The sequence below is a fragment of the Streptomyces sp. YKOK-I1 genome, assembly GCF_054660435.1.
Window position 1 is genome coordinate 3397867 of the sequence record NZ_BAAGDR010000001.1, and the last position, 55482, is coordinate 3453348.

The 55482-nt window shown below is 71.4% G+C and carries 53 protein-coding genes and 3 pseudogenes (2 of these 56 cut by a window edge); 33 read left to right on the plus strand and 23 right to left on the minus strand.

The annotated features are described in order from the left end of the window. Both ACYQ8Q_RS14720 and ACYQ8Q_RS14725 read left to right on the plus strand, forming a co-directional pair. Positions 1 to 404, plus strand: the 3' portion of a protein-coding gene (locus ACYQ8Q_RS14720) for a TetR/AcrR family transcriptional regulator (protein WP_460065153.1). 187 nt of this gene lie to the left of the window's left edge; 404 of the gene's 591 nt are visible here — the last part of the coding sequence; its start codon lies beyond the left edge, outside the window; the stop codon is at positions 402 to 404. A gap of 30 nt (positions 405 to 434) precedes the next feature. Further along, entirely contained in the window at positions 435 to 1670 is a 1236-nt protein-coding gene (locus ACYQ8Q_RS14725) for a pyroglutamyl-peptidase I (RefSeq protein ID WP_460065154.1), read from the plus strand. Here the strand turns inward: ACYQ8Q_RS14725 and ACYQ8Q_RS14730 are convergent. From ACYQ8Q_RS14730 to ACYQ8Q_RS14745, 4 genes are read right to left on the minus strand one after another with little or no spacing between them, the layout of a single operon-like run. Further along, complete coding sequence (locus tag ACYQ8Q_RS14730; protein ID WP_460065156.1) at positions 1644 to 2807, minus strand: winged helix DNA-binding domain-containing protein; 1164 nt, start codon at positions 2805 to 2807, stop codon at positions 1644 to 1646. The genes ACYQ8Q_RS14725 and ACYQ8Q_RS14730 overlap by 27 nt on opposite strands. Positions 2808 to 2812: 5 nt before the next feature. Further along, complete coding sequence (locus ACYQ8Q_RS14735; protein ID WP_460065157.1) at positions 2813 to 3427, minus strand: LysE family translocator; 615 nt, start codon at positions 3425 to 3427, stop codon at positions 2813 to 2815. After that, entirely contained in the window at positions 3424 to 4209 is a 786-nt protein-coding gene (locus tag ACYQ8Q_RS14740; protein ID WP_460065158.1) for an EI24 domain-containing protein, read from the minus strand. Before ACYQ8Q_RS14740 ends, ACYQ8Q_RS14735 begins: the two co-directional genes overlap by 4 nt. A gap of 58 nt (positions 4210 to 4267) precedes the next feature. Next, a complete protein-coding gene (locus ACYQ8Q_RS14745) occupies positions 4268 to 4978 on the minus strand; it encodes a hypothetical protein (protein ID WP_460065159.1) in 711 nt (236 codons plus the stop codon). A 191-nt stretch (positions 4979 to 5169) separates the two neighbouring features. On the opposite strand from ACYQ8Q_RS14745, the gene ACYQ8Q_RS14750 reads away from it, so the two are divergent. Beyond that, positions 5170 to 6315: a serine hydrolase domain-containing protein gene (locus ACYQ8Q_RS14750; RefSeq protein WP_460065160.1), complete on the plus strand. Its 1146-nt coding sequence runs from the start codon at positions 5170 to 5172 to the stop codon at positions 6313 to 6315. A gap of 91 nt (positions 6316 to 6406) precedes the next feature. On the opposite strand, the gene ACYQ8Q_RS14755 is transcribed toward ACYQ8Q_RS14750, so the two are convergent. Then, complete coding sequence (locus tag ACYQ8Q_RS14755) at positions 6407 to 7426, minus strand: NADP-dependent oxidoreductase (RefSeq protein WP_460065162.1); 1020 nt, start codon at positions 7424 to 7426, stop codon at positions 6407 to 6409. Between the two features lie 93 nt (positions 7427 to 7519). Here ACYQ8Q_RS14755 and ACYQ8Q_RS14760 point away from each other — a divergent pair, with 93 nt between their 5' ends. Together ACYQ8Q_RS14760 and ACYQ8Q_RS14765 are read left to right on the plus strand one after the other, a co-directional pair. Further along, entirely contained in the window at positions 7520 to 7972 is a 453-nt protein-coding gene (locus tag ACYQ8Q_RS14760) for a MarR family winged helix-turn-helix transcriptional regulator (protein WP_460065163.1), read from the plus strand. Between the two features lie 97 nt (positions 7973 to 8069). Beyond that, positions 8070 to 8957, plus strand: a complete 888-nt coding sequence (locus ACYQ8Q_RS14765; protein ID WP_460065164.1) for a prohibitin family protein — start codon at positions 8070 to 8072, stop codon at positions 8955 to 8957. A 145-nt stretch (positions 8958 to 9102) separates the two neighbouring features. Here ACYQ8Q_RS14765 and ACYQ8Q_RS14770 read toward each other — a convergent pair whose 3' ends face one another. The 7 genes from ACYQ8Q_RS14770 to ACYQ8Q_RS14800 all read right to left on the minus strand — a co-directional run bounded on the left by ACYQ8Q_RS14770 (position 9103) and on the right by ACYQ8Q_RS14800 (position 16449). Further along, positions 9103 to 9282: a hypothetical protein gene (locus tag ACYQ8Q_RS14770; RefSeq protein ID WP_460073766.1), complete on the minus strand. Its 180-nt coding sequence runs from the start codon at positions 9280 to 9282 to the stop codon at positions 9103 to 9105. A gap of 68 nt (positions 9283 to 9350) precedes the next feature. Next, positions 9351 to 10376: a galactofuranose ABC transporter, permease protein YjfF gene (yjfF, locus tag ACYQ8Q_RS14775; RefSeq protein WP_460065167.1), complete on the minus strand. Its 1026-nt coding sequence runs from the start codon at positions 10374 to 10376 to the stop codon at positions 9351 to 9353. Beyond that, positions 10376 to 11485, minus strand: coding sequence for an ABC transporter permease (locus ACYQ8Q_RS14780; protein ID WP_460065169.1), 1110 nt, complete (start codon positions 11483 to 11485; stop codon positions 10376 to 10378). Before ACYQ8Q_RS14780 ends, yjfF begins: the two co-directional genes overlap by 1 nt. Continuing rightward, positions 11482 to 13038: a sugar ABC transporter ATP-binding protein gene (locus tag ACYQ8Q_RS14785; RefSeq protein WP_460065171.1), complete on the minus strand. Its 1557-nt coding sequence runs from the start codon at positions 13036 to 13038 to the stop codon at positions 11482 to 11484. The genes ACYQ8Q_RS14780 and ACYQ8Q_RS14785 overlap by 4 nt, the downstream gene beginning before the upstream one ends. Before the next feature lie 240 nt (positions 13039 to 13278). Beyond that, on the minus strand, positions 13279 to 14283 hold the full coding sequence (locus ACYQ8Q_RS14790) for an ABC transporter substrate-binding protein (protein WP_460065172.1): 1005 nt from the start codon (positions 14281 to 14283) through the stop codon (positions 13279 to 13281). A 133-nt stretch (positions 14284 to 14416) separates the two neighbouring features. Further along, entirely contained in the window at positions 14417 to 15463 is a 1047-nt protein-coding gene (locus ACYQ8Q_RS14795) for a LacI family DNA-binding transcriptional regulator (protein ID WP_460065173.1), read from the minus strand. 545 nt (positions 15464 to 16008) lie between these two features. Next, positions 16009 to 16449 carry a hypothetical protein gene (locus ACYQ8Q_RS14800; RefSeq protein WP_460073767.1) on the minus strand — a complete coding sequence of 147 codons (441 nt, stop codon included), beginning with the start codon at positions 16447 to 16449 and terminating at the stop codon, positions 16009 to 16011. A 21-nt stretch (positions 16450 to 16470) separates the two neighbouring features. Between ACYQ8Q_RS14800 and ACYQ8Q_RS14805 the strand changes: the two genes are divergently transcribed. Beyond that, positions 16471 to 17193 carry a hypothetical protein gene (locus tag ACYQ8Q_RS14805; protein ID WP_460073769.1) on the plus strand — a complete coding sequence of 241 codons (723 nt, stop codon included), beginning with the start codon at positions 16471 to 16473 and terminating at the stop codon, positions 17191 to 17193. A gap of 6 nt (positions 17194 to 17199) precedes the next feature. On the opposite strand, the pseudogene ACYQ8Q_RS14810 reads toward ACYQ8Q_RS14805, so the two are convergent. Then, positions 17200 to 17271, minus strand: a pseudogene (locus tag ACYQ8Q_RS14810) (SCO2400 family protein); the annotation flags it as partial. A 257-nt stretch (positions 17272 to 17528) separates the two neighbouring features. Here ACYQ8Q_RS14810 and ACYQ8Q_RS14815 point away from each other — a divergent pair. From ACYQ8Q_RS14815 to ACYQ8Q_RS14850, 8 genes and pseudogenes are all read left to right on the plus strand, one after another. Next, positions 17529 to 18686, plus strand: a complete 1158-nt coding sequence (locus ACYQ8Q_RS14815) for a mandelate racemase/muconate lactonizing enzyme family protein (RefSeq protein ID WP_460065174.1) — start codon at positions 17529 to 17531, stop codon at positions 18684 to 18686. After that, on the plus strand, positions 18683 to 19687 hold the full coding sequence (locus tag ACYQ8Q_RS14820; RefSeq protein ID WP_460065175.1) for a zinc-dependent alcohol dehydrogenase: 1005 nt from the start codon (positions 18683 to 18685) through the stop codon (positions 19685 to 19687). The genes ACYQ8Q_RS14815 and ACYQ8Q_RS14820 overlap by 4 nt, the downstream gene beginning before the upstream one ends. A gap of 128 nt (positions 19688 to 19815) precedes the next feature. After that, positions 19816 to 20784, plus strand: a complete 969-nt coding sequence (locus ACYQ8Q_RS14825) for a hypothetical protein (protein WP_460065176.1) — start codon at positions 19816 to 19818, stop codon at positions 20782 to 20784. Between the two features lie 142 nt (positions 20785 to 20926). Further along, positions 20927 to 22033 (plus strand): multiple monosaccharide ABC transporter substrate-binding protein, encoded by a 1107-nt coding sequence (gene chvE / locus ACYQ8Q_RS14830; protein WP_460065178.1) that lies wholly within the window; start codon positions 20927 to 20929, stop codon positions 22031 to 22033. A gap of 32 nt (positions 22034 to 22065) precedes the next feature. Then, entirely contained in the window at positions 22066 to 23616 is a 1551-nt protein-coding gene (mmsA, locus tag ACYQ8Q_RS14835) for a multiple monosaccharide ABC transporter ATP-binding protein (protein WP_460065179.1), read from the plus strand. After that, the gene (mmsB, locus tag ACYQ8Q_RS14840; RefSeq protein ID WP_460065181.1) at positions 23613 to 24857 is read left to right on the plus strand and encodes a multiple monosaccharide ABC transporter permease; all 1245 of its coding nucleotides are present in this window, start codon (positions 23613 to 23615) and stop codon (positions 24855 to 24857) included. The genes mmsA and mmsB overlap by 4 nt, the downstream gene beginning before the upstream one ends. Positions 24858 to 24946: 89 nt before the next feature. Beyond that, positions 24947 to 26008: pseudogene (locus ACYQ8Q_RS14845) on the plus strand (aldose epimerase family protein); the annotation flags it as partial. A 179-nt stretch (positions 26009 to 26187) separates the two neighbouring features. Continuing rightward, on the plus strand, positions 26188 to 27831 hold the full coding sequence (locus ACYQ8Q_RS14850; protein WP_460065182.1) for a pyridoxal phosphate-dependent aminotransferase: 1644 nt from the start codon (positions 26188 to 26190) through the stop codon (positions 27829 to 27831). An 88-nt stretch (positions 27832 to 27919) separates the two neighbouring features. Here ACYQ8Q_RS14850 and ACYQ8Q_RS14855 read toward each other — a convergent pair whose 3' ends face one another. Then, positions 27920 to 28915, minus strand: a complete 996-nt coding sequence (locus tag ACYQ8Q_RS14855) for a GlxA family transcriptional regulator (protein WP_460065183.1) — start codon at positions 28913 to 28915, stop codon at positions 27920 to 27922. A 122-nt stretch (positions 28916 to 29037) separates the two neighbouring features. Between ACYQ8Q_RS14855 and ACYQ8Q_RS14860 the strand changes: the two genes are divergently transcribed. The 3 genes from ACYQ8Q_RS14860 (at position 29038) to ACYQ8Q_RS14870 (ending at position 31030) form a co-directional block, all read left to right on the plus strand. Then, positions 29038 to 29862, plus strand: coding sequence for a dienelactone hydrolase family protein (locus tag ACYQ8Q_RS14860; protein ID WP_460065184.1), 825 nt, complete (start codon positions 29038 to 29040; stop codon positions 29860 to 29862). Then, on the plus strand, positions 29859 to 30146 hold the full coding sequence (locus ACYQ8Q_RS14865) for an antibiotic biosynthesis monooxygenase (protein ID WP_460065186.1): 288 nt from the start codon (positions 29859 to 29861) through the stop codon (positions 30144 to 30146). Before ACYQ8Q_RS14860 ends, ACYQ8Q_RS14865 begins: the two co-directional genes overlap by 4 nt. A gap of 116 nt (positions 30147 to 30262) precedes the next feature. Further along, positions 30263 to 31030, plus strand: a complete 768-nt coding sequence (locus ACYQ8Q_RS14870) for an intradiol ring-cleavage dioxygenase (protein WP_460065188.1) — start codon at positions 30263 to 30265, stop codon at positions 31028 to 31030. Positions 31031 to 31089: 59 nt separating this feature from the next. Here the strand turns inward: ACYQ8Q_RS14870 and ACYQ8Q_RS14875 are convergent, their stop codons facing one another. After that, a complete protein-coding gene (locus ACYQ8Q_RS14875; protein WP_460065190.1) occupies positions 31090 to 31560 on the minus strand; it encodes an ATP-binding protein in 471 nt (156 codons plus the stop codon). A 126-nt stretch (positions 31561 to 31686) separates the two neighbouring features. On the opposite strand from ACYQ8Q_RS14875, the gene ACYQ8Q_RS14880 reads away from it, so the two are divergent. After that, positions 31687 to 32511 carry a helix-turn-helix domain-containing protein gene (locus tag ACYQ8Q_RS14880; RefSeq protein WP_460073320.1) on the plus strand — a complete coding sequence of 275 codons (825 nt, stop codon included), beginning with the start codon at positions 31687 to 31689 and terminating at the stop codon, positions 32509 to 32511. After that, positions 32508 to 32690 (plus strand): DUF397 domain-containing protein, encoded by a 183-nt coding sequence (locus ACYQ8Q_RS14885; protein ID WP_460065191.1) that lies wholly within the window; start codon positions 32508 to 32510, stop codon positions 32688 to 32690. Before ACYQ8Q_RS14880 ends, ACYQ8Q_RS14885 begins: the two co-directional genes overlap by 4 nt. Positions 32691 to 32712: 22 nt before the next feature. On the opposite strand, the gene ACYQ8Q_RS14890 is transcribed toward ACYQ8Q_RS14885, so the two are convergent. Together ACYQ8Q_RS14890 and ACYQ8Q_RS14895 are read right to left on the minus strand one after the other, a co-directional pair. After that, the gene (locus ACYQ8Q_RS14890; protein ID WP_460065193.1) at positions 32713 to 33360 is read right to left on the minus strand and encodes a DUF4360 domain-containing protein; all 648 of its coding nucleotides are present in this window, start codon (positions 33358 to 33360) and stop codon (positions 32713 to 32715) included. A 160-nt stretch (positions 33361 to 33520) separates the two neighbouring features. Then, complete coding sequence (locus ACYQ8Q_RS14895; RefSeq protein WP_460065194.1) at positions 33521 to 35140, minus strand: ADP-ribosyltransferase domain-containing protein; 1620 nt, start codon at positions 35138 to 35140, stop codon at positions 33521 to 33523. A gap of 116 nt (positions 35141 to 35256) precedes the next feature. On the opposite strand from ACYQ8Q_RS14895, the gene ACYQ8Q_RS14900 reads away from it, so the two are divergent. Beyond that, a complete protein-coding gene (locus ACYQ8Q_RS14900; RefSeq protein WP_460065196.1) occupies positions 35257 to 35934 on the plus strand; it encodes a macro domain-containing protein in 678 nt (225 codons plus the stop codon). 111 nt (positions 35935 to 36045) lie between these two features. Next, positions 36046 to 36906, plus strand: a complete 861-nt coding sequence (locus ACYQ8Q_RS14905; RefSeq protein WP_460065198.1) for an intradiol ring-cleavage dioxygenase — start codon at positions 36046 to 36048, stop codon at positions 36904 to 36906. 136 nt (positions 36907 to 37042) lie between these two features. Here the strand turns inward: ACYQ8Q_RS14905 and ACYQ8Q_RS14910 are convergent, their stop codons facing one another. From ACYQ8Q_RS14910 to arfA, 3 genes are all read right to left on the minus strand, one after another. Continuing rightward, positions 37043 to 37942, minus strand: a complete 900-nt coding sequence (locus ACYQ8Q_RS14910; RefSeq protein WP_460065199.1) for a sulfite exporter TauE/SafE family protein — start codon at positions 37940 to 37942, stop codon at positions 37043 to 37045. A 121-nt stretch (positions 37943 to 38063) separates the two neighbouring features. Continuing rightward, entirely contained in the window at positions 38064 to 38522 is a 459-nt protein-coding gene (locus ACYQ8Q_RS14915) for an RrF2 family transcriptional regulator (RefSeq protein WP_460065201.1), read from the minus strand. Positions 38523 to 38556: 34 nt separating this feature from the next. Continuing rightward, positions 38557 to 40068, minus strand: a complete 1512-nt coding sequence (gene arfA, locus ACYQ8Q_RS14920; RefSeq protein ID WP_460065202.1) for an arabinosylfuranosidase ArfA — start codon at positions 40066 to 40068, stop codon at positions 38557 to 38559. Between the two features lie 387 nt (positions 40069 to 40455). Between arfA and ACYQ8Q_RS14925 the strand changes: the two genes are divergently transcribed. The 4 genes and pseudogenes from ACYQ8Q_RS14925 to ACYQ8Q_RS14940 all read left to right on the plus strand — a co-directional run bounded on the left by ACYQ8Q_RS14925 (position 40456) and on the right by ACYQ8Q_RS14940 (position 44541). Next, positions 40456 to 41064: a toxin-antitoxin system, toxin component family protein gene (locus ACYQ8Q_RS14925; protein ID WP_460065205.1), complete on the plus strand. Its 609-nt coding sequence runs from the start codon at positions 40456 to 40458 to the stop codon at positions 41062 to 41064. Continuing rightward, positions 41064 to 42131: pseudogene (locus ACYQ8Q_RS14930) on the plus strand (MAB_1171c family putative transporter); the annotation flags it as partial. The gene ACYQ8Q_RS14925 and the pseudogene ACYQ8Q_RS14930, both read left to right, overlap by 1 nt. 440 nt (positions 42132 to 42571) lie before the next feature. Next, positions 42572 to 43978 (plus strand): NAD(P)/FAD-dependent oxidoreductase, encoded by a 1407-nt coding sequence (locus ACYQ8Q_RS14935; protein ID WP_460065207.1) that lies wholly within the window; start codon positions 42572 to 42574, stop codon positions 43976 to 43978. 140 nt (positions 43979 to 44118) lie between these two features. Continuing rightward, positions 44119 to 44541 carry a hypothetical protein gene (locus tag ACYQ8Q_RS14940; RefSeq protein ID WP_460065210.1) on the plus strand — a complete coding sequence of 141 codons (423 nt, stop codon included), beginning with the start codon at positions 44119 to 44121 and terminating at the stop codon, positions 44539 to 44541. A 9-nt stretch (positions 44542 to 44550) separates the two neighbouring features. Here ACYQ8Q_RS14940 and ACYQ8Q_RS14945 read toward each other — a convergent pair whose 3' ends face one another. Next, positions 44551 to 45399, minus strand: coding sequence for an SMP-30/gluconolactonase/LRE family protein (locus ACYQ8Q_RS14945; protein WP_460065212.1), 849 nt, complete (start codon positions 45397 to 45399; stop codon positions 44551 to 44553). Further along, positions 45396 to 46169, minus strand: a complete 774-nt coding sequence (locus tag ACYQ8Q_RS14950; protein ID WP_460065214.1) for an IclR family transcriptional regulator — start codon at positions 46167 to 46169, stop codon at positions 45396 to 45398. Before ACYQ8Q_RS14950 ends, ACYQ8Q_RS14945 begins: the two co-directional genes overlap by 4 nt. Positions 46170 to 46305: 136 nt before the next feature. Between ACYQ8Q_RS14950 and ACYQ8Q_RS14955 the strand changes: the two genes are divergently transcribed. Further along, the gene (locus ACYQ8Q_RS14955; RefSeq protein WP_460065217.1) at positions 46306 to 46974 is read left to right on the plus strand and encodes a hypothetical protein; all 669 of its coding nucleotides are present in this window, start codon (positions 46306 to 46308) and stop codon (positions 46972 to 46974) included. On the opposite strand, the gene ACYQ8Q_RS14960 is transcribed toward ACYQ8Q_RS14955, so the two are convergent. Further along, entirely contained in the window at positions 46971 to 47846 is an 876-nt protein-coding gene (locus ACYQ8Q_RS14960) for an ATP-grasp domain-containing protein (protein ID WP_460065219.1), read from the minus strand. The two genes, ACYQ8Q_RS14955 and ACYQ8Q_RS14960, sit on opposite strands and share 4 nt — an antisense overlap. Positions 47847 to 47995: 149 nt before the next feature. Here ACYQ8Q_RS14960 and ACYQ8Q_RS14965 point away from each other — a divergent pair, with 149 nt between their 5' ends. The 7 genes from ACYQ8Q_RS14965 to ACYQ8Q_RS14995 all read left to right on the plus strand — a co-directional run. Next, the gene (locus ACYQ8Q_RS14965) at positions 47996 to 49057 is read left to right on the plus strand and encodes a MerR family transcriptional regulator (protein ID WP_460065221.1); all 1062 of its coding nucleotides are present in this window, start codon (positions 47996 to 47998) and stop codon (positions 49055 to 49057) included. 57 nt (positions 49058 to 49114) lie between these two features. Further along, complete coding sequence (locus ACYQ8Q_RS14970) at positions 49115 to 50557, plus strand: acyl-CoA synthetase (RefSeq protein ID WP_460065223.1); 1443 nt, start codon at positions 49115 to 49117, stop codon at positions 50555 to 50557. Then, positions 50554 to 51891 carry a carboxyl transferase domain-containing protein gene (locus ACYQ8Q_RS14975; RefSeq protein ID WP_460065226.1) on the plus strand — a complete coding sequence of 446 codons (1338 nt, stop codon included), beginning with the start codon at positions 50554 to 50556 and terminating at the stop codon, positions 51889 to 51891. Before ACYQ8Q_RS14970 ends, ACYQ8Q_RS14975 begins: the two co-directional genes overlap by 4 nt. Positions 51892 to 52013: 122 nt before the next feature. Beyond that, entirely contained in the window at positions 52014 to 52388 is a 375-nt protein-coding gene (locus tag ACYQ8Q_RS14980) for a CU044_2847 family protein (protein ID WP_460065229.1), read from the plus strand. Continuing rightward, positions 52385 to 54100: a VMAP-C domain-containing protein gene (locus ACYQ8Q_RS14985; protein ID WP_460065231.1), complete on the plus strand. Its 1716-nt coding sequence runs from the start codon at positions 52385 to 52387 to the stop codon at positions 54098 to 54100. The genes ACYQ8Q_RS14980 and ACYQ8Q_RS14985 overlap by 4 nt, the downstream gene beginning before the upstream one ends. A gap of 23 nt (positions 54101 to 54123) precedes the next feature. Further along, positions 54124 to 55155 carry an AAA family ATPase gene (locus ACYQ8Q_RS14990; protein WP_460065233.1) on the plus strand — a complete coding sequence of 344 codons (1032 nt, stop codon included), beginning with the start codon at positions 54124 to 54126 and terminating at the stop codon, positions 55153 to 55155. Next, positions 55145 to 55482 carry the beginning of an SAV_2336 N-terminal domain-related protein gene (locus ACYQ8Q_RS14995; protein ID WP_460065235.1) on the plus strand. It continues 3961 nt past the right edge of the window, so the window shows 338 of its 4299 coding nt (coding positions 1-338); its start codon is at positions 55145 to 55147; the stop codon falls past the right edge of the window. The genes ACYQ8Q_RS14990 and ACYQ8Q_RS14995 overlap by 11 nt, the downstream gene beginning before the upstream one ends.

Here is a 55482-nt window from a genome sequence, read left to right on the forward strand (position 1 = left end):
TGGTGGCCGTCCTGAAGGAACGCGACCAGTGGGACGCGGTGCCGGACACCCCGTGGCGGGTCGATCTGCTGACCTCGCTCGTCGACTACAACGCGATGCGGCCCGGGATCATCCAGACCTTCTCGGCGCTGCTCGGCGAGAGCGTGACGGAGGGGCATCCGGCGCGGGAGTACTTCACCGAGCGGTACACGGGCGTACGGCAGACCATGGCGCAGGCCCTGCGCGCCCAGTACGGCGACCGTCTGCCGAACGGGCTCACGCCCGAGCGCACGGCGCCCCTGCTGGTGGCGGTCATGGACGGGCTCCAGTACCAGTGGCTGCTGGACCCCGGGTCGGTGGACATGGCGGCCGCGTTCCGGGACTTCCTGCGACTGCTGGGCGAGGAAGCAACGCCGCAGGCGTGACATGAGGGGTCAGAGGGATATACAACTCCCGTGAATTCCTTACGTGTTCGCCATGGCTTCCTCGGTCTGGCCCTGCTCGCCGGCCTGACCGCGTCCACGACCGCGACCGCCTCCGCCGCGGTCCCCTCCCCCACCGTCGAGGAACAGCGGCTGGCACAGGCCGTACCGCAGGAGATCCTCGGACGGTCCGGATTCGACTCCGTGGCACCGGAGTTGGCCCGCGCCCTCGACCGCGCGCACTCCTACGCCCAGGCCCGCCGGATCGTCGTGCGCGAGGGCACCGCCCTGTGGCGGCGGGCCGTCGACCGGGTGCAGGGACGCGGCCCCGCGGGCGGCGACCTGAGCCGGGACGACGACCGGCCGCTGTACTGGGCGCGGCTGGGCATGACGCGTGAAGTGCGCACCTGGGAAGCGCGGTTCGGACTCACCGAGGCCCAACGGACCAGGCTGCTGGACGCGGTGGAGCGCACCTCGCGCGGCCAGACCGACATCCGGTACCCCCAGCGCACGAAGGGCCTCAAGCGGGTCCTGGTCACCGGCTTCGACCCGTTCACCCTGGACCGGGACATCCGGATCTCCAACCCCTCCGGCGCGAGCGCCCTCGCGCTGGACGGCACGGTGATCGAGACGGCGGACGGGCCCGCCCGGGTGGAGACGGCCGTGTTCCCGGTGCGCTGGCAGGACTTCGCGCAGGGCACGGTGGAGCGGACGCTGCGGCCGTATCTGCCGTACGTCGATCTGTTCACGACGGTCAGCCAGGGCCGGGTCGGGCGCTTCGACGTGGAGCGCACCAACGGGGCCTGGCGGGGCGGCTTCCCGGACAACGAGAACATCGGCCGCACGGAGACCGTCCCGGTGACCGACCCGGCCTCGCAGCCGCAGTGGACGACGACGACCCTGCCGTACGCGGCGATCGTCGGGGCGGACACCGGCCGTTTCCCGGTGTACGACAACACGGCCGTGACCGAGATCCCGGCGGGGGCCACCGAGCCCGTCGTCCGGCCGGACGGCCCGACCGCCGGCTCCACCGCACGGGCCGGGGGCGGCGGGAACTACCTCTCCAACGAGATCGCCTACCGCGCGACCCTGCTGCGCGACCGGCTGGGGCTGCACGACACCCTGCCGGGCGGCCATCTCCACACGCCGGTGCTCCAGTTCGCCGCCGGCAACACCACCGAGGTGACCGACCCGGAGTTCGTACGCAACCGGCTGGACATCGTCGCCCAGGTGCGGGCGGTCCTAGCCGTGGCCGTCGGCGCGGAGTAGGCGCGTCTCGGCGGCGGGCGGGAGCTTGGCCCACCAGTGCGTGTGGCGGGCGTAGACGTCCGGGTCGCCGCGGCCGGCCAGGAGCGCGGTCAGGGAGCCGGCCTCGGCCGACAGCGCCTCCCAGACCTCGGCGGGCAGCGGATGGAACGCGCTCGCCTCCACGCCCGCCGCGGTGGCCCGCCACACCCCGGCCACCCTGCCGTCCACGAGGAGGGTGGGCAGGACGTCCCCGTTGACGCGGGTGACGAGGCGGCGGTACTCCGGGGGGATCACCCGGGAGCGGTCGGCGTAGGCCAGCAGGACGCTGTCCCACATCCCCAGCAGGCGGGGCGGGGCCGGGGTGTCGGCGGGCGGGCGCGGGGCTCCGGGGACGTCCAGGAGGAGGGCGCCGTCGGCGCCGGTGAGGCGGACCAGCCGGCCGTCGTCGAGCGTGTCGAGGGCCGCGCGGACGGGGGCCCGCTGGATCAGGGCGAACTGGGCGATGTCCGCGACGGTCGCCGGGCCGAACGCGGCCAGGTAGCGGAGGATCAGGGCGCGCAGCGAGTCCGGCTCGGGGGTACGGCCGGACAGCGGCGGGCCGGGCGGGGCGGCGACGAAGGAGGCGCGGGCGCCGAAGGACCAGGGGGTGCCGGCGGGGGCGTGCAGCAGCGGGGCGTAGGCCTTCAGACCCCACCAGGCGGCGTCCTTGTGCTCCGGGCCGAGGTTTTCCGCCAGCCAGGTCTGGATCTCCGCGGTGGTGCGCTGCCGCCGGGCGAACTCCAGCAGGTCCGGGACGATGCGCTCCGCGTCGGCCGGGGTGAGCCCGGACACCGCGAACCGGGCGCCGAGGCGGGAGCCGTACAGCGTCTGCTGCATCGCGCCGCGGAAGGCGCGGTGGTCGTCGGCGTGGACGGCGTGGAGCGTGATCCGCATCAGCGTCGCCTTGACCACCGTGCCGGAGGCGAACGCCTCGTCGAGGTCGTCCGGCCGGAACCCGGCCACCCGGTTCCAGAGGGCGAGGTACGGGGACGCGGGGTGCTGCGCCTGGAGGGCGACGACCCGGTGGACGGCCTCGGGCACCGGCAGCGCCTCGCGGCGCAGGAGGAGCTGGCGGGCCAGGGTGGCGCGGTTGAGCTCGCCGGGGCCGAGGGGCGGCACGGCGGTCAGTGGGACGGGGCGAGCGCGAGGCTCACGCCGAGGCCGGCCAGGACGGAGCCGACGACCTTGTTGAGGACCTTCTGGGCGCGGAGCATCAGGGTGCGCATCCGTTCCTGGGAGAAGAACACGGCGACGACCCCGAACCACAGCAGATGGGCCAGGGCCATGAACAGCCCGTAGCCCACCTGCTGGACGACCGGTGTGCCGGGGCTGACGACCTGGGAGAACGTGGAGACGACGAAGAGGGTCGTCTTCGGGTTGAGGACGTTGGTGAGGAAGCCGGTGCGCAGGGCGGCGAGCGGGGTCAGCTCCGTGCCGCCGCTCAGGTCGATCTCGACCTCGCCGCGGGTGCGGAAGGTGCGGACGCCGATGTACACCAGGTAGGCCGCGCCGATCAGCTTGATGACGGTGAACAGGGCGGTGGAGGACGCGATCAGCAGGCCCACGCCGAGCATGGTGTAAGTGACGTGGACGAGGACGCCGGCGGCGACCCCGGTGGCCGCGAGGAGTCCGGTGCGGCGGCCGTGGAGGTAGCTGTTGCGGACGATCATCGCGAAGTCGGCGCCGGGGGCGATGACGGCCAGGACCGTGATGAGGGCGACGGCGAGGGTCTGGTTCACGCGGTCAGCTCCTCGGGCTCGCTGTCCCCGTCGCGGATCTCCTCGCCGAGCAGGTCGCGGGCCATGAGGGTGGCGCCCGCGACCGCGCCCGGCATCAGGAACACCGCGACGACGGGGACCAGGAAGGCCAGGCCCAGCGGGGTGCCGAAGCCCCAGACCAGGGTCTTGCGGGAGCGGAGCAGGGCGAGGCGGGCGCGCAGGTCGACGGTACGGCGCTGGAGCGCGACGGCGGTGAGTTCCTCGGTGAGGAAGAAGCCGGTGACGAAGAAGCCGATCACGGGGACGACGGTCTGTCCGACGAAGGGGACGAAGCCCAGGCCGAACAGCAGGATGCCCCACACCCCGGCGCGCACCAGGATGCGCAGACTGTCCCGGGCGGAGATCCACAGCTCGCGCCAGAGCGGCAGCCCGGACTCGGGGGCGCTGCCGTCGGGGGACACGTCCCGGTCGACGGCCTCGGAGAGGCTCTCGTAGAAGGGCTGGCCGATGAGCAGGGTGACGGCGGTGAAGGTGAGGACGGCGAGCAGCAGGCCGAGGGCGAACAGCACGACGAGGAGGAAGCCCCGGAAGAGACCGGGCCAGGGGCTGGACCAGTCGTCCGCGAAGGGCGTCGCCCAGGCCACGAAGTCCGCGCCCCACACGGCGAGCGCGACGAGCGCCGCCAGATACAGCACCAGCGTGATCAGCCCCGGCAGCAGGCCGAATCCGTACTGCCTGCCGTTGCGGGCCACCCACCGCTGGCCCTCCACCAGATACTGAAAACCCACCCCGAGATCTCGCATGGCCGCACTCTATCGGCCGTGTCCCCCGCGTCCCGGGGCGTGCGGGGCGGGCACCCGCTCATCCCGCCGGGAGTCGGGGTGTCGTCGCCCGGGCGGCGAGGTGGCCGGCTCGGGCGGCGGCGGTGAGGAGGGCGGGCAGGGTGGCCCGGACGACGTCCGCCCCGGCCGTCGCCGCGCGCTGCGCGAGGGCCGTCTGGGCGGGCAGCAGCGGTGCCAGGGACGCGGTCAGGGCGTCCGCGGTGCGGCGGAGTTCCGGGGAGGCGTCGCGCAGGACCTCCGCCGCGGCCCGCAGGAACGGGGCCAGGGCGAGCAGGGCGCCCGCGGTGAGACCGGCGCCCGCCGGGACGAGCGGGGAGCCCGCGGCGATCAGTTCGGACAGGGCCGCGGTGAACTCCCGTACGGCCGGTTCCATCGCGTCCAGCGCCGGGACCAGGCTGTCGCCGAGCGCCGTCAGCAACTGCCGGGCCGGTTCGCCCACCGGGTGTCCGGCCAGGGGTGCGCCACTGGTGCCGAGCCGGGTCAGGGTCTCGATAAGGCGGTAGAAGGCCTCCTGGGCCCCGGGCGAGGCGCTGGCCTCGGCCAGTTCGGCCGTGGTGCGCCGCAGCACCCGCAGCGCCTGGGCGCCCGAACCGTCCCTCGGGTCCAGGGTGTTGAGGGCGATCCGGGTGAGGTTGCCCGCGGTGTCCAGAAGGTGGCCGGTCGCCTCGGTCGTGCCGCGGGCCAGACGCAGCACATCTCCCCTGCTGGGGAGGGAAGGGATCGTCGCCATGGCTCTCCTCGCCTCGCACATCGCCCCCAGGCCGTGTCGCATGCCCGCCGCCCCCAGCATGCCCGCTGCGGGCGTCCGTCATGGGCCATCCGGGGCATCGGTGACACCAAGACCGCATCCGTGCAGTTGAGTCGATCGGGCACGCCTCGCCGTACCGATCTCCAGAGGCGGCTGAGTGCGAGGAGAAGCGGATGACCAGGGAGATCCACGGCACCGTGGCCGACGGTTTCGAAGCGGTGCGGGAAGAGTTCAGCGCGTTCGTGGCGGAGGAACAGCCGGACTACGAGGGCCAGTTGTGCGCGTATGTGCACGGACGGCGGGTCGTCGACCTCTGGGCGGGGGGCGAGGCCGACGCCCTGTACGGCGTGTTCTCGTCCACCAAGGGCGCGGCCCATCTGGTGGTCGCCCTGCTGGTCCAGGACGGCACACTGGAGCTGGACCGCAAGGTGACCTACTACTGGCCGGAGTTCGCGGCCGAGGGCAAGGGCCAGCTGACCCTGCGGGAGCTGATCGCGCACCGGGCCGGGGTGGTGGGCACCGACACCGGGTTCTCCTGGCAGGAGCTGGCCGACGACCGGCAGATCGCCGAACGCCTGGCCGACCAGCGGCCGTTCTGGCGTCCGGGCACCGCGTTCGGCTACCACGGGCTGGTCATCGGAGCGCTCACGGGCGAGGTCGTCCGGCGGGCCACCGGCCGAACGCTCCAGGAGGTGTACGAGGAGCGGGTGCGCGCCCCGTACGGGCTGGACTTCTTCCTGGGACTGCCGGCCGCGCACGAGCCGAGGTTCCGCACCACCTTGCCGATGGCCCCCACGGCCGAGCAGCGGGCGCTGCTCGACGCCGAGTCGGGTGGACCGCACACGCTCGCCTCGATCGCCTTCAACCGGCACACCGCCGAGCCGACCGACCTGGAGGCGCTGCCCAACGACCCGCTGGTGCGGGCCAAGGGTCCGGCCTCGGTGGGCGGGGTGGCCTCGGCGCGCGGTCTCGCGGGGCTGTACGCGGCGGCGATCAGCGAGCGGGAGGGGAAGGCGCCGCTGCTGAAGGAGGACACGGCGGCGGAGTTCGGGCAGCTGCACTCGGTCGGGTACGACCTGGTGTCCCGCGGGCACCGGGCGTACGGGCTCGGCTTCCAGGCGACCGCGGACGTCTACCACCCGTTCCTGGGCGCCGGGACGTTCGGGCACGGCGGGGCCGGGGGCAGTCAGGCCTTCGCGGATCCGCGCAGCGGGCTGGCCTACGGGTACACCCGGCGCCGGATCGCGTTCCCGGGCGGGCCCGCGCCGGAGAACGACCGGCTGGCGGCGGCCGTGCACCGGGCGGCGCTCACCGGGTGATCCGGCTCCGGCGCAGGGCGAAGGCCGCACCCCACGTCCAAGGGTGCGGCCTTCGTCGTACGCAACGACGGGTGCCGGAGCTACGTCACGCTCAGAGCTTGACGATCATCTTTCCGGTGTTGTCGCCGCGCAGGACCCCGAGGAACGCCTCCAGGTTGTTCTCGATGCCCTCGACGACGGTCTCGCGGTACTTCAGCTCGCCGGAGCGGATCCAGCCGCCGACCTCGCGGACGAACTCCGGCTGGAGGTCGTAGTGGTCGCCGACCAGGAAGCCCTCGATACGGCCGCGGGTCTGGATGAGACGGGCGAGGTTCTTCGGGCCGGGGGCGGCCTCGGTGTTGTTGTAGACGGAGATCATGCCGCAGATCACGATCCGGCCGCGCTCGTTGAGGGAGCCGATGGCGGCCTCGAGGTGGTCGCCGCCGACGTTGTCGAAGTAGACGTCGACGCCGCCGGGGGCGGCGGCGCGCAGCTGCTCGGCGACGGGGCCGTTCTTGTAGTTGAAGGCGGCGTCGAAGCCGTACTCCTCGACGAGGAGCTTGACCTTGTCGTCCGAGCCGGCCGAGCCGATGACCCGGGAGGCGCCCTTGAGCTTGGCGATCTGGCCGACCTGGCTGCCGACGGCACCCGCGGCGCCCGACACGAAGACGGAGTCGCCCTCCTTGAAGGCGCCGGTGCGCAGCAGGCCGGCGTAGGCGGTGAGGCCGGTCATGCCGAGGACGCCGAGGTAGGTGGAGAGCGGCGCGGCCTCGGGGTCGACCTTGACGGCCTGGGCCGCGTCGAAGGTGGCGTACTCGCGCCAGCCGCCGAAGTGCAGGACGTGGTCGCCGACGGCGATCCCCTCGGCGGCGGAGGCGACGACCTCGCCGACGGCCCCGCCCTGCAGGGCCTTGCCCAGCTCGAAGGGGGCGACGTACGACTTCGCGGCGCTCATCCGGCCGCGCATGTACGGGTCGACGGAGACGTACGCGTTGCGCACGAGCACCTGGCCGGGGCCGGGCTGCCGGATCTCCGCCTCGGCCAGTTCGAAGTCCTCGGGCTTCGGCCAGCCGACGGGACGGCTGAGCAGACGCCATTCGCGGCCGGTGGCGGGGAGGGCGGAGTCAGTCATGGGGGGCGCCTTTCACATCAAATGCTTCACTACCTGAAACAACCATGCGCCTGAATATTTCATGTTGTCAAGTAAAGAGGTATCCTCGGATCCATGGCCACCTCACCCAGGACCCCCCTGCCCGACGCCCTCACGCTGGAGGTCGTCGAGCTCATCGGCGAGGTCGTGGCCCGCTTCTACGAGGACTACGAGGAGGCGGCCTCCGACCACACCCTCACCGGCGCCCAGGCCCGGCTGCTCAGCCTGCTCTCCCTCGAACCGCTCCCCATGCGCAAGCTGGCCCAGAAGCTGAAGTGCGAGCCTTCGAACGTCACCGGCATCGTCGACCGCCTGGAGTCCCGCGGCCTGGTCGAGCGCCGGCCGGACCCGGCCGACCGCCGGGTGAAGCTGGCCGCGGCGACGGAGGAGGGGCGCAGCGTCGCCAAGGGCCTGCGCGAGTCCCTGCGCTTCGCGCGCGAGCCACTGGCCGGGCTCGCCGAGGAGGAGCGGGTGGTGCTGCGGGGGCTGCTGCGGCGGATGCTGGCGGCCGAGGCGAACGGCGTCTGACATCACGGTGAATCCCTGACGACCGAGGGTCCGGACCCGTTACGGTCCGTGCACCACGCCCCTTACGATGCGGCTTCGCGTCCAAGGGGGGATTCCTGTGTTCGTACTGTCCATACTGCTGCTCATAGCGGCGGTCGTGCTGTTCTTCGTCGGTCGCAGCCAGAGCGCCGCCGGGTGGAAGATCGGGGCGGCGCTCGGCGCCGTGGGGGGCGTACTGTTCGGCGTGTTCTCGTGCGTGCACGTGGTGAGCGCCTACGAGGTCGGCGTGCCGGTGACCTTCGGCAAGGTCGGCTCGCCCATGAAGTCCGGCATCCAGTTCAAGTCGCCGTTCACCGACGTCACATCCTTCTCCACCCGTCCGGTGGATCTCAACCTGTACGACAAGGACGTGGTCGAGGTCCGCTCCTCGGAGGGCGGGGTGCTGGACGTGGACGTCACCGTCAAATGGGCCGTGGTGCCGTCGAAGGCGGTCGAGCTGTACCGGCTGGCGGGTAGCTCGGAGGCCGTGCAGGCGCGGCTCGTGCTGCCGGACAGCCGCGAGATCATCCGCAACGTCTTCGCCAAGCACACCAGCGAGGAGGGCTACGCCTCCGCCCGTGAGCAGATCGGCTCGGAGATCGCCGCCGCGATCAAGGAGCGGCTGGCGCCGCGCGGGATCGACGTCACCACCGTCAATCTGCGCAATGTGAAGCCGTCGAAGGAGCTCCAGCAGCAGATCGACAAGAAGATCCAGCAGGAGCAGGCCACCGAGCGTTCCCTGGAGGCGGCGCGCACGGCCAAGGCGGAGGCGGAGCGCAAGCGCATCGAGGCGGAGGGCATCGCCGCCGCCAACAAGATCATCGAGCGCTCGCTGAGCGACAAGGTCCTCTACAACCAGTGCCTGGAGGCCTACAAGGAGGCCGCCAAGGCCAACCCGGTGTACGCGGTCCCGTGCGGTACGGACTCGAACGGGACGCCGGTGATCGTGGACAACGGGAAGAACTGAGCGGTCGGTGGAGCTGCCGCGATGGCCCGTCGTTCGCCTGCCGGTCCGTCGTGGCAGGTCGCGCCCACGCGGCGGAGCCGCAGATCGATACAGCCCCGCGCCCCTTCAGGGCCCTAGGCGGACGACGGGACTTTCGCAACACGCCCTAGTCGTCCTGGCCCGTCTTGTTGCTCTTGATGCTCGCCTTGCGGGCCAGCTCGCCGGCCGCGAGGGTCGCGGTGGCGATCGCTCGGGTCCAGCGGGGGCCGCCGCGCGCCGCCCACCAGACGCAGGCGCATCCTCCGACGGTGAGGAGGAGGATGACGGACAGGGCGAGCAGCATCACGGGGCGCTCCTTCTTCGGATGGGCACTGCCGTTCTACACGCCTGCGTGTGGTGGGCGGTTCCTGGGGGTCAGGACTTCTTACGGGTCGTCATGAAGCGCTGGATCAGGATGAACGCGCAGAGCAGCACACCCGTGGCGATCTTGGTCCACCAGGAGCTGAGGGTGCCCTCGAACTGGATGAGGCTCTTGATCAGACCGAGGACGAGGACACCGAACAGGGTGCCCAGGACATAGCCGGAGCCGCCGGTCAGCAGGGTGCCGCCGATGACGACCGCGGCGATCGCGTCGAGTTCCATGCCGGTCGCGTGCAGCGGGTCGCCGGACTGGATGTAGAGGGTGAAGAGCAAGCCGGCGAGCGCCGAGCAGAAGCCGCTCACCGTGTACACCGCGATCTTGGTGCCGCCCTGCGGGAGACCCATCAGCAGGGCCGACTGCTCGTTGCCGCCGATGGCGTACACCCGGCGCCCGAAGCGGGTGTAGTGCAGGACGTAGAACGCGATCGCGAGGACCACCAGCGAGACGACCGCGCCGATCGACAGGAAGCCCATGCCCAGCTGCACCTGCGCCTGCGCCATGCTGCTGACCCCGGAGTCGCTGATGGAGATCGACTCCTTGCTGATGACCAGGCACAGGCCGCGGAAGAGGAAGAGGCCGGCGAGGGTCACGATGAAGGGCTGGATCTCGAAGTTGTGGATCACATAGCCCATCAGGAAGCCGCCGAACGCGCCCACGGCCAGCGCCAGGGGGATCACGAGGGCGAGCGGCAGCCCCTGGCGCTCCACCAGCCAGGCCGTGAACATCGTGGTGAAGCCGATCATCGAGCCGACGGACAGGTCGATGCCGCCGGACAGGATGACGAAGGTGACACCGACCGCGGCGACCAGGAGGTAGCCGTTGTCGATGAACAGGTTCAGGAAGACCTGGGGTTCGGCGAACCCGTAGAACTGGTAGCGGCCCAGGCCCACGCCGTACATGACGAGGAAGAGCAGGGCCGTGGCCGCGACGGGCAGGCGCCGGTCGGCGAGCAGCCGCGCGGCCCTGGACGGCGTACGGCTGTCCGGGGCGGCCTGGGGGCTCTGGGTGGTCGTGGTCATCACGACACCTCCATCTTGGGAGCGGCGTCGGCGGGCGAGGCGGGGTCGGCCGGGGCGGCGGCCGGCCGGGCGCCGCCCTTGGCACCGAACCTCGCGCCGAACTTCGCGCCGAAGACCTTGGCGCGGAACTTCGGGGACTGGAGCAGACAGACGACGATGACGACGGCGGCCTTGAAGACCAGGTTGGTCTGGGTGGGGACGCCGATGGTGTAGATCGTGGTGGTCAGGGTCTGGATGACCAGGGCGCCGACCACCGTGCCGCCGATGGAGAACCGACCGCCCAGCAGCGAGGTGCCGCCGATCACCACGGCGAGGATCGCGTCGAGCTCGATCCACAGGCCGGCGTTGTTGCCGTCGGCGGCGGAGGTGTTGGAGCTGATCATCAGGCCCGCGATACCGGCGCACAGCGCGCAGAAGACGTACACCATGATCTTGATGCGGGCGGACCTGATGCCGACCAGCCGGCTGGCCTCGGCGTTGCCGCCGACCGACTCGACGAGCAGGCCGAGGGCGGTACGGCGGGTCAGCGCCACGGTGATCGCCACGACCACGGCGACGACGAAGATGGAGAAGGGCAGCGTCAGCCAGTAGCCGCCGCCGATCAGCTTGTACGGCTCGCTGTTGATGGTGATGATCTGGCCGTCGGTGATGAACTGGGCGACACCGCGTCCGGCGACCATGATGATCAGCGTGGCGATGATCGGCTGGATGCCCATCCGGGCGACCAGGAAGCCGTTCCACAGACCGCAGACGACCGCGGCCAGCAGACCGAGGCCCATCGCGAGGAGCACCCCGGCCAGGGCGCCCTGGTCGGCCTGGTCGCTGATGTAGGAGCAGGTCAGCGCCCCGGTGATGGCGACCACGGCACCGACGGAGAGGTCGATGCCGCCGGTGGCGATGACCAGGGTCATGCCGACCGCGACCAGGATGAGGGGCGAGCCGAACAGGACGATCGAGACGAGGCTGCCGTAGAGGTGGCCGTCCGTCATCTTGACCGAGAAGAAGTCGGGGGTGAACGGGACGTTGACGAGCAGCAGCAGGATCAGGACCGCGACCGGCCAGAACAGCTGGTGATGTGTCAGTGCTCGCCAGCGGGAGGTGGTGGTCACTGGTGTTCTCCGCTCGCGATGGTCTCGAGGATCTTGCTGGTGGTGATCTCGGGCCCGTTGGCGATCCGCGCCACCAGCCGGCGGTCGCGCAGCACTCCGATGGTGTGGCTGAGCCGGAGCACCTCCTCCAGCTCGGCGGCGATGTACAGCACGGACATGCCGTCCTCGGAGAGCGAGACGACGAGTTTCTGGATCTCCGCCTTGGCGCCGATGTCGATGCCGCGGGTGGGCTCGTCGAGGATCAGCAGCTTGGGCTGGGTGATCAGCCAGCGGGCCAGCAACACCTTCTGCTGGTTGCCGCCGCTGAGCTGGCCGACCCGCGCCTCGGGGTTGGCGGGGCGGATGTCGAGGGCCTGGATGTACTTGGCGACCAGCTCGTCGCGCTGGGCGGCCGGGACGGGCCGGGTCCAGCCGCGGGCGGCCTGGAGGGCCAGGATGATGTTCTCCCGGACCGTCAGGTCGGGCACCAGCCCCTCGGTCTTGCGGTTCTCGGAGCAGAAGGCGACCCCGGCGCCGATCGCGCCGTTCGGGGCGCTGAGCGAGACCTGCTTGCCGTCGACGGTGACCGTGCCGCTGTCGGGGTGGTCGGCGCCGAAGAGCAGCCGGGCGAGTTCGGTGCGGCCCGAGCCGAGCAGTCCGGCGAGTCCGACCACCTCGCCCTTGTCGATCTCCAGGTCGAAGGGGGCGATGCTGCCGGTGCGGCCGAGTCCGTCCGCCTTCAGCAGGGTCTCGCCCGCGGTGGAGTGCAGCTGGTGCTCGTGGAGCTCCTCCAGCTGGTCCATGGCCTTGCCGAGCATCAGCTGGACGAGGCCGACCTGGTCGAGGTCGCTCACCAGGTGCTCGCCGACGAGGGTGCCGTTGCGCAGGACCGTCATCCGGTCGCAGACCTCGTAGATCTGGTCGAGGAAGTGCGAGACGAACAGGATCGCCACGCCCTCGTCCTTCAGCCGCCGCATCAGGGCGAAGAGCTGGAGGACCTCGTCGCGGTCGAGGCTGGAGGTCGGCTCGTCGAGGATGAGCACCTTGGTGCCCGGCCCGCCGCCGGTTCCCGCCCCGTCACCCTCACCGTCGCCGATCCCCAACGACCGTACGATCGCGACCAGTTGCTGCACCGCCAGCGGGTACGAGGACAGCGGGGCGGTGACGTCGATGTCGAGGCCGAGCCGGTCCACCAGCCGGGCCGCCTCCTGGCGCAGCCGCTTCCACTGGATACGGCCCATGCGGGTCGGCTCCCGGCCGATGAAGATGTTCTCCGCCACCGACAGGTTGGGGCAGAGGTTGACCTCCTGGTAGACGGTGCTGATGCCGGCCTGCTGGGCCTGCAACGGGCTGGCGAACCGCACGGACCCGCCGTCCAGCGTGATCGTGCCGCCGTCCAGGGAGTAGACCCCCGTCAGCACCTTGATCAGGGTGGACTTGCCCGCGCCGTTCTCGCCCATCAGGGCGTGGATCTCGCCGGGGAAGAGCCGGAAGTCGACGCCCGACAGAGCCCGTACCCCCGGGAACTCCTTGACTATGCCCGCCATTTCCAGGACGGGCCGCGGCTCTGCCATACCTCTCCTTGTGAGGGAACCGCCGACTTGCCCGGCGGGGGAATTCATTGCGTGTTTGCGTGATTGCGCCCCGCAAGGGGCCGGTTCGGGCTGGACCGCGGCCTTTTCGGCTGGAAGCCCCTCACCCGGGGCGGAGTCACGGCAGCGCTCCTCGTGAGAGAGAGCCCGCTGCAGGCCCGCAGGGCCCGGCCGACCGAAGTTTCGGTCGGCCGGAGGCTCCCCGCCGGTGGGTGCCGTCGGTCAGTACTTGCGGTTCGGGAGCTCGGTCTTGGCCTGGTCCTGGAGGAAGTCGCCTTCCTTGGTCTTGATCCAGCGCTCGACCGTCTCCCCGTCGTGGACCTTCTTGACGACGTCCATCAGCTGGGGGCCGAGCAGCGGGTTGCACTCGACGATGCCGTTGATCTTGCCCTCGGACATGGCCACGAAGCCGTCCTTCACGCCGTCGATCGAGACGATCAGGATGTCCTTGCCGGGCTTCTTGCCGGCCGCCTCGATGGACTGGATGGCGCCGATGGCCATGTCGTCGTTGTGCGCGAAGAGGACGTTGATGTCCGGGTTGGACTGCAGGAAGGCCGCCATGACCTGCTTGCCGCCGGCGCGGGTGAAGTCACCGGTCTGGCTGACGACGATCTTCCAGTCGTCGGCGTGGTCGGCGTCCATGACCTCCTTGAAGCCCTTGGCGCGCTCGATGGCCGGGGCGGCGCCGGTGGTGCCCTCCAGCTGGGCGATCTTCACCGTGCCCTTGAGGCCGGCCTTCTCGACGACCGTCGCCAGCATCTTGGCGGCGCGGCGGCCCTCGTCGGTGAAGTCGGAGCCGACCAGGGTGACGTAGAGGGAGTCGTCGGAGGTCTCCACCGAGCGGTCGGTGAGGACCACCGGGATCTTCGCGGCCTTGGCCTCCTTGAGCACCGCGTCCCAGCCGGTGACGACCACCGGCGAGAAGGCGATGACGTCCACCTTCTGGGCGATGTAGCTGCGGATCGCGGAGATCTGGTTCTCCTGCTTCTGCTGGGCGTCGGAGAACTTGAGGGTGTAGCCGGCCTCCTTGGCCGCGTCCTTCACCGAGGTGGTGTTGGCGCTGCGCCAGCCGCTCTCGGCGCCGACCTGGGAGAAGCCGAGCGTGATCGTCTTGCTGCCCCCGGAGGACGAGCCGGAAGAGCTGTCGTCCTTCTTCGCGCAGGCCGCCAGGCCGCCCGCCGCCGCCACGCCGACCGCCGCGGTGAGGAAGTTCCTTCTGCTGAGCATGTTCTTCTCCTTTGAAGAGCCGGCCCGGGGGACGGACCTGCTGGTACTCGGGGACCGGCCGCACTGCGTCCAGCCTGTCGATCATCGTTCGGTATTTCGGCCGCGCTGAGGGGCAGAGAGGCCTACGGATCCGTCAGAGGGGCACACCTTCGGGTTGCGCGGCGTGCGGGAACGTACTCGCGCGCACGACGAGTTGGGGCTCGATCGCGATCGGGGACGGGGTGGCGGGCGACCGGCCCTCGATCATCTCCAGGAGCAGGGCGATGCCCTGCTTCCCGACCGCCGAGAAGTCCTGCCGGACGGTGGTCAGGGGCGGTGCGAAGAACTCCGACTCCGGGATGTCGTCGAAGCCGACCACCGCGACGTCCTGCGGGGTCCGCACACCGGCCTCGCGCAGCGCCCGCAGCACCCCCAGCGCCATCTGGTCGTTGGCGACGAAGACGGCGGTCAGGCCCCGGCCCACCCAGCCGGCCAGCTCCTGCCCGGCGCGGTAGCCGGACAGCGGGCTCCAGTCGCCGCGCAGCAGCAGGGGCGGTTCGATGTCCGCCGCCTCCAGGGTGGCCCGCCAGCCGGCGGCCCGGTCGGCCGCCTCCAGCCAGTCCTCGGGTCCGGCGAGATGCCAGACCCTGCGGTGTCCGGCGGCCAGCAGATGCCGGGTGGCCAGGCGTGCTCCCAGATGCTGGTCCACGCTGACACCGGGAATGTCCACGCCCTGCCCGCTGCCCACGACCACCACCGGGAAGGGGCTGCGGAGTTCGGCGAGGGCGTCCACCGCCGACCGCTGCGGGGCGATGGCGACGACCCCCTCGACCCCGCCGTCGCTGAGGTGGTCCAGGGCCTCGGACAGGGTCGCCATGGTCAGTTCGCGCAGACTGACCGTGGAGACGAGGTAGCCCTCGGCGCGCGCCGCCTCCTCCAGCGCGAACAGGGTGCTGGCCGGGCCGTACAGGGTGGTGTCGGAGGCGACGACGCCGAGCGTCCGGGTGCGGCGGGTGGCCAGGGCCCGGGCCGAGGAGTTACGGCGGTAGCCCATCTCCTCGATCACGCGGAGCACCCTGGCCCGGGTCTCCTCCCGCACGTTGGGGTGGTCCCCCAGGACGCGGGAGACGGTCTGGTGGGACACGCCGGCCTGGCGTGCCACGTCGGCCATGGTGGGCGGCCGCAGCTGCGCTGGTGACATGGCCGCACCTCCTTGGCGGTTGTCTGCGGATAAGTCCTTGGTCGGGGTGGTCGGGGGCGGTGGTTTCCGCGCGGCCGGTTTCACTCCGCGCTGTCCGTGCGCCCAACAGCACCGCTGGGACTGACGAGTTGGGGCACTACGGGCACGACGCTCATACCTCCCACGCTGGCGCTGGACGCCGACCGGTGAATGCGGACGTCATTGTGAGCGCTAACAATTCATGGCGGTCAAGAGGGCTGCAACGGAACGTCGTCACGGTTGAATAACGCGGCAGGTGACGGGACTTGCTTGGACACCCGTCCAAGGATCCCTCAACCACCGCTCACACCAGCGAAGTTGAGCCATGGGGAGGGTGGCGGAGGGCGAGGTTCCGGGAACGCCCGGCCAGGCCCGCCCGGCGAGCGGGCGAGGCGCGGGCAAGTCGGTTGCTGTCAGGGCATGTTGGACGGATCGGACCCGAGGGGGCCGACGGCAGGCACCGGTGGGCGAGCAGGGGGTCGCGCAAGTGGGTTGCGTGAGCCGTGTGTTGACGGGGGCGGCCTGCCCTAGGAACACCACCACAGGAAGCGGGTGCAGGTCTCCGAGGGGGAGGGTTCGGGGGAGGACGGGTCCGAGGCCGTCGGGGCGGCGGTCGGGGTGGAGCCGGAGGGGGTCGACGCACCGGAGGTGGAACCGGAGGATCCGGGCACCGTCGCCGACTGGGCTTCCTTGTCCGGGGAGCGGCTCGTGTCCGCCGCGTCCGGGGACTCCGAGGCCGACGGGGACGCGGAGGCGCCCGGAGACGCCGAGGCGCTGCCCTTGCCCGTACCCTCCCGGTCGTCCAACGGCTGTGCGGACGTGCTCGGTTCCACCGACTCGTCCACCTCGGAGGACTCGCCACCGGCCGCGGCCGGGTTCGGCTTCGAGGAGAACCCCGGTGCGTCCACGCCGAGTTCGGCCAGGCTCAGTCCGCCCGCCGCCAGCACGAAACCGGCGGTGATCAGCACCGTGCGCCTACGGCGTCTGCGGTGGACGGCCGCCTTGCGGTCCCGTCGGCTCGCATCCGAGACATCGGCCGGACCCGCGTCCCCGGCACCCCCGCGACCGCTTCGCCCCTGCCCACGCCGACGCGCGACCCGCCCCTCCGACTCGCCGTCATCGCCCTCAAGGCCATCCCGCCCCCCGGACCCGACCCGCCCGCCCCGGCCGTGAGCCGCGCGGGCATCACCGCCACCGTGGACTTCACGATCGGCGCGGTCGTGTCGACCGTCGCCGCCATAGGCCTCACGGCCGGCATGGACCTCACGATCGACCCACCCACCCCGGCCCCCGCCCCTGACATCGCCGTCCCGGCCACCGTCGCCAAAGACCTCATGGCCGACATGGCCGACATGGCCGCCCCAGCCCTCGCCTCCACCCTGGACCTCACGGCCGACCCGCTCACCCCGGCCCCCGCCGCCATGGGCCCCACCCCCGACACCGCCGTCCCGGCCACCGTCGCCATAGGACTCATGGCCGGCATGGCCGGCATGACCGGCATCGGCGTCGCGGCCCGTATCGCCGCCGTGCAGCCCTCCGTCGGCGTAGTCGCCCCCGCCGTACGCCAACTGGCCGGTGTGGCCGGCCGGGCCGCCGCCCCATGTGTGGTTGGCGTGATCGGTACCGGCCGTGGGCCCCACGGGCGTGGCATGATCGCCGGGCCCGGCGGGACGGTGCTCCGGGGGGAACGCCGCCTCGGGATACGCGCGTAGCGGAGCAGCAGGTGCGCCGCACCCCGGGCAGGTGAGGGCGCCGTTGAGGTGCCGTCGGCACGGGTGGCAGTAGTCCATGACGCGGGAAGACTAGGTTCCCCGGCGGTCGCGTTCCCGGGTTCGGCTGTGAAAGTTGTGTGGGAAACAGGCCATACCGGTGCGGCGGCCCGGGTGACCTGTCACACACCTCCGGCACGCTCCGATGTCGAAAGGGGCATCGAAACCGTCAAACCGTTACCTGTTCGACCCATTGACACTCCCCGGGCGCCGTCCTTACTGTCTGCCCAGCATTTCGAACATGTGACGAAATCTCGAACAGCCGAAGGGTAACTTCCGTGCGCATCACCGGAATCAGCACGCACGTGGTCGGGACGCCGTGGCGCAACCTGACCTACGTCCTGGTGCACACCGACGAGGGCATCACGGGTGTCGGCGAGACCCGCATGCTGGGCCACACCGACGCGCTGATCGGCTACCTGAGAGAAGCCGAGCAGAACCACATTCTCGGCTCCGACCCGTTCGCTGTCGAGGACCTCACCCGCCGGATGAAGTACGGCGACTACGGGCGGGCCGGCGAGATCGTGATGTCCGGCATCGCCGTCGTCGAGATGGCCTGCTGGGACATCAAGGGCAAGGCCCTCGGCGTCCCGGTGTGGCAGCTGCTCGGCGGCAAGGTCACCGACAAGGTCAAGGCGTACGCCAACGGCTGGTACACCACCGAGCGCACCCCGGAGGCGTACCACAAGGCCGCGCAGGGCGTCATGGAGCGCGGCTACAAGGCGCTCAAGATCGACCCCTTCGGCACCGGGCACTTCGAGCTCGACCACGAGCAGAGCCTGTACGCCGTCTCCCTCATCGAGGCCGTGCGCGACGCCATCGGGCCGGACGCCGAGCTGATGCTGGAGATGCACGGCCGCTTCTCCCCCGCCACCGCGGTGCGCCTCGCCAAGGAGCTGGCCCCCTTCAAGCCCGCGTGGCTGGAGGAGCCCTGCCCGCCGGAGAACCTGAAGGCGCTGGAGAAGGTCGCCGCCAAGGTCGACATCCCGGTCGCCACCGGTGAGCGCATCCACGACCGCATCGAGTTCCGCGAGCTCTTCGAGAGCCAGGCCGTGGACATCATCCAGCCGGACGTCGGCCACATCGGCGGCATCTGGGAGACCCGCAAGCTGGCCGCGACCGCCGAGACGCACTACGTGCTCGTCGCCCCGCACAACGTCGGTGGCCCGGTGCTGACCGCCGCCTCCCTCCAGGTCGGCTTCACCTCCCCCAACTTCAAGATCCTCGAGCACTTCAACGACTTCGCCGACGCGGAGATCAAGAAGGTCGTCAAGGGCGCCCCCGAGGTGATCGACGGCTACTTCCACCTCTCCGACAAGCCCGGCCTCGGCGTCGAGCTGGACGTGGACGCCGCCGCCGAGTTCCCGCAGCAGCAGGCCCGCTTCGACCTGTGGGCCGAGGGCTGGGAGCAGCGGAAGCCGAAGGGCACCAAGTGAGCACCGAGGTCGTCATCGAGGCGCCCGGCGAGCACCGGCTGACCGCGCACACCCCGCGCGAGCCCCGCCCGGGCGAGGCGCTGGTACGGGTCCACGCGGTGGGCATCTGCGGCAGCGACCGCGAGGTGTACCAGGGCAACCGGCCCGAGGGGTACGTCCGCTACCCGCTCACTCCCGGCCATGAGTGGTCCGGGACCGTGCAGGCCGTGGGCGCCGGGGTGCCCGCGGGCCTGGTCGGCCGGAAGGTGGTGGGCGAGGGCTTCCGCAACTGCCAGGTCTGCGACCGCTGCCACGCGGGCGAGACGACGCTGTGCACGGACGGGTACGAGGAGACCGGCTTCACCCAGCCGGGGGCGATGGCCACCACCCTCACCCTCCCGGCGCGGCTGCTGCACGTGCTGCCCGAGGACGCCGATCTCACGGCCGCCGCCCTGCTGGAGCCCGCCGCGTGCATCGCGGCCGCCGCCATCAAGGCGCGGGCGCTGCCGGGCGAGAAGGTGGCCGTGGTGGGCACCGGGACGCTCGGCATGTTCGCGGTGCAGTTCCTGAAGGCGGGCTCGCCGGCGGAGCTGCTGGTCGTGGGCACCCGGGACGACAGGGAAACGCTGTCACGGCGGTTCGGGGCGACCGACTTCCGCACCAAGGACCAGGCGCTCCCCGACGACTTCGACGTCGTGATCGAGACCGCGGGGTCCGCGAGCGCTGCCCGAACGGCCGCCTCGCTGCTCCGCAGGGGCGGACGGCTGGTCCTCACGGGCATTCCTGCCGCGGGCGCCGACGGTCTCGACCCGACGGATCTCGTGGTACGGCAGCTGGAGGTGCACACCGTCTTCGGGGCACCGCCGGACGCCTGGTCGCACACGGTGAGGGTGTTCGGGGCCGGGCTGCTGGACCCGCTGCCGCTGGTCACGCACGAACTGCCGCTGGCCGAGTTCCCCGAGGCCATCGAGCTGGTGGGATCCGGCGACCCGAAGGTGGGCAAGGTGCTGCTCAAGCCGTAGCGGCACGCCCCTCGAGCCGTACGCCGGTGCGGGGGCGACCTGACGGTCCCCGCACCGGCGTACACCCAGACCCACCCGCACCCTGAGCCGCGAACCTCGTCCGAAATATCGAACACGAAGGACACCCTGTGACCGACGCTTCCGCCCCGGCAGCCCGTCGACCCGGTGAGCAGGCGCTCGCCGCACTCGGCCTGGGCGCACCCGCCCTCGACCCCGCCGACGCCTCGCCCCACTCCTTCCCGGGCGGCGGCCGCTGGCGCACCGAGGTCCCTTCGTGCGAGGGTCCCGAGGCGCTGGCCGTCATCCTGAAGGAGGCCTCGCGGCTCGACGTGCCGATCCACCGCATCAGCCAGGGCAGCGGTGTGTGGATGCTGACCGACGCCGAGATCACCGAGATGGTCGACGCGACGAACGAGCGTGACATCGAGCTCTGCCTGTTCACCGGTCCGCGCGGCACCTGGGACATCGGCGGCTCCACCCGGACCGACTCGCGCGGTGGGGGCCTGCGCGCCCGTGGGCACGACGCCGTCGCCGGCTGTGTCGAGGACGCCGTCCGCGCGACCGAGCTGGGCGTGAAGTGCCTGCTCGTCGCGGACGAGGGCGTGCTGTGGACGCTGCACCAGGCCCGCGGCGCCGGCCTCATCCCGGCCGACACCACGCTGAAGGTGTCGGCGCTGATCGGTCCCGTGAACCCGGCCGCGTACGCCGTGTACGAGCGGCTCGGCGCCGACTCCGTGAATGTGCCCAGCGATCTCACGCTGGACCACCTGACCGAGATCCGCCGGGTCTCCGGTGCCCCGATGGACATGTACATCGAGGCACCGGACGACCTCGGCGGGTACATCCGGATGTACGAAGTGGCCGAGCTGATCCGGCGCGGCGCACCGCTGTACCTGAAGTTCGGTCTGTCCAAGGCCCCGGGGATCTACCCTTACGGCCACCACATGAGGGATCTGACCCTGTCCACGGCGCGGGAGCGGGTGCGGCGCGGCCGGCTCGCGCTCGACCTGCTCGCACGCCACGGAGCGGACGCCGACATGGCCCCGCTCGGCTCGCGACTGCCTGGTGAACTGAACAGGTTTGATGCCCGGTCATAACGTTCCGGAAACCTCGCTTCACACAAGCCGACACAGGCGCGCAGAATCCCACACACCTCCTTCTCGGTCTTTTCACGGCGTCCCTCCAGGGCGTCCTCGCACCGCGGGACCGAGCCCTGCACACACATCAAGGATGATGACCATGCGTAACCGCAGAGCCGCACTCGCCGCCATAGCCGGAGCCGCTTCCCTCGCCCTCACGCTCAGCGCCTGTGGCCAGAACAGCGAGGGTGGCAGCAAGGAGGAGAAGGGCAGCACCAAGGGCGGCACGATCGGCATCGCGATGCCGACCAAGTCCTCCGAGCGCTGGATCGCCGACGGCAACAACGTCGTGAAGAACCTGGAGTCCGCGGGCTACAAGACCAAGCTGGTCTACGGCGAGGACGACCCGGACCAGCAGGTCTCCCAGATCGAGAACCTGATCACCCAGGGCGTCAAGGCGCTGATCGTCGCCGCGATCGACAACAAGTCCCTGAACAACGTCCTGCAGCAGGCCAAGGACGCGGACATCCCGGTCATCGCGTACGACCGCCTGATCCTCGGCACGCCGAACGTCGACTACTACGCGTCGTTCGACAACACCAAGGTCGGCGAGCTCCAGGCCAACTACATCGTCGACAAGCTCGGCCTGGCCAGCGGCAAGGGCCCGTTCAACATCGAGCTGTTCGCCGGCTCCAACGACGACAACAACACCAAGTACTTCTTCAACGGCGCGATGAGCGTGCTCCAGCCGTACATCGACAAGAAGAAGCTGGTCGTCCAGTCCGGCCAGACCGGCCTCACCCAGGTCACGACCCTGCGCTGGGACGGCACCACCGCCCAGAAGCGCATGGACGACATCCTGACCAAGTCGTACTCCAGCAAGAAGGTCGACGCGGTCCTCTCGCCGTACGACGGCATCTCCATCGGCATCCTCTCGGCGCTGAAGTCGGACGACTACGGCACCAAGAGCAAGCCGCTGCCGGTCCTCACCGGCCAGGACGCCGAGCTGGCCTCGGTGAAGTCGATCATCGCGGGCGAGCAGACGCAGACCGTCTACAAGGACACCCGTGAGCTCGCCAAGGTCGCCGCGAACATGGTGGACGCGGTCCTCAACGGCAAGAAGCCGGAGACCAACGACACCAAGACCTACGACAACGGCTCGAAGGTCATCCCGGCCTACCTGCTGCAGCCCGTGAGCGTCGACAAGACCAACTACGAGAAGGTCCTGGTGGACGGCGGCTACTACACCGCCGACGAGCTCAAGTAACCACCAGCACCTACTGATTGGAAGGCACGACCATGGCGGGACCCGTCCTGGAAATGCGCTCGATCGTCAAGACCTTTCCCGGTGTGAAAGCGCTGTCGGACGTCACACTGACCGTCCGCCAGGGCGAGGTCCACGCCATCTGCGGTGAGAACGGCGCCGGCAAGTCCACCTTGATGAAGGTGCTCTCCGGCGTCCATCCGCACGGCAGCTACGAGGGCGAGATCCTCTTCGACGGAGAGACCTGCTCGTTCAAGGACATCCGGGCCAGCGAGCAGCGCGGCATCGTCATCATCCACCAGGAACTGGCGCTGTCGCCGTACCTCTCCCTCGCGGAGAACATCTTCCTCGGCAACGAACACGCCAAGGGCGGGTTCATCGACTGGCGGGAGACCCTGCGGCACGCCACCGAACTGCTGCGCCGGGTGGGTCTCGACGACCACCCGGAGACCCGGGTCGCCGACATCGGCGTGGGCAAGCAGCAGCTCGTGGAGATCGCGAAGGCGCTCTCCAAGAAGGTGAAGCTGCTCATCCTCGACGAGCCGACGGCGGCGCTCAACGACGAGGACAGCGACAAGCTCCTCAACCTCATCCTGGAGCTGAAGAACCAGGGCATCACCTCGATCATCATCTCCCACAAGCTCAACGAGATCCGCAAGGTCGCCGACTCGGTGACGATCATCCGTGACGGCCACTCCATCGAGACGCTGGACGTGAAGTCGGCGGAGACGACCGAGGACCGGATCATCAGCGGCATGGTCGGCCGCGACCTGGACCACCGCTTCCCCGAGCGCACCCCGCACGAGGCGGAGGTGGACGCGGCCCCGGCGCTGGAGATCCGCAACTGGACCGTGCGCCACCCGATCGACCAGGAGCGCAAGGTCGTCGACGACGTGTCGATCCAGGTGCGGCGCGGGGAGATCGTCGGCATCGCGGGCCTGATGGGCGCCGGCCGCACCGAACTGGCGATGAGCGTCTTCGGGCGATCCTACGGCCGGTACGCGGGCGGCACGGTCCTCAAGGACGGCAAGGAGATCCGCACGAAGACCGTGGCGGAGGCGGTCGACCACGGCATCGCGTACGTCACCGAGGACCGCAAGCACTACGGCCTCAACCTCATCGACACCATCAACCGCAACATCTCGCTGACCGCCCTGAACAAGGTGGCCAAGCGGGGCATCGTCGACGAGCACGAGGAGCGGCAGGTCGCCGAGGGCTACCGCAAGACGATGAACATCAAGGCGCCGACCGTCTTCGAGCCGGTGGGCAAGCTGTCCGGCGGCAACCAGCAGAAGGTCGTCCTCAGCAAGTGGATCTTCGCGGGTCCGGACGTGCTGATCCTGGACGAGCCCACGCGCGGTATCGACGTCGGCGCCAAGTACGAGATCTACACGGTCATCGACCAGCTGGCCGCCGAGGGCAAGGCGGTCGTCTTCATCTCCTCCGAGCTGCCCGAACTGCTCGGCATGTGCGACCGCATCTACACCATGGCCGCCGGGCGGCTCACGGGCGAGGTCCCGCGGGCCGAGGCCACGCAGGAAGTGCTGATGCGTCAGATGACGAAGGACAAAGAGGTAACGCGATGAGCACCGAAGTCACGGACAAGGTCCCGGCCGCCGCGCCGCCCGGCAAGAGCGGCGGATCGTCCGACGGCAACCTGCTCCAGCTGGTACTGGGCGGTCTGCGCCGCAACATGCGCCAGTACGGCATGCTGATCGCCCTCGGTCTGATCGTCGTCCTGTTCCAGATCTGGACCGGCGGCGACCTGCTGCTGCCGCGCAACGTCTCCAACCTGGTGCTCCAGAACAGCTACATCCTGATCCTCGCGATCGGCATGATGCTGGTGATCATCGCGGGCCACATCGACCTGTCGGTCGGTTCACTGACCGCGTTCGTGGGCGCCTTCGCCGCCGTCCTGATGGTGCAGCACGACATGGCGTGGCCGCTCGCCCTGCTGCTGTGCCTGATCGTGGGCGCGGTGGCCGGATCGGTGCAGGGCTTCCTGATCGCCTATCTCGGCATACCGTCCTTCATCGTCACCCTCGCGGGCATGCTGCTCTTCCGCGGTCTGACGGAGATCCTGCTGAAGGGCCAGACCCTCGGCCCGTTCCCGGACGGCCTGCAGAAGATGGGCAACGGCTTCCTCCCGGAGGTCGGTCCGAAGACGAACTACCACAACCTCACGCTGCTCCTCGGCATCGTCCTGCTGGTCTTCGTGGTCCTCCAGGAGGTCCGTGACCGCAAGCGCCAGCAGGAGTTCTCGCTCGACGTGGCGCCCCGCAACCTCTTCCTGCTCAAGCTCGTCGCGATCGTCGCCGCGATCCTCACCGTCACGATGCTGCTCGCCAGCTACAAGGGCGCGCCGATCGTGCTGCTGATCCTGGGCCTGCTGGTGGTCGGTTACGGCTACGTCATGCGCAACGCCGTCTTCGGCCGGCACATCTACGCGATCGGCGGCAACCTGCCGGCGGCCAAGCTGTCCGGCGTCAAGGACAAGAAGGTCACCTTCCTCGTCTTCCTGAACATGGGCGTCCTCGCGGCGCTGGCGGGTCTCGTGGTCGCCGCCCGGCTGAACGCGGCCTCGCCGAAGGCGGGCCTGAACTTCGAACTCGAGGCGATCGCCTCGTCGTTCATCGGCGGCGCGTCGATGAGCGGCGGTGTCGGCACCGTCCTCGGCGCGATCATCGGTGGTCTCGTCCTCGGTGTCCTGAACAACGGCATGAACCTCCTGAGCGTCGGCACCGACTGGCAGCAGGTCATCAAGGGCCTCGCCCTGCTGCTCGCGGTCGGCTTCGACGTCTGGAACAAGCGCAAGTCCGGTTCGTAGACCGGACCGATCGAGGAGACCGGATCGGGCCCCGCCGCACGGCGGGGCCCTTCCCATGAGCAGGGACCATGAGCAGGGACCATGAGCAAGGAGGAGAAATGCCGTTGCAGTCGCTCTTCGGCAAGCTGGCCGACGGTACGGAGATCCACAGCTGGGCGCTGGAGAACGGCGGGACCCGGCTGCGGGTCCTCTCCTACGGCGGGATCGTGCAGTCCCTGGAGATCCCCGACCGCGAGGGCCGCCTCACGAACGTCAGCCTCGGGTTCGCCACGATCGAGGAGTACGTCGAGAGGACCCCGTACTTCGGCGCGCTGATCGGCCGCTACGGCAACCGGCTCGGCGCAGGCCGCTACACCCTCGACGGCGAGACCCACCAGGTGGACGTCAACGACGGGCCGAACAGCCTGCACGGCGGGGCGGAGGGCTTCGACCGCCGGGTCTGGGACGTGGAGCCCTTCACGCAGGGAACGGAGGTCGGCCTGCGGCTGTCCCGGACGAGCCCCGACGGCGAGATGGGCCACCCCGGCACGCTCACGGTCCGGGTGACGTACGCCCTCACCGCGGACGGCGGCTGGCGGATCGACTACGAGGCCACCACCGACCGCCCGACGGTGGTCAACCTCACGAACCACGTCTACTGGAACCTGGCCGGCGAGGGCAGCGGCTCCGTCGCGGGCCATGAGCTGGCGATCGCCGCCGCCCGCTACACCCCGGTCGGTCCGGGACTGATCCCCACGGGCGAGCAGGCCGAGGTCGCGGGCACCCCCTTCGACTTCCGCACGGCCAAGGAGATCGGCCGGGACCTGCGGGTCGCCGACCCGCAGCTGCTGCACGGCCAGGGCTACGACCACAACTGGGTCCTCGACAAGGGCGTCACCGAGGAGCCCGTCCCGGTGGCGTTCCTGCGCGACCCGGCCTCGGGCCGCACCCTGACCGTCGCCACGACCGAGCCGGGGCTGCAGTTCTACTCCGGCAACTTCCTCGACGGCACCCTGACCGGGCCGGGCGGCCGGGTCTACCGGCAGGGCGACGCGCTCTGCCTGGAGACCCAGCACTTCCCGGACTCCCCGAACCGGCCGTCGTTCCCGTCGACGACCCTGCGGCCCGGGGAGACGTACCGCTCGACGACGGTGCACAGCTTCGGCGTGTAGAACCCGAGAGGGCGGATGCGAAACCCGGGTTCCCGGTTCCGCAACTCACATTTTTTTCACATCGGTTGAACGGGGTGACTCACAACCCCGTATGTACCAGTGGCCCGTGCTCCCCCGCGCGGGCCACCCAGACGACGGGCCCGGTCGTCCCCAGCGGGCCCGCCCCCTACGGAGGTTCCATGGCCGACAACGTCACCTCGTTGTTCCGCAGTACGGCGGCTCACAGCCCGTCGATGGCGGCGCTGACACGAGAAGGCGGCGACGGGACGGGCCCGGTCGACTTCTGTATCCCCTGCAACCCCTACTTCCCCACCCCGGCCATGATGGACACCATGTCCGCCAGACTGCGGGACATCGTCACCTACTACCCCAGCAGCGCCGACACGATCACCGCCGAGCTGTGCAACCTGCTCCAACTGCCGCCGTCCGCCGTCGCGATGGGCAACGGCTCGACCGAACTGATCACCTGGATCGACCATCTGCTGATCCGTGAGTCCGTCGCCGTCCCCGTGCCCACCTTCGGCCGCTGGACCGACCAGCCGATGGAGACCGGCAAGCGGGTCGACATGTTCCCCCTGCAGGAGTCCAGCGGCTTCGCCCTCGACCTCGCGCAGTACGCCGACTTCATCCGCACCCGCGGGACCCGGGCCGCGGTCATCTGCAACCCGAACAACCCCGACGGCGGCTTCCTGCACAAGCACGCCCTCGTGCAGTTCATGGACGCGATGGCCGACCTCGATCTGATCATCATCGACGAGTCGTTCCTGGAGTTCGCCGACGCGGAGCAGGAACCCAGCGTCGTGCAGGAGGCGATGATCCGCCCGAACGTCATCGTCCTGCGCAGCCTCGGCAAGAACTTCGGTCTGCACGGCATCCGGTTCGGCTACATGGTCGCCAACCCCTCCCTGGCCGGCAAGGTCCGCTCGATGCTGCCGAAGTGGAACCTCAACGCCTTCGCCGAGTACGTGGTCTTCATGCTCAAGGAGCACGGCCCCGAGTACATGCAGAGCCTGATGCAGGTGCGCCGGGACCGCCTCGACATGGCCAGCCAGCTCTCGGCGCTCCCCGGTCTGACGGTCTATCCCTCCCAGGGCAACTTCCTCTTCGTGCGCCTTCCCGTCGGCGCCGAGGGCACGGTCGTGCGGGACCGGCTGCTCACCGAGCACCGCATCCTGATCCGTGAGTGCGGCAACAAGATCGGCTCCTCCAGCCGCTTCGCGCGGCTCGTGGTGCGCCCCCAGGTGGACGTGCGTCGCCTGGTGACCGGCCTGGAACAGGTGCTCTACGGGACTCGGAGGGGAGCCCCCGTGCCCGAGCTGAGCCCTGGAATCAGCTACAGCTCGGGCACGGCCGCCGTGGACCGGCTGCTGGTCGAGGCGACCAACGGGGCGGGCATGCAGGGCCTCGCCGCTCAGGCCATGGGCATGCCGGGGCTGGTCGCGGCCCCGGCCGCCGCCGGTATGCCCATGCAGGCGCCCGCCATGATGGCGCCGGCCGCCCCGTCCAACGGCGCCGGGATGCCGTTGCCGGCCGCCGCACAGGTCTTCCCCCAGCCTGTGCCCGCGGCCGCTCCGGCCCCGGCGCCGGTTCCCGTGGCCATGCAGGCGCCCGCGCCGATGATGGCTCCGGCCGCCATGCAGGCACCGATGGCTCCGGCCGCGCCCCAGGCCCAGACGCCGCCCGGTGTGCCCGCTCGTGGCGGGCTCACCGCGGCGCAGGTCCGTGGCACGAACGGGCTGGCGCCCGCGGCCGCCACGGGGTGGCCGAACGCCCAGCCCGCGCAGTCGTGGCCGAATGCGGCGGGGATGGGGCAGGTCGGTTAGCGCCACGGGGGTGCGGGAGTGTGACCGGGTGCGGCTTCGTCGTGGCCGGTCGCGCAGTTCCCCGCGCCCCTGAAACGCCTCCCGCGGATCACGGAGCGGCTCGTTCACGGCGGAAGGCGGCCCGGTAGTCGGTGGGGCGGACTCCGAAGTGCCGGGTGAAGAGCGCGGCGAAGGTGCCGTGGTCGCGGTAACCGACTTCGAGATGGATCTGACGACTGGTGCGGTCCGTGCTCTCCAGCAGGTGCCGGGCTCTGCGCATCCGGGCCCGCTGCAGGTGGACGAGTGGCGACTCGCCCGTCTCCTGTCGATAGCGCCGCAGCAGGGTCCGCGTACTGACGTGGAAGTGCTCGGCAAGCGTGGGCAGGTGGTATCGATCCCGCAGGTGCTGGTCGAGGAAGCGTTGCACCTGGGCGGCGAAGCCGTCACCCGGGGTGGGCAGCAGCTCGTCGTCGACATAGGGGGCCTGTGACACGCGCGCGTCGTCGATCAGTGCGATCCGAGCCGTACGGCGTGCCGCGGTACGCCCGCACTGACGCTGGATGAGGTTCAGTACGAAGTCGTACATCGCGCTGAAGGCCGCCGTCGTGGTGACGCCGCCGTCGCTGACGACCAACTCCCTGGGCGCGATGTCGGCACCGGGATACCTCCGGGCGAGTCGGCCCGCGAACAACCAGGCGGTCGTGGCCCGTCGCCCCGCGAGGAGACCGGCCTCACCGAGCAGGAACGCACCGACGCAGATCGACACCACGGCGACTCCGCGGTCGGCATGCGCACGGATCGCTTCGATCTCCGGCCCCAGCGCGTCCAGCCCGAAAGCCGGGTCCTTCTCCGGGGCCGGTTCGAAACCCGGCACCACGAGGACGTCGACGTCGCGCAACGGGGCCACCCCGAGCGTGACACCGCCCGAGGCGACGACGCGCCCTCTGGGCGAGACCACGAAGACCTCGAACGGCGTGGACGGGCCCCCGCCCGCCCGGGTGACGTGGCTGCCCATCGTCAGCAGATCGACGACCCCGAACACCTCCGACGCGAAGCAGCCCGGGTAGGCGAGCACACCCACGCGCAGTGGACCGGACGACCCCATGAGGCATCTCCTCTCGGCACCCGTGTGGCGGGATCACCCTGGAGTATGGCGATCCCGCCCCTCGGTCCGGAAGAGCCCGGCCGGTCAGCATGGCTCCGACACCCCGTCGGGAGGAGCCGGCCATGACCAGACACGAGGCGGATCACGATGACCCGCTGACCGACTTCCACTGCCGCGAGACGGCGTTCGGCGGCGTGAGCAAGGCCGTCCACGTCGCCGGGGCCGGTCCCGCGGTGATCGTGCTGCCGGAGATGCCGGGCATCAGTCCCGACCTGGCCCGGTTCGCCCGTTGGGTGCGCGAGGCCGGTTTCACGGTCTACATGCCGTCGCTGTTCGGCACCGACGGCACCTGTCCGACGACGGGTCACGGCACGTCGGTGATGAAGCGGGCCTGTGTGAGCCAGGAGTTCCGCGTCTTCGCGGGCGGCGGCACCAGCCCTGTCGTGGACTGGCTCCGCGCCCTGGCGCGACAGGCGCACGACGAGTGCGGCGGCCCGGGTGCCGGCGTGGTCGGGATGTGCTTCACCGGAAACTTCGCCCTCACGATGACACTCGAGCCCTCCGTGATCGCTCCGGTCCTCAACCATCCGTCGCTCCCCCTGGACGACCCGGCCGGGCTGGAACTCTCGCCGGCGGACGCGGTGGCGATCAGGGAGCGTTTCGAGCGTGATGACCTCAGGGCCCTGGGCTATCGGTTCGACAACGACCGCTGGTGCACCGGTCAGCGCTTCGCCGCCTATGCCGCCTTGCTGGGCGAGCGCTTCGACGGCAGGGTCGTGAGGGGCACCGCCGCGAACACCGCGCCGCCACCCTTCTTCAGGGACGTCGTCGGTACACCGCACAGCGTGGTGACCGCCCACCTGGTCGACGAGGAGGGACACCCCACCCTCCGCGCTCGCGATGAGATCATCACGTTCCTCCTGTCCCGCCTGGCGGTCGAGCGATGAACGCCGAGTACGTGCTGATCATCCACGAGGTGGCCTCCTATGCCGACTGGAAACGCGTCTTCGACGACGCCGCCCCGGCGAGGAAGGCGGCCGGCGAGATCAGTTACCAGCTCCTGCGTCGCGACTCCGCGGAGAAGGTGATCGTGCACCTGTCGCGCTGGACCTCGCTCGACGCGGCCCGCGCGTTCTTCGAGTCCGGCGAACTGGTCGAACTGCGCCGCCGCGCCGGCGTCATCGCGCCGGAGTTCCGGTACCTGGAAGAGGTCGAGGCCCGGCTGTTGTAGGGACACGTGCACCAGGCAACTACTGTCGACACTTTGCCTTGCAAGTAACTTGACGGATGTTCACTTTACTGTTCTGACAGCATCCCGACAGAAACCGTCCTTACGGTGCCGTGTTCATGACAGACACCTCGGAAACTCGCAGCCCCATCGGACGCCGTACGGTGCTCGTGGCGACGGGCGCCACCGCCGCCACCCTCGCCGTGGGCGCCGCCGCGTCGACCGAAGCCCCCACCGTCACGGCGGACGACACCGCTCCCGTCGCCGCCGCGGCCGTCTGCACCCTCACCAAGGAGATGACCGAAGGCCCCTACTACCTCGACGGACAGTACGTCCGTTCCGACGTCACCGAGGGCAAGGCCGGCATCCCGCTGAAGCTGGCCCTGACCGTGGTCGACTCCAGCAGCTGCGCCCCCCTCAGCAACGCCCTGGTGGAGATCTGGCACGCCGACGCCCTCGGCGAGTACTCGGGTTACGTCGGCAACAACGGCCACAGCGAGCCGGACGACGGCACCTTCCTGCGCGGCGGTGTGCTCACCAACTCCAGCGGCCTCGCCTCGATCACCACGATCTACCCCGGCTGGTACCGCGGCCGCTGCATCCACATCCACGTCAAGGTCGCCACCGGTGTCACGGTCTCCTCCGACGGGCACTTCAGCGGCGGCAACGAGCTGCACACCGGCCAGCTCTTCATCGACGAGACCATCACGACCGCCGTCGCCAGGATCTCGCCGTACTCGACCAACACGGTCACCCGCACGACCCTCGCGCAGGACTCCATCTACGACGACGCAGGCGCCTCCTCCGGTCTGATGACCCTGACCGCCCTGGGGAGCTCGACCTCCTCCGGGTACTCGGCGACGCTGACCCTGGGTGTCGACAGCTGAACCATGCCCGACCCGACAGGGCGTCACCGCGGCCCCGGTGACGCCCTGTCGGCGTGCGGTCAGCGCCTGCCGAGGGAGAGCCAGTTGGGGACGTCCACCTCGGCGCGCACGGTCTTCCCCGGCGGTGGCTCCCGGTCGACCACCTCCCACCGGGCGGCGAGCGCGTCCACGAGGTAAAGCCCGCGCCCGGCGTCGTCGAGCGGCCCCGGGGCGCGCACGGCCCGGGGGCCGGGCGGACGGACCCCGGCACACGTGTCGCTCACCTCCACGCGGACGCTTCCGGTCACCAGGGACAGGCACAGCTCGAAGTCCCGGCCGGGCACCCGGCCATGGGTCACGGCGTTCGCGGCCAGCTCGGCGACGATCAGCGCAACCGTGTCGGAAGCCTCGGTTCCGTGCGGGATCCCCCAGGTGTCGAGCTGGTGCAGCGCGAGGCGTCTCGCCAGGCGGGCACCCCGGGGCGTCGCACTGAAGCGCTGGGTGAACACACGTACGGTGACCGGGGGTTGGGGGGTGGGGCGGACTGTCATGGGGCCAATGTGTCCGGCCCGGACCCCGGCACGCCAGGTGAGGGGCGCGTACGCTGCGCGAGCGTACGCGGTGACGCGGTGGACAGTACCGGTGACTCGCCGTGACCATGGGCGCGGGAGGTGACCATGGCGGTCGAAAGCGGTGAGCCGGAGTCCTCGGACAGTCTGCGGACGTTCGGGGCGGTCGTCCAGGGCCTGCGGGAGCACCACGGGCTGAGCAGGGAGGAACTCGGCGACGTCGTGGGCTTCTCCAAACACACGGTGGCCTCCGTGGAGCTGGGGAGGCGGATGCCGGACGAGGAGTTCGTGGAGGCGGCAGAGACGGCCCTGGGGAACACGGGGGCGTTGAGGCGGGCGGCGGGGTTCGTCGAACGGCAGGCCGGATTGGCGACCTGGTTCCAGCGGTGGGCCCGGCTGGAGGCGACGGCGATCACGCTGTACGTGTACGAGTCGCGGATGATTCCTGGGTTGTTGCAGACGGAGGCGTATGCGCGACATCTGTTCACCCAGCAACTGCCACCCATGGACGATGAGCAGATCGAGGTCAACTGGGCGGCGCGGGCGAAGCGGCAGCGGTTGCTCCGCGAACGGCCGAACACCAACTTCAGCTTCATCATCGAGGAGCACGCCCTGCGGAGGCAGACCGGGGGCGGGGGGATCACCCGCGATGCCATCGATCATCTTCTGGAGATCGGCGAGTTGCGGAACGTCGAGATTCAGGTCATGCCGACGGTCCGTTTGTCGCACGCCGGACTGGACGGCCCCATCCAGCTGCTCGAAACTCCGCAGAACAAGTGGTTCGCCTACTGCGAAGGGCAGCGGGGTGGCCTGCTGACCTCCGACGCGAAAGAGATCAGCATCCTGCACATGCGCTATGCCAGGATGCTTTCACAGGCTCAGGGACCGGAGGACTCCACGAGCCTGTTGCGGCAGATCCGAGGAGACCTATGAACACGTCTGAACCGGCCTGGTTCAAGAGCAGCTACAGCAGCGGCGGCGACGGCGACTGTGTAGAGGTCGCCACCCGCCCCCACCAGATCCACGTCCGCGACTCCAAGGACAAGTCCGGCCCCCGCCTCACCCTCTCCCCCACCGCGTGGGCCGAGTTCGTGGCCCACGCGGGGAGGTGACCCGAGGGTCAAGAGAGCCGGTCTACTTGGCGGGGCACTCCTTCCACGCCATGTGGTAGATGGTGTTGATGTCACCGTCGGTCGAGTCCATCGTCATGAAGCTGACCTTGGACGGCGAGGAACTGCCCGCGTTCACGCGCAGCTCGGTGTTGATGTTGAAGTTGCGCTGGACGCCGCACGGGGCGTACACGAGGTTCGCCCAGTCCGTGGTGTCGGTCGCCTGCCAGTTGTCGTTGAGCGCGCCGTTGAAGGTGTGGTTCTTGAACACCGTCTGCGACGAGCCCTGGAAGTAGTACGACGACCGCTGCACGGCGTTCGCCCCGGACTGGAGCGAGGCGAAGCCACGGTAGTCCGCCTGGGCGATGGCGTACGTGAAGCCCTGCGGGACATGGACGATCAGGCTGAGCTGGCAGTTCTTGCGGAACGCGGTCGGGTCGGAGTTGCCGCCGACCTGGGCGAGGTACTCGCTGTAGGTCACGGTGAAGGCGGTGTTGTCCTCGGAGACCGCGACCGCCGCCGAACCGGGACGGCAGCCGGAGCCGTTGACCGTGGCGACATCGATGACGATCTTGTCCGGGGGCGGGTCGGCGATCCCGCCCGGCTGGTGCGCGGGCATCGCCGCGGTGACGAGGGCGGCGACGGCGCCACCCAGGAGCAGTCCACTTGCCATGGGGGGTCTCTCCTCTTCGAGGAAGCACTTCGTTGAAGTGTGGAGAACCTGTGAGGTTTCTGTGGAGCACCGCGGCGATCGAATCGTAGGGAGACGCCTGGGGAGCGGCCAGGGTGAACTCCGGCCATTCACCCCGGCCCGTTCACACGGCGGACGGGCGTCAGGAGACCAGCGGCTGCTCCTCCGACTCGGTCAGCCGTACGGTGCACAGTCCGCCGCGCTCGGCCTTCACCTCGGTCACCTTCAGCTGGGTGCCGGGCAGCAGGATGAACTCCTCCTCGCCCGTGAACGCCGAGAACTGCCGGATGCCGACGGCCCGCGCGGGCCGCACCTCGAACAGCGTGCGCTTGCCGCGGCCGCCCAGGAAGGCGCGGGCCACGCCGACTTCGGAGGTGCAGGACGACACACCCCACCAGGTGACGGTCCGTCCGACCGGGTACTGCGACCGCAGGTCCAGCGGGACGCCGCGCCACAGCGGCTCGGTGCGCACCGGCAGCCCCGACACCGCCGAGAACAGCAGCCGCAGATACGGCAGGTACGGGACCAGCTTCGACCGGTCGGGGTGGCGCAGGACGGCGTTGATCTCCCGGTAGAACGCCGACTCGCAGGTGTAGAGGTAGAGCGCGGCGACCGCGTCGGCGGACAGGCTCGCCGTCTGCTGGTCCGCGAGCCGCTTGCCGAACTCGTGCGAGCGCTGGACATGCCGGTCGAGGCCGCGCAGCAGGCCGGCGACGGGGCCGACGGCGTCCGGGAAGGCCAGCAGCGGGGTGTCGAACACACCGGTGATCTCGGGGAGGACGAGACCCTCGTCCTTGACGCTGGAGAGCCGCTCCAGATAGAGCTGGTGCAGTTCCATCGTGGACGTGATGAAGGCGCCCATCCGGGCGGCGACCCCGTCGTCGGCCCCGCCGGCCTCCCCCGCCTGCTGGTCCCATCCGGTGCTCGGCAGCCAGTCGACCGGTTCCGCGCCCACCGCCGCGAGGGCGTCGTTGACCATCGAGAAGTGGTCGCCGTCGCAGAAGATGTCGCCCTGCGCGGCGGGATTGCAGTGGTCGAGGTGCCGGACCTCGACGTCCGGGTACTTCTTCTGGAGCCGCTGGACGACCGACTTCAGGCTGCGCGCGTGCGCTCCCCACCAGGCGAAGACGACCCCGCGGTCCTCCTCGTCCTCGGCTTCCTGCTTGGCCTTGAGGATCTCCTCGACGATCCGCTCGACGGCTGGCCGCCAGAACGCGGTGTGCGGATCGGACCCGCGCGGTCCGTCGCTGCTCGCGGTGAGAGCCGCGTTCAGCAGCAGGACACCCTGGGTGAGCATCGCCTGGAACCACTCCGGCGGCTGGACGGTGTCCTGCTTCTTCAGCAGCGCGCGGACGTCCGCTATCGGGGTCTTCTTCGGGATGCCGTACTTCCACATCGCCGCCGCCTTGATGAGGCAGCGGATGCTCACGACCCGGCCAAACTGGCTGTCCTTCCAGTCGTGGAAGGTGTTGTCGAACATCGCGATGCCGGTGGCGCTCTCCGGACGCGGGTACGGGTTCTGCCCGAAGACGACGACCTTCCACTTGTGCGGCGGGTTCGGCTTGAGCGCCTGGAAGGTGAGTTCACGGACCGGGACCACGTCCGGGCCGCGGCCCGGGCCGATGAACGAGGCCGCGCCCGGCTGTGCCTCGATGACGGGCTTGAGCAGCTCAAGCCACGGTTCACCGCCGCCCTTGAACAAGTCGGCGAGGGCCAGCGGGTCGTTCGGGTCGGGCTGCGCGGAGGCGTTGGCGTCGATCATGGCGCGGACGCTACAAGGACCCACTGACAACGCCGCACGGCCGAAGGAGCGTTGTCAGTGGGTCCTTGTAGCGTCGTGATCACCGGAAGGACCGGGACCCGACGGGAGTGTGGAAGATGACCGTGAACCCTGTGCAGCCGCCGCTCCAGGTGGTGCTGACCGACGTCAACACCCGGGTGGTCGAGGCCTGGCGGGCCGCGTTCGCCGACACCCCGGAGATCGGGATCCACAAGGGCTCGCTCCTCGATGTGCGGGCCGACGCCTGGGTCAGCCCGACCAACGCCCGCGGACTGATGAACGGCGGGGTGGACGCCGTCGTCAAGCGGCACCTCGGCGCGGGCATCCAGCTGCGGGTGCAGCGGGCGATCCGCGACGGGTTCGGCGGACGGCTCCCGGTGGGCAGCGCGGTGTGCGTGCCGTCCGGGGCGACGAACCCGAGGTTCCTGATCTCCACGCCCACGATGGAGCAGTCCTCGCAGAACGTGAGCGAGACGCTGAACGTGGCCCTGGCCTGCGCCGCCGCGTTCCAGGCGATCCACCGGCAGAACGAGGCGGCGCCCGGCAGCATCGGGTCGGTGGCGCTGGTCGGCCTGGGCGCGCGGACCGGCGGGGTGCCGGCCCGGGTGTGCGCCAACCTCATGTGGACCGGCTACACGCTCTTCAACGACCACCGCTTCGAGGACTACGACGACCTGCGCGCCACGATCGTCGCCCAGCTCGACGACATCGAGAGCGCGCCCGCCGAGCAGCGGGTCCGGATAGCGCCGCCGAAGCGATCGGCCACCCGCCGCTGACGGGACTTGCCCCAACTCGCCTTGAATCACGGGGTGTTGACCGTTGCATCCCCAGGTCCTTCACAGCCGCACATTAAGGATTTCCTCAGGTGCGCTCCTAATTTCTTCCGCATGACGGGAAACAACGAGCACCACGAGATCCTCGACAGCAGCGACAACAACGACAACCAGCAGCCCGGGAAGCACCGGCTCGACAAGAGCATGAAGCGCCGCCGCGTTCTGATCGGCGGCAGCGCGGTCGCCGCCGCCGGCGGACTGGCGATCGCCGGAATGGCCTCGGCCGACACCACCACCAGCGAGTCGAGCTCCTCGGCCGCCGAGGCCGAGGCCTCCACCTCCACCTCGACCACCTCCGGCGTCTGCACCCTGAACGCCGAGGTCACCGAGGGTCCGTACTCCCTGGAAGGCGCCCTCGTCCGCGAGGACATCCGGGAGGACAAGGAGGGCTTCGAGGTCCAGTACACCTTCACGGTCGTCGACCAGGCCAACGACTGCGAGCCGCTCGCGGACGCCCTCGTGGAGATCTGGCACTGCGACGCCCTCGGCGAGTACTCCGGCTTCGTGGGCGGCAACGGCCACACGGAGGAGGACAACGGCACCTTCCTGCGCGGCGGTCAGATGACCGACGAGAACGGCCAGTGCAGCATCACCTCGATCTGGCCCGGCCACTACGTCTCCCGCGCGGTGCACGTCCATATGCGAGTGCACACGGAGGTGACGCTGACCGACGACTCGTACACCGGCGGCGACGTCATCCACACCGGTCAGCTGTTCTTCGACGCGGACATCAACGAGGAGATCCAGGCGACCTCGCCGTACTCCGCGAACACCACCAAGGAGACCGCACTCGCCGACGACAGCATCTACGACGACGGAGGCGCCTCCTCGGGCCTGCTGACCCTGACCGCGCTCGGCTCCAGCGTCTCCGACGGCTACAAGGCCACTCTCACCGTGGGCGTCAACTCCGCCTGACCCCCAGGGCGGTGCCCACCCACCCCCGCCGCGGCCCCCAGCCACGCACTGGTCAGGGCCGCGGCGGTACGGCGGCCCGCTCGACGAAGCTGCCCTGGTCGAGCGAGCATCGGTGAAGCCCGGCGGCGGTCCTTCCTCAGGCCGCCGCCGGCTCGCGTTGCGCGACGGGCGCCTTCTCCCTGCGGTGGGCGCGGACCGAATGGGCCACGGCGGCGGCCCACGTCACGACGAGGACGACGTACAGCAGGGTGCCGAACGCACCCGGCAGGTCCAGCCAGCCCCCGCTCAACAGGGTGTTGGCGTTGAGCAGGACGATGAGGCCGCCCACTGTGGAGCCCAGGATGCGCGGAGCCACGAAACGGGCGAGCCAGGCGGCGACCGGGGCGATGGCCATGCCTCCAAGGAGGAAGGCGAGCACCCAGGACCAGTTCACTCCGTGCGAACCGAGCGAGAACAGGAAACCCGCACTCGCGGCAACGGCCACCAGTGCCTTGCTGGCGTCGACCGAGCCGACCACCTTGCGCGGCTCCAGACGCCCACTGGCCAGCAGCGCCGGAGTTCCTATCAGCCCCCAGCCACCGCCGCCCGTGGCGCCGAGGAACCCGGCGACCAGACCGACCGGCACCAGGAACCTCTTGCCCAGCGGCTTGCCCGACTTCCCCCTGGGCACGCCACGCACCGTGAATCGGTAGGTGACGTAGACGCCGAGGGCGAGCAGGATCACCGCCATCACCGGGGCGGCGAGTTCGGTCGACATCCGGGACAGCACGGTCGCCCCGCTGAACGCGCCCACCGCGCCCGGAACGCCGATCCGGGCCACCACCTTCCAGTCGACGTTGCCGAAACGGGCGTGCGAGGCGCCGGACACCAGTCCCGTGCCGATCTGGGCGAAGTGGACGACGGCCGAGGCAGCAGCCGGGCTGGTGCCCAGGGCCAGCAGCAGAACCGTGGAGATCACCCCGTGCGCCATGCCTAGGCTGCCGTCCACGAGCTGGGCGCCGAGGCCCGCGAGGGCGAGCAGTACGAGCGTGCGCATCCCAGATACCTGTTCCCTAGTTCCCTGCTGTTTTCCCTGCCTTCCCCACCGGTTAGGTGGGGATTAACGGGAAGCGAGAGTAGGGGGCCGACCTGAGAGCAGCGTGTGAAACCTGTGAGACCTACGGGTTCTCCCAGGCCGCCGGTTCCGCCGCCAGTTCCCTCACCGGCTCCGGCAGGGCGTCCGCCGCGATGTCCGCGACGGTGACCCCCTCCAGGATCCGGCGCACGTTCGCGCGCAGCGCGATCCACAGCGGCAGCAGGGGCTCGGCCGAGCCCGTGTAGGTGAGACCGGTGGGGCGTTCCCCCCGGACGGAGACGATCGGGCCGTCGACCGCCCTGATCACGTCCGCGACGGTGATCGACGCGGGATCGCGGGCCAGGCGGTAGCCGCCCCCTCCGCCGCGCCGGCTGTCGACCACACCGGCCCGGCGGAGGTCGCCGAGGATCCCTTCCAGGAACTTGTGCGGAATGTCCTGCGCGGCGGCGACCGTCTCCGCCTTCACCGGGTCACCGCCCTGCCGTACGGCGAGCTCCAGTACCGCCCGTACCGCGTAGTCCGCCCGTGCCGAGATCCTCATGCGGACATTGTGGCGCGCCGCGGGGTCCGTGGGCTCAGGCCAGCCGGATCATGTTCCAGGAGAGCGGTTCGAGTACGGCGGTGAGCGTGCCGTCCGTCAGTGCCGTGCCCTCGGCCGGGTGCGGGAGGACCCGCTCGGGTTCGGCGAGGGTGTTGCGGGCGTCCGGGTCGGCGTCGGCCAGGACGGTGTGCTCGACGACCGAGGTGAGGCCGAGGCCGTTCAGGGCGACTTCGAGGGGCAGGGACTCGGTGCGGCTGCGGTTGACGGCGAAGACGGTGACCGGGCCGTCCTCGGCCCGGACCGCCGTCGCGTGCAGCAGGTCGGTCTCGCCGTACTTCTTCGTCTCGTACGTCGGTGACTCCACCCGTACGTCGAGCACCCGGCCCCGGCCGTGGCGGGCGGCCTGGGCGAACGGGAAGAACGTCGTCTGCCGCCAGGCCGGGCCGCCGGGCTCGGTCATGATCGGGGCGATGACGTTGACGAGCTGGGCGAGACAGGCGACCGTGACGCGGTCCGCGTGCCGCAGCAGGGCGATGAGGAGGGAGCCGAAGACGACGGCGTCCAGGACGCTGTAGTTGTCCTCCAGGAGCCGGGGGGCCTCCGCCCAGTCCCGTGTGCCGGAGTTCTCGATCTCGTGCCACTTCGAGATGTACCAGACGTTCCACTCGTCGAAGGAGAGGTTGATCCTCTTCTTGGACTTGAGCCGCGCGCCCACGTGGTCGGCGGTGGCGACCACGTTCTCGATGAAGGACTCCATGTCGACGGCGGAGGCCAGGAACGAGTCGAGGTCTCCGTCCTCGGGCTGGTAGTAGGCGTGCAGGGAGATGTGGTCGACGAGGTCGTACGTCTCGGCGAGGACCGTCGCCTCCCACTCGGCGAACGTGGGCATGGACTGGCTGGAGGAGCCGCAGACGACGAGCTCGACCGTCGGGTCCATCTGGCGCATCGCCCGGGCCGTCTCGGCGGCGAGACGGCCGTACTCCTGCGCTGTCTTGTGGCCGGTCTGCCAGGGGCCGTCCATCTCGTTGCCCAGGCACCACAGCCGGATGCCGAAGGGGTCCTTGTCGCCGTGCGCGACACGGAGGTCGGAGAGGGCCGTGCCGGAGGGGTGGTTGGCGTACTCCTGGAGTTCCAGGGCCTCGGCGACGCCCCGGGTGCCGAGGTTCACCGCCATCATCGGCTCCGACTGCGGGCCCACCTTGCGGAGGAAGTCGATGTACTCGGAGAGGCCGAAGCGGTTCGTCTCCGTCGAGCGCCAGGCGAGGTCGAGACGGCGGGGGCGGTCCTCCTTCGGGCCGACCGAGTCCTCCCACTTGTAGCCGGAGACGAAGTTGCCGCCGGGGTAGCGGATGGCGGTGACGCCGAGTTCGCGGACCAGGTCCAGGACGTCCTGGCGGAGGCCTTCCCGGTCCGCGGTGGGGTGGTCCGGTTCGAAGATGCCGGTGTAGACGCAGCGGCCCAGGTGTTCGACGAAGGAGCCGAAGATACGGGGGTTGACTTCGCCTATGGTGAAGGCGGGGTCGAGGGTGAAGCGTGCGGATCGCAAGGTGCGCCTTTCGAGGTGGGGTGCGATGTTTCGGTGGCGGGTGCGGGTGCGTCGTGGCTTGTCGCGCCCACGCGGCGGAGCCGCAAGTAGATACAGCCCCGCACCCCTGAAGGACGTTGGGCCAGCGCGATCACTTCGGCATCGTGCAACATCGTTCGACATTTCGGATCATGCTCGTCACTTCGAACGCGACCGTAAAATCGATGCGGTTGCGCGTCAATGGTTTCGACACGAGGTCTGATAGCGCTTTCCATCCCCGCCGCCGCACCCGCCACCCTCTCGTCGAATCTTTTCGTGACGCGGACACAACCAGCCGCGTAGGCTCGAACCGCGACCGGAAGGCGCCGGGCGGGCTGCCGTACGGCGGCGAGAAGGGGGCGGGACCTGATGGACATCGCGGGCGCGCGCGGGACGGCGTCCCGGATCGCCTCCGCGCTGCGGCGCCCGAGGACCGGACCGGCCATGCGCGACCTGACGGTCGCGCTCTCCGCCGCACTGCGGGCCAGGCCCCGGCGGCCGGCCGGGGTGCGGGAGGTGTCGCGGGCCCTGTGCGAGGCGATGGCCGCGCGGCGCGGCGGACGCCCCGTGGAGCTGCGGTTCGAGCGGTTCCCGGACGAGATCGGGGTGACCGGGCTGTGGGTGGAGTTCCGCGACTTCGACCTGGTCATCGTGGAGGAGCGGGCCGAGGCCGTGCAGCAGCTGGTCATCCTCGGGCATGAGCTGTGGCATCTGCACGCCGGACACCGGCACCACCATCACGGGGTCGGCCGGGACGCGGCCGGGGTGCTGGCCGGCCGGCGCGGCTGGGAGTCCATGGCGCTGACGGTGGCCGCCCGCAACGGGTCCCGGGAGGCCGACGAGGCCGAGGCCGACGACTTCGGGCACCGGCTCGCGGCCCGCTTCCGGCGCTATCTCGACGAGGGCGGGGCCGCCGGGGAGACCTCGCCGGTGCAGCGGACGCTGGGCTACCGCGGACGCGGGGGCGCGGCCCGGTGATGCACGGTCTCTACATCTCCTTCTGGCTGCCCACGGTGGTGCTGGGCGCCGCCCTGGCCATCAAGCTGCCCAGCATCCTCAAGCTGTGGCGGGACCCGCTGCTGCGGGCGGTCGGCGGGCTGCTGCTGTTCGCCTGCGCGGTGTTCGTGTTCGCCGCGCCGAGGACGATCGCCTGGACCAACCGGGTCACCGGGGTCCCCAACATCGCCGCGCCCTGGGTGTACTCGCTGCTCACCGCGCTCTCCGCGTCCTGGCTGCTGCTGGTCATCGCCTGGCGCAACAACCTCACCGAGCGCTCGGCCCAGACCCGGCGGGCCACCCGGTGGGTGGTGTCCGTGTACGCGGGGGTCGTGGTCACGCTGTGGGTGCTGTTCGCGCTCGCCGACGTGCCCGTGGAGCGGATCCGGGACCTGGACACGTACTACGCCACGACGCCCTTCATGCGTGAGGAGATCCTGCTCTATCTGCTCGCGCACACGGTGGCCTGCTCGGTCACCGCCGGGCTGATCTGGAACTGGAGCCGCACCGAGGGCCTCGACGCCTGGCTGCGCTGGGGGCTGCGCTTCCTCGGGGCCGGGTATGTGACGAACCTGCTGTTCAGCGCGGCCAAGCTGACGGCCGTGGTGGCCCGCTGGACCGGGCACGACCTGGACTGGCTGAACACCAACATCGCGCCGTCGGCGGCCTGTGTCGCCGCCACCCTGGTCGCGATCGGCTTCATCGTGCCGCACGCCGGCCAGTACCTCCAGGAGCGCTGGCGGGTCCGTCGGCTGCACCGCGGCCTCGGCCCGCTCGCCCGGCTGATGCGGCCCGTCGTCGGCACCCGGGAGCCGCTCGCCCTGCGCGCCACCCCCGAACTCCGGCTGATCCGCCGCGAGACCTTCATCCGGGACGCCGTCCTCCAGCTCTCCCGCCACCTCGACGACGACCTGCGCAGGCGCTCCTACGACGCGGCGGTCGCCCTCGGCCACGACCGCGGCCGTGCGCAGGCCCTGGCGGCGGCGGTGACGATCCAGGCGGCGGTGGCGGCGAGCCGCCGAGCGGAGTCGTCACCGGGGTCCCCGACCGACGCCACGGACCGCCCCGCCCGTCCCGAGGCGCCCTCCACCCCCCTGGGAACCCCGCCCCTGACCCCCGGCACCGCCATCGCAGGAGCCCGCGGCGCGGGGCCACGCCTGGAGGAGACGCTGCCGGAGGCGGAGACCCACGGGCCGCAGACCCACGGGCCGGAATCCCGCCGGACGGAAACCCGCCGGACGGAAGCCCACGACGAGGGATCCCAGACCGCTGAGGCCCGAGAAGTGGGAGCCCGAGATGCGGATGCCCGGCGTGCGACAGCCACGCACGAAACCTCGGGCCGGCCCGACGGAGGGCTTCGCCCCGGCGGGGCGGACACGACTTATCTGTTGCGGGAGATCCAGGCCGTGTCCGAGGTTCTCCGGCATCCCGACGACATCGACGCGGTCCGTGAGCTCGCGGTCCGCCCCGGCAGAGAGCATGTCCCCGCATGAGTGAAGATCCCACCCCCGCCAGAACCGCCGTAGTCCTGGGGGGATCCCATGCCGGCATGCTCGCGGCGGCCGCCCTGGCCCCGTACGCCGAGCGGGTCGTCGTCGTCGAGCGGGACGTCCTGCCCGACGGCCCCGAGCCCCGCAAGGGGCTGCCCCAGGCCCGCCACGCCCACATGCTGTGGTCGGGCGGGGTGCGGGCGCTCACGGAGCTGCTGCCGGGCGCCGCGGAGGCGCTGCGGGCGGCCGGGGCGCGCCGGCACCCGGTCACCACGGACATGGTCGTCCTGGGGCCGCGCGGCTGGTTCCGGCGCTGGCCCGAGTCGCACCATGTGATCCTCGCCGGACGGGACCTGCTGGACGCCACGGTCCGGGCGCAGGTCCTGGCCGACGAGCGGGTCGAACTGCTCGACGGCACCGAGGTGCTGGGGCTGGAGGGCACCGCCGGGGCGGTCACCGGGGTGCGGGTCCGCGACCGGGAGCGGGACACCGTACGGGTGCTGCGGGCCGGGCTGGTCGTGGACGCGACCGGGCGCGGCTCGCGGGCGTCGCGGTGGCTGACGGAGCTGGGGCTGCCGGAGGTGGAGCGGCGCGAGGTCGACGCGGGGCTGGCGTACGCGAGCCGGCTCTATCTCGCTCCCGAGCAGGCGCGGTCCGGCTATCCGATCGTGAACGTGCAGCCCGATCCGCGGGACCCGCGTCCGGGGCGGGCCGGCTTTCTGCTGCCCATCGAGGACGGGCGCTGGATCGTGACCCTCAACGGCACGCGCGGCGGTGAACCGTCCGCCGACGCCGGGGACTTCGTCCGGTTCGCCCGGGAGGAGCTGCGGCACCCGGTCATCGGGGAGCTGCTGGAGCGGGCCGAGCCGCTGACCGACGTGTCGTACACGCGGTCCACGCTCAACCGGCGGCACTTCTACGAGCGGATGCCGCGGTGGCCGGAGAACTTCGCGGTGGTCGGGGACGCGCTGGCCGCGTTCAACCCGCTCTACGGGCACGGTCTCGCCGTCGCCGCGCAGAGCGCGGTGCTGCTGCGGGACGTGGTGCGGCGGTACGGGTGGGGGGCGGCCGGCCTGGCACGGCGGGTGCAGCGGGCGGTGGTCCGGCCGGCGGGGGCGGCGTGGGATCTCGCGGTCGGGCAGGACGTGTTCTATCCGGGGGCGACGGAGGGCGGGCCGACGGCACGCGACCGGGTGCTGTCGGCGTACGTGGGCCGGCTGATGCTGACGGCGACCGGCAACGGACGGATCGCCCGGCGGGTCACGGACGTGACGTCGCTGGAGCGGGGGGCCGGAGTCCTGCTGACCCCGTCCGTCCTGCTGGCCGCCGCGGCGGGCCCGCTGAAACCGGCGTTGAGCGGGCCGCCGTTGACCGGGGAGGAACTCAAGCGGGTGGGGCTGCAGTAGCGGGTGCGGCGGAGCGCCTCCGTCCGAGTGGACGCATTGCGAAGGAAGCCGGACAGGCGTGCACGGGCTGTTAACGACAGTCCACGCACGGCCCCGGCATTCTCGTCGCACATGATCCGCTCGACGGAAGGGAACCCCCCATGCGCTTCAAGGCTTTGACGGTGGCCGCCACGGCTGTCGGCGCCCTCGCGCTCACCGCCGCACCGGCCAGTGCGCAGCCCTACTGGCAGGCCGTGGACACGAACTCCAACTGGAGTTGTACCCCGTACTACACCCACAAGGTGTCCGACAACGTCAAGTTCAAGCTCTGCGAGGTCGTGAACGCGAACTACGACGCGCAGGTGGTGGTGGTCGTCCAGAACACGGCGAGCGTGGCGGTCACGATCGCGGGCGCGGTCGACAGCAGTTACGGCAGCTCCGGATCGTGCTACACCTCCACGCTCAACTCCGGCTTCACCCGTGGGTGTTTCGGTACGACCGAGGACTACAGCACCTCGGGCTGGTGGATCTGGGGACAGGTCTCGGTCAACGGTGTGGCCGACTCGATCACGGTCACGTCGTGACAGGCCCCGTCAGCCTCTGAACGCGGGCTGGGGCAGCCCCTTCCCCGCTCCCGGTACCACCAGCAGGGAGCCCGCCACCGGGTGCGGGGAGGTCAGGCCCACCCTCGCCGTCGTGATGTAGAGGTCGGTGAGGTCGGGGCCGCCGAAGGCGCAGGCCGTCACCCGGGGGGTGGGGAGGGTGATGACGCGGTCGAGTTCACCCGCGGGGGTGTAACGGCGTACCGCTCCGCCGTCCCAGAGGGCGACCCAGACGCAGCCGTCCGCGTCGACGGTCAGGCCGTCGGGGAAGCCGGCGCCGTCCTCGATCGTGACGAAGGGGCGGCGGTCGGAGATCCGGCCGCCGGTGAAGGCGAAGACGTCGACCCGGCGGGTCGGGGAGTCGATGTAGTACATGAGCGAGTGGTCCGGGCTCCAGCCCGTGCCGTTGCTCACCGCCACGTCGTCGAGGAAGACCTCGGCGGTTCCGTCGCCGGTGAAGCGGGACAGGGTGCCGCCGCCGGGCGCCTCGTCGTAGCGCATGGTGCCGGCCCACAGGGAGCCGTCGGGGGCGACGGCGGCGTCGTTGGCGCGGCGGCCGGGGACCGGCTCGTGGTGCAGCCAGCGGAAGGCGCCGTCCTCGTCCAGCAGGGCCACGCCGTCACGGAGGTTGAGCACCAGACCACCGCCCTCGCGGGGCTTGGCCGCGCCCACGTGCTGGTCGGTGACCCGGACCGTGCGGCGGCCGGTCGAGGGGTCGTAGGTGTGCAGCCGGGAGCCGAGGATGTCGAGCCAGAGCAGACGGCCGGTGGCCGGGTCCCAGGTGGGGCCCTCGCCGAGGGTGGCCTCGGCCCGTACCGCGACGTCGTACGAGGTGCTCATGCCACGCTCCGGTAGCCGAGGAGTTCGGAGAGTTCCGCGGCGCCCTTGGCGGCGAGCTGCTCCAGCTCGACCCGGCGCTCGTCGCTCCAGCGGATCATGGGGACGGAGATCGACAGGGCCGCCACCACCTGGCCGGTGCGGTCGCGGACGGGCGCGGCCACACAGCTGACGTCGGGGTTCGACTCACGGCTCTCCACCGCGACGCCCCGGTCCCGGATCTCCGCGAGCGCGGTGCGCAGGGCGGCGGGCTCGGTGATGCTGTTCGGGGTCATCCGCACGAGCTGGGCGTCGTCGGGGACCCGGGCGGAGAGCTCGCTCTCGGGCAGGGAGGCCAGCAGCATCTTGCCGACGGAGGTGCAGTGGGCGGGCAGCCGGCGGCCGGCGGCCGAGACCATGCGCACCGCGTGCGTGGAGTCGACCTTGGCGATGTAGATGACGTCCGTGCCCTCCAGGATCGCCACGTGGACCGTCTCGTCACACGTCTCGGCGACCGTGCGGGCGACCTGCTGCCCCTCGGCGGCGAGGTCGAGCTGCTCGGCGTACCGGCTGCCGAGCTGGTACGGGCGGACGCCGAGGCGGTACCGTCCGGGCTGTCCGGGTACGGGGACGATGTAGGAGCGCGCGGCGAGCGTGGTCACCAGTTCGTGCACCGTGGTGCGCGGGAGCTGGAGCCTGCGCACGATGTCGGGGGCGGAGAGCGTCCCGTCCCCGTCGAGGAAGAGCTCGAGAATGTCGAGAGCTCGGGTCACGGCTGGTACGAGGCGTCCCACGACCGGCCCCCTCCCTGTTTCGTCCCTGGCCTGCGTTCGAAATTTCAACAGGCGATCGGCATGGCGAACACAGGCTGTCATATGGCGCTGCGCTGGGCAATGGTCATGAAACGCCTCGGTGGGCCAGGATGGGGGCATGCCGACCCCGAAACGTCTCGCCGGCACCTTCAGTGTCGCCGACTTCCAACTCGTGCTGCTGCGCCGCATGGCCGACCACAATCCCGATCTGGTGGACGACGCCCGCCATGACCTGGGGGTGTCCCTGGCGCAGATGAGGGAGGCCAACAAGCGCTGGCAGGCCATGGTCCACTCCCCGCACGCACGGGGCGCCCTCTCCCGTTACCGCTCGGTCCTCGGTGAACCCGAGTCCAGGACCGCCCGCCGCGTCGGCGACCTCGACTGCGAGTCCTGGCAGTGGCCGATCCCCCTCTGGCCCGACCTGCGCTTCGAGGTGCTGCTCGCACCGGACAACGCCGTCTGGAACGACTGGCTGGTCCGCGCCCCGCAGCAGCCGGGCCCCGCGCTGCGCGCCCTGGACGACCTGACCCCCTGGTCCTCCACGGTCGACGAGGTCGCCCGCGCCTTCGCCCCGGCCCGCCCGCTGGAGGGGACCGCCCCCGGCCGCTGGGGACTGGCCTTCACCGCGCCGGACGCACGGGGCGTGCCCAGGGACGTGATCGCCGAGTTCACCTGGGGCCTGCTCCAGCGGACGACGGTCCGGGACGGAAGCGGCCCGGGGACCGACCTGCACGAGCAGCAGGCACTGCACGAGCAGCAGTACGGGCACTTCGGGCAGCAGTACTAGCCCTGGCGGGCCGCCGCGAGGATCGACGCCGCGACCGCCGCCACCGAGTCGGTGTGCAGGAACAGGAACAGGTTCGGTTCGACCAGTTCCAGTTCCATGACCTGGGGGCGGCCGTCGTCGCCGTCGACGAGGTCCACGCGTGCGTACAGCAGCTCGGGAGCCTCCGGTACGGCCGCCAACGCCTGTTCGGCCACGGCCAGTTCGGCGTCCGTGGGCTGCCAGACCTCCAGGCCCGGGTGGGCCACCTTGCGCTCGTCGTACGGCGTTCCGGGGGCGAGGACGGCACCCTTGCGGCTGGCGTGCAGCAGGCGTCCGCCGAAGAACTGCAGGGCCCGCTCGCCGGCCGCGTCGATGCCCCGCACATAGGGCTGCACCATCGCGGTGAAGCCCTCGGCGTGCAGGCGCGCGAGGTGCCGTAGGGCGGTGTCGTGCTCGTCGGGGGTGTAGCGGGCGGCGAAGCGGGCGCCGCCGCCGGAGGTCGGCTTCACGACGTACTCGTGGTCGTCGGGGAGGCCGGCCGGCTCGCCGGGCGCGAGGTAGCGGGTCGGGACGGTCGCTACCCCGGCGGCCGCGAGCGCGCCGAGGTAGCGCTTGTCGCTGTTCCAGCGGATCACCTCGGCCGGGTTGGCCAGCCGGGTGAGGGCGCCGGTCTTCTCGGCCCAGGCCAGGAACTCGGCCGCGCGCCAGCTGTAGTCCCAGGTGGAGCGGATGACGGCGAGGTCGAGATCCGCCCAGTCGACGTCAGGGTCGTCCCAGACGACGGCCCGCGCGTCCGCCCCGGCCTCCGTCAGCGCCGCCACCAGCCCCGGCAGATCCCGGTCGACGGCCACCTCGGGTCCCGGTCGGCAGGTGACGAGGGCGATACGGGGCACAGCGGGACTCCCTCTTCGTACTCATGTCCGATGATCGGCCCCCGGAAGACTAACAACGTCCACGGGAACCCGCACGGGCCGCTTGACCTTCCCCTTCGGTGAAGCCACAGCATCGGTGCCGAGGAACGGCCTGGAACCCGGGGGTGTGCATGGACCTGCTGACGATCGGCGCCTTCGCGAAGGCGTGCCGGCTGTCGCCCAAGGCGCTGCGGCTCTACGACGAGCTGGAGCTGCTGCGGCCCGCACGGGTCGACCCGGACACCGGGTACCGCCACTACGCGGCCGGGCAGCTGGAACAGGCCCGGCTGGTCGCCTGGCTGCGGCGGCTCGGGATGCCCCTGGCCCGGATCCGTGAGGTCTGCGCCCTGGGCGATCCGGCGGCGGCCGCGCGGGAGATCCGCGCGTACTGGGCCCGGGTCGAGGCGGAGACGGCCGTACGGCGGGACCTGGCCGCGTTCCTCGTGGACGAACTGTCGGGGACATCGAGGAAGGACACCACCATGCTGGAACTGCGTTACTGCGCCCGCTCGGACCGGGGGCTGGTCCGCCCCGAGAACCAGGACACGGCGTACGCGGGCGGACGGCTCCTCGCGGTCGCGGACGGCTGCGGCCCCGCCGGGGCGCCCGCGAGCCGTGCGGCCGTGGCGGCGTTACGGGTCCTGGACACCGAGGAGGTCCCGGCGGGCCATGTGCTGCATCTGCTGGAGGACGCGGTGCGCGGCGCGCACGCCGCGGTGCGGGAGGTCGCGGGCGGCTCGGACCAGGTCGGCACGACCCTGACGGCCCTGCTGTGGACGGGCTCCCGGCTGGCCCTCGTCCACATCGGCGACACGCGCGCCCATGTGCTGCGCGACGGCGAGCTCCGGGTCATCAGCCACGACCACACGGTGGTCCAGTCGATGATCGACGAGGGTCGGCTGACCCCGGAGGAGGCCCTGAGCCACCCGCAGCGCGCCCTGCTGCTGAAGGCCGTGACCGGCGGCGCCCCCGCCACCCCCGACCTCCGTCTGCACGACGCCCGCCCCGGTGACCGCTATCTGCTGTGCTCCGACGGTCTGTCCGCCGTCGTCGCGCCCGGCCGCGTCCGCGATCTCCTCGCCCGCGCGCCCGGTCCGGACGAAGCGGTCCGCGCCCTGGTCGCCGAGGCCAACGCGGCCGGCGGACCGGACAACGTGAGCTGTGTCGTGGCCGACGTGGTGGAAGTGGGCTGACCCGGGGCAGGATCGGGGGCACATGGCCTCAAGCCCACCGGTTCAAGGAGCGTCCGCGTGTCCTCTCTCTTTCCGGCCCTCACGGGCGATCCTTCCGAGCGTGCGGCGGTGCGGTTCGGTGAGCGGGCCCTGACGTACGCGGAGCTCGCGGCGGCGGCCGGGGCCGTCGGGGAGCGGGTACGGGGGGTGGGGAGGGTGGCCGTGTGGGCGACGCCGGTCCTGGAGACCGCGGTGGCGGTGGTGGGGGTGCTGCTCGCCGGGGCCGCCGCCGTACCGCTCAATCCGAAGTCGGGCGACAAGGAGCTGGGGCACATCCTCGGCGACAGCGCGCCGGGGCTCGTGCTCGCCGCGCCGGGGGACGAACTGCCCGCCGCCCTCGACGGGCTGGAGCGCGTCGACGTCGACGTGCGTGCCGTCGGCGGCCTCGCTCCGGAGCCCGTGGACGACGAGGTCCCGGCCCTCGTCGTCTACACCTCCGGCACCACCGGCCCCCCGAAGGGCGCGGTCATCCCCCGCCGGGCCGTCGCCGCCACCCTGGACGCCCTCGCCGACGCCTGGCGGTGGACGGCGCGGGACGTACTGGTGCACGGGCTGCCCCTGTTCCATGTGCACGGGCTGGTGCTGGGCGTGCTCGGGCCGCTGCGGCGGGGCGGGTCCGTACGGCATCTGGGGCGGTTCACCACGGAGGGCGTGGCCCGGGAGCTGAACGACGGCGCGACCATGCTGTTCGGGGTGCCGACGATGTACCACCGGATCGCCGAGACGCTGCCGGAGGACCCCGAGCTGGTCAAGGCGCTGTCGGGGGCGCGGCTGCTGGTGTCGGGCTCGGCCGCGCTGCCCGTGCACGACCACGAGCGGATCGCGGCGGCGACCGGGCGGCGGGTGATCGAGCGGTACGGCATGACGGAGACCCTGATGAACACGGCGGTGCGGGCCGACGGGGAGGCCCGGGCGGGGACCGTCGGGGTGCCGCTGCCGGGGGTGGAGCTGCGGCTGGTCGACGAGGGCGGGGAGGCGGTCGCGGCGTACGACGGGGAGACCGTCGGGGAGATCCAGGTGCGCGGGCCGAATCTGTTCACGGAGTACCTCAACCGGCCCGACGCGACCGCCGCCGCCTTCACCGCCGACGGCTGGTTCCGCACGGGTGACGTGGCCGTGCGCGATCCGGACGGGTATGTGCGGATCGTCGGGCGCAAGGCCACCGATCTCATCAAGAGCGGCGGGTACAAGATCGGGGCCGGGGAGATCGAGAACGCGCTGCTGGAGCATCCGGGGGTGCGTGAGGCGGCCGTCACGGGGGCGCCGGACGCGGACCTCGGGGAGCGGATCGTCGCCTGGATCGTCCCGGCCGATCCGCAGTCCCCGCCGGACGCCGCCGAGCTGGCCGATCAGGTGGCCCGGCGGCTCGCGCCGCACAAGCGGCCCCGCGAGGTGCGGTACCTCGACGCGCTGCCCCGCAACGACATGGGGAAGATCATGAAGCGGGCGCTGCCGTCATGACGGGACGTGCGAGCGCCCGCGAGGTCATCGCCCTGGTCACCGACTCCTTCACCGAACTCCCCCACCCCGCTCGGGACTTCCGCCCCGACGGGCCGCTGGCCTGGCCCGGCTACGACCTCTCGCGCGCCCGCGCGGCCGACCACACCGGCGAGAGCGAGTCCGTGGTCTGCGGCACCGCGGAGGTCGAGGGCACCCAGGCGGTGCTGCTCGCCTTCGAGTTCGGCTTCCTGGGCGGCTCGCTGGGCGAACGCACCGGCGACCGGCTGGCGGCCGCGTACGCCCATGCCCGGGAACACCGGCTGCCCGTGGTGCCGTTGGTCGCCACCGGCGGCAGCCGGATGCAGGAGGGCATGCTCGCCCTCACGCAACTCCAGCGGGTGGCCCGGGAGTCGGCGCTGACCCGGCAGGCGGGACTGGCGCAGATCGCGGTGGTGCGGGACCCGACGACCGGCGGGGGCTGGGCCACGCTCGGCGCGGGCGCCGACGTCGTCCTCGCGCTGCCCGGGGCCCAGGTCGGCTTCGCCGGGTCACGGGTGCGGCCGGCGGACGCCGATCCGGCCGCGTACACCGCCGAGGCACAGGTAGCGGCGGGGGCGGCGGACGCCGTCGTGCCCGCGGGGGAACTGCGGGAGACGCTCGGGCGGTGGCTGCGGCTGCTGACCGGGGGGTCGCAGAAGCCCGTCCCGGTGCCGGAACCGCTCGGCGCGCGGGATCTGCCGGTCTCCGGCTGGGACGCGGTGCGCCGGGCCCGCTCCCCCCGGCGGCCGCGCGCCGCACGGTACCTGGACGCCTGTCTCACCGGGCGGGTCGCGATCTCCGGCGACCGGTGCGGGGGCACCGACCCGGACGGCATGCTGTGCGGCTTCGGCGAGCAGGGCGGCCGTACCGTCGCGTACGCCGCGCAGACCGGGTCGGCCACCCGGCCCGCCGGATACCGTACGGCGACCCGGCTGATCCGGCTCGCGGACCGGCTCGGCATCCCGGTGCTCACCCTGGTGGACACCCCCGGCGCGGCCAACGACGCCGAGGCGGAACGGCAGGGCGCGGGCGCGGCGATCGCGGAGCTGTTCGGGGTGCTCGCCACCGTGCGGACGCCGGTCACCACGCTGGTGATCGGCGAGGGCGGCTCCGGCGGGGCGCTGGCGCTGGCCGCGCCCGGCCGCACCTGGGCCGCGCCGGACAGCTACTTCTCCGTGATCGCGCCCGAGATGGCCGCCGCGATCCTCAAGCGGCCGCCCGCGGAGGTGGAGGCGACGGCCGGTCAACTCCGCATCCGGCCGCAGGACTTGGTGGAACTGGGGGTGATCCGGTCACCGGAGCGGGAGACGCCGTGAAAACGGGCGGAGGAACAGGACAACCCCGAGTACCGTCCGTAACAATGGGGCTGCGCAGCGCCGCGGGGCGGCCTGTGCGGGCCGGGAGAGCGAGCGTACGAGAAGGGGCTACGGGGGGCTTCGTGGACGGACTGGTGGAGTTCAGGACCGACGACGGGGCCGTGGTCTCCGTCGAGGCGGCCGCCGACCGGCGGCCCGGGTCACGGCTGGTGGCCCGCGGCGACGGCACGGTCCAGGCGGCCCGTACCTTCGAGGACGCGCTGGAAGGGGTCCGGGCGGCGGCCGAGTCCGCGCTGCGGGTGTTCCGGGACGGCACGTTACGTCCGGACGCGGTGGAGATCGAGTTCGGGGTGAAGCTCTCGGCGGAGACCGGCGCGATCATCGCCAAGGGCACGGCGGAGGGGCATCTCGTGGTGAAGCTGGCCTGGTCCCCCGCACCGGCCGACGCACGACAGCCCGCGCCCGACAGGGGGCCGGAGCCCGCCGCCGCCTCATGAACAGCGCCGAGTGGCACGCCCGGATCGAGACCGCCGGCCAGGTCGCCGGGGCCGGCTTCCTGATCACCCCGCGCAAGGTGCTGACCTGCGCGCACGTGGTGGGCGGGGCCGGCACGGCGGACGGGCTGACGGTGACCTTCACCGAGCGGCCGGACCTCCCCGCGGTACCGGCGCGGGTGATCGCCGACGGCGGCTGGGGCGGCGGCCCGACCGACCCCGGCGATCTCGCCGTACTGGAACTGGCCCACGAGGTGCCGATCGCGCCGGCCGCGCTCGCCCCCGTCGACGCGGCGCACGGACAGCGTGCCGACCGGCCCCGCAAACTGGTCGTCTACGGCTTCCCCGTCGGCTTCGACGAGGGCACGCTCGCCGAATACCGCGTCACCGCCGCCCAGTTGCTCAACCGTGAGTGGATCCAGCTGGAGGCCTGGCAGCCCGGCGGGCAGCCGCTCGCGCCCGGGTTCAGCGGCGCCGCCGTCGCCCTCGCGGACACCGGCGAGGTCGTCGGCATGGTCACCGCGGCGGCCGGCGGCCAGGACGTGCGCACCGGGCGGATGATGCCCACCGAGGTCATGGCCCGCTACTGGCCCGGCCTGGAGGGGCTGGTGCCCACCTCCGACCACGGGGCGGCCGACCGGGCCCGGCTGCGCGCACTCGTCGAGCGGGCCGTGCGCGCGCACCTCGACTGCGATCCCGTACGGCTCGTCCGGCTCTACGAGGCCGCCCGCGGCCCACTGGACCCGGACGCGCCCGAGGAGGGGTTCGACTCGCTCTGGTCGGCGGCCCTGTTCGTGCTGTGCGAGATCGACGGCGCCGACGCGGCCGGCACCGTCGCCCGCTTCACCGCCCAGGTGGAGACGCTGTTCCACGCCCCCGCCGCGCCGGCCGCCGCGCCCGACTGGTCACCGATCCTCGTCGACCTGCGGCACAGCGGCGCCGGGGACGGGCATGTGCGGGTGGAGGTGTCCGCGTACAGCGGTGGCCGGCGGCATCCGGTCGCCTCCGAGACCGTGCCGCAGGCCCGGGTGCGCGCCTGTGTGCAGGAGCGGATCGAGGCCGCGTTCCGGTATCTGACGCCCGGCTGCGACGAGTTGATCGCGTTCGCGCTGCCCCGGGACTGGATCGACCTGCCGGTGGACCGCTGGGCGAGCGCCCCCGACGACGAGACCCCGCTGGGGTCCGTGTACCCGCTCGTCGTGACCGACCAGGCGCGGCTGCGGCCCGGCACCCGGCATCAGCTGACCCGCGCCTGGAAGCGGCTCGACACCCTGCCGGGGGCGCGGGTGCACCGGGTGGAGTGCGCAGGCTCCGAGGAACCCGCCCGGCTGCGGCTCAGGCTGCGCAAGCCCGACGCGTGTCTGGCCGGTTTCGCCACCGCCCCGGCCGCCTCGCGCACCCGCCCCCATTTCGACACCTCGCTCACCGCGCCCGCCCCGGTGGTCGTCTGGTCGCGGGGCGGCTGCGCGGGCGGCGCCGAGGGCTGCGCGGGCGGGGACGGCTGCGCGGGAAAGACCTTCCTGGACGAGCTGGACGCCTGCGTCGCCGCCGTGCCGCCCGCCGAACTCCCGCGCGAGATCCTGGCGTTGCGCGAGGAGGCCGACGCGGAGGAGGGCCACTGGGCCCGCGACATCCAACTGCTGTGGGACGACCCGCGCGTCTTCACGGACCCGCACGGCGACGCCCCGGCCCATGCCCGCTCCCCCGTCACCTGAGTGGCGGAGAACTTCGGAGAACCATGCCCCACTGGACCGTCTACACCGGCACCAGCGAGCCGCACGACGGCATCGACCGGCTGCCCGAGCCGCCGCCCTGGCGGGCGTTCGACGGCGAGCCCGTGCTGCCGCCGCCACGCGACGGCGACGACGAGGCCGCCGTCTCCCCCGACCGCGTCCACCGCGCCCGTACGTACGTCGCCACCCCGGACAGCGTGCAGCTCGTCAACGCGGCCCTCGTCCTGCGCCGCCCGCTGCTGGTCACCGGCCCGCCCGGCACCGGCAAGTCCTCGCTGGCCTACGCCGTCGCCCGCGAGCTGGGCCTCGGCCCGGTGCTGCGCTGGAACATCACCAGCCGCTCCACCCTCGCCGACGGGCTCTACCAGTACGACCCGCTGTCCCGGCTGTACGCGGCACGGCAGGCGGCGTCCCGGGCCCCGGAGGCGGCGCCGGGCGGCGGAGGCGTCGAGGACCACCTGCGGCTCGGCCCCCTCGGCACGGCCCTGCTGCCGTACGCCCGTCCGCGCGCCCTCCTGGTCGACGAGATCGACAAGAGCGACCTCGATCTGCCCAACGACCTGCTGAACGTGCTGGAGGAGGGCCAGTACGAGATCCCCGAGCTGATGCGGGCCGGCCGCCATGCCGCCGGGGGCGCCACCGCCGAGGTGCTCGCCGACGGCACCCAGGCGCCGGTCACCGTCACCCGGGGCCGGGTCCGCTGCCGGGCGTTCCCGTTCGTGGTCCTCACCAGCAACGGCGAGCGCGAGTTCCCGCCCGCCTTCCTGCGCCGCTGTGTCCGGCTGAAGCTGCGCCGCCCCGGCCGCGAGCAGCTCACCGAGATCGTCCGCGCCCACCTCGACACCCCGCCCGGCGAGGCGGAACACCTCATCGGCCGGTTCCTGGCCCGCGCGGCCGACGGCGAACTCGCCACCGACCAGCTGCTGAACGCCCTCTACCTCACCGGGGTCGCGGGCCTGGACGCCGACTCGCGGGACGCGCTCGCCGAGCAGCTGATGCCGTACCTCGGCACCACGGCGGACGGCGATGGCTTCTGATCCCCCGGCCGACACCCCGGCCCCCGTCGGCGACACCCCCGCGCTCGCCCGGCTCGCGGCCCTGCTCACCGCCGCCGCGGACACCCCGCCGACGGCCCGGGAACTCGCGGAAGTGCTGTGGCTGGCACGGCAGTTGGACGGCGCGCGAGAACCCCTGACGGAGACGGAGGGGCAGGCGGAGGGGCAGGCCGGGGCGGAGACCACCCCGGAGGCGGCCGCTCCGGCGGCACGCCCCACCCCTCCCGCCCCACCACCCGCGCCCCCGGCCGACGACCGCGTCCCCCTCCATCTCCCCCTCCCCGAACCCACCCGCTCCACCACGACCAC

Excerpts from the sequence above, each read along its gene's own strand:
- ACYQ8Q_RS14870 (WP_460065188.1), top strand. The coding sequence starts at position 30,263 with ATGACAGACACCTCGGAAACTCGCAGCCCCATCGGACGCCGTACGGTG.
- ACYQ8Q_RS14760 (WP_460065163.1), top strand. The coding sequence starts at position 7,520 with ATGGCCACCTCACCCAGGACCCCCCTGCCCGACGCCCTCACGCTGGAG.
- ACYQ8Q_RS14785 (WP_460065171.1), bottom strand. The coding sequence starts at position 13,038 with ATGGCAGAGCCGCGGCCCGTCCTGGAAATGGCGGGCATAGTCAAGGAG.
- ACYQ8Q_RS14745 (WP_460065159.1), bottom strand. The coding sequence starts at position 4,978 with ATGGCGACGATCCCTTCCCTCCCCAGCAGGGGAGATGTGCTGCGTCTG.
- ACYQ8Q_RS14755 (WP_460065162.1), bottom strand. The coding sequence starts at position 7,426 with ATGACTGACTCCGCCCTCCCCGCCACCGGCCGCGAATGGCGTCTGCTC.
- ACYQ8Q_RS14900 (WP_460065196.1), top strand. The coding sequence starts at position 35,257 with ATGACCGTGAACCCTGTGCAGCCGCCGCTCCAGGTGGTGCTGACCGAC.
- ACYQ8Q_RS14910 (WP_460065199.1), bottom strand. The coding sequence starts at position 37,942 with ATGCGCACGCTCGTACTGCTCGCCCTCGCGGGCCTCGGCGCCCAGCTC.
- chvE (WP_460065178.1), top strand. The coding sequence starts at position 20,927 with ATGCGTAACCGCAGAGCCGCACTCGCCGCCATAGCCGGAGCCGCTTCC.
- mmsA (WP_460065179.1), top strand. The coding sequence starts at position 22,066 with ATGGCGGGACCCGTCCTGGAAATGCGCTCGATCGTCAAGACCTTTCCC.
- ACYQ8Q_RS14740 (WP_460065158.1), bottom strand. The coding sequence starts at position 4,209 with ATGCGAGATCTCGGGGTGGGTTTTCAGTATCTGGTGGAGGGCCAGCGG.
- yjfF (WP_460065167.1), bottom strand. The coding sequence starts at position 10,376 with ATGACCACGACCACCCAGAGCCCCCAGGCCGCCCCGGACAGCCGTACG.
- ACYQ8Q_RS14865 (WP_460065186.1), top strand. The coding sequence starts at position 29,859 with ATGAACGCCGAGTACGTGCTGATCATCCACGAGGTGGCCTCCTATGCC.
- ACYQ8Q_RS14880 (WP_460073320.1), top strand. The coding sequence starts at position 31,687 with ATGGCGGTCGAAAGCGGTGAGCCGGAGTCCTCGGACAGTCTGCGGACG.
- ACYQ8Q_RS14875 (WP_460065190.1), bottom strand. The coding sequence starts at position 31,560 with ATGACAGTCCGCCCCACCCCCCAACCCCCGGTCACCGTACGTGTGTTC.
- mmsB (WP_460065181.1), top strand. The coding sequence starts at position 23,613 with ATGAGCACCGAAGTCACGGACAAGGTCCCGGCCGCCGCGCCGCCCGGC.
- ACYQ8Q_RS14935 (WP_460065207.1), top strand. The coding sequence starts at position 42,572 with ATGAGTGAAGATCCCACCCCCGCCAGAACCGCCGTAGTCCTGGGGGGA.
- ACYQ8Q_RS14890 (WP_460065193.1), bottom strand. The coding sequence starts at position 33,360 with ATGGCAAGTGGACTGCTCCTGGGTGGCGCCGTCGCCGCCCTCGTCACC.
- ACYQ8Q_RS14985 (WP_460065231.1), top strand. The coding sequence starts at position 52,385 with ATGAACAGCGCCGAGTGGCACGCCCGGATCGAGACCGCCGGCCAGGTC.
- ACYQ8Q_RS14955 (WP_460065217.1), top strand. The coding sequence starts at position 46,306 with ATGCCGACCCCGAAACGTCTCGCCGGCACCTTCAGTGTCGCCGACTTC.
- ACYQ8Q_RS14940 (WP_460065210.1), top strand. The coding sequence starts at position 44,119 with ATGCGCTTCAAGGCTTTGACGGTGGCCGCCACGGCTGTCGGCGCCCTC.
- ACYQ8Q_RS14945 (WP_460065212.1), bottom strand. The coding sequence starts at position 45,399 with ATGAGCACCTCGTACGACGTCGCGGTACGGGCCGAGGCCACCCTCGGC.
- ACYQ8Q_RS14795 (WP_460065173.1), bottom strand. The coding sequence starts at position 15,463 with ATGTCACCAGCGCAGCTGCGGCCGCCCACCATGGCCGACGTGGCACGC.
- ACYQ8Q_RS14750 (WP_460065160.1), top strand. The coding sequence starts at position 5,170 with ATGACCAGGGAGATCCACGGCACCGTGGCCGACGGTTTCGAAGCGGTG.
- ACYQ8Q_RS14915 (WP_460065201.1), bottom strand. The coding sequence starts at position 38,522 with ATGAGGATCTCGGCACGGGCGGACTACGCGGTACGGGCGGTACTGGAG.
- ACYQ8Q_RS14965 (WP_460065221.1), top strand. The coding sequence starts at position 47,996 with ATGGACCTGCTGACGATCGGCGCCTTCGCGAAGGCGTGCCGGCTGTCG.
- ACYQ8Q_RS14895 (WP_460065194.1), bottom strand. The coding sequence starts at position 35,140 with ATGATCGACGCCAACGCCTCCGCGCAGCCCGACCCGAACGACCCGCTG.
- ACYQ8Q_RS14855 (WP_460065183.1), bottom strand. The coding sequence starts at position 28,915 with ATGGGGTCGTCCGGTCCACTGCGCGTGGGTGTGCTCGCCTACCCGGGC.
- ACYQ8Q_RS14990 (WP_460065233.1), top strand. The coding sequence starts at position 54,124 with ATGCCCCACTGGACCGTCTACACCGGCACCAGCGAGCCGCACGACGGC.
- ACYQ8Q_RS14860 (WP_460065184.1), top strand. The coding sequence starts at position 29,038 with ATGACCAGACACGAGGCGGATCACGATGACCCGCTGACCGACTTCCAC.
- ACYQ8Q_RS14850 (WP_460065182.1), top strand. The coding sequence starts at position 26,188 with ATGGCCGACAACGTCACCTCGTTGTTCCGCAGTACGGCGGCTCACAGC.
- ACYQ8Q_RS14885 (WP_460065191.1), top strand. The coding sequence starts at position 32,508 with ATGAACACGTCTGAACCGGCCTGGTTCAAGAGCAGCTACAGCAGCGGC.
- ACYQ8Q_RS14925 (WP_460065205.1), top strand. The coding sequence starts at position 40,456 with ATGGACATCGCGGGCGCGCGCGGGACGGCGTCCCGGATCGCCTCCGCG.
- ACYQ8Q_RS14905 (WP_460065198.1), top strand. The coding sequence starts at position 36,046 with ATGACGGGAAACAACGAGCACCACGAGATCCTCGACAGCAGCGACAAC.
- ACYQ8Q_RS14975 (WP_460065226.1), top strand. The coding sequence starts at position 50,554 with ATGACGGGACGTGCGAGCGCCCGCGAGGTCATCGCCCTGGTCACCGAC.
- ACYQ8Q_RS14790 (WP_460065172.1), bottom strand. The coding sequence starts at position 14,283 with ATGCTCAGCAGAAGGAACTTCCTCACCGCGGCGGTCGGCGTGGCGGCG.